This window comes from Ruegeria sp. L11 (assembly GCF_056531755.1).
Window position 1 is genome coordinate 54,089 of record NZ_JBQFMI010000010.1, and the last position, 55,104, is coordinate 109,192.

The following is a 55,104-nucleotide window of genomic DNA, read 5'->3' on the forward strand; positions in this document are numbered from 1 at the left end:
CAAGAGCGCGTATAAACAGCTCAAGAAGGATTTCATTGATACTGGTAAGGTCAAGTTCACCTATCGTGAGGTCTATTTTGATCGCTACGGACTGTGGGCGTCGATGGTGGCCCGCTGCGCCGGTCCCGAGAAATTCTTTGGCATCACCGATCTGATCTATGAAGGTCAGGCAGAATGGACGCGCGCAGGAGGTCCGGCCGAGATCGTCGATGAACTGCGCAAGATCGGTCGTCTGGCAGGTATTGATGGCGACCAGCTTGAGGCCTGTTTGCAGGATGGCACCAAGGCGCGAACATTGGCCGCATGGTATCAGGAAAACGCTGAACGCGATGGAATTCAGGCGACCCCGTCCTTCATCGTGAATGGCAAGAAAGTCGACAATCAGTCCTACGCGGACTTCAAAAAGCTGATTGAAGCTGAGCTCGGCAGCTGACTCGACCCCAGCTGGCCCCGCCGGGGGCCAGCCTGGTTTACTTTGGTGAAGGGGCGGCTTTCAAAAGCATGTCCCTGACCCTGTCGGCGTCTGAAATCTGAAGCCGAACCGGCAAAGTGATCACCTTGCTTCGGAAAGCGGGGGGCAGGCGAACGGCGTCTTTTTCGGTGGTGACCATCTGAGCGCCCAGCAAACGCGCCTCGTTTTCCAGTCGGGTCATTAGGGCTTGTGTCAACGGCTGGTGATCGTCCAACGCCTCGGCCCGTACCAGATCCACACCCAGCCGCCGCAGGGTTTGGAAGAACTTTTCGGGATAGCCGATGCCTGCAAACGCCAACGCACGCGTTTCCGACCAATCCATACCGGTTTGCAGGGGTTCGACTGCCCCGGTGACATGAGGAACGGTCAACCGGCCTTTCCAGTTGTTGGCAAATACCTTTTGTGCCGCCTCTTCCCCCAAGGACAGTACAAGATCGGCCCGTTGCAGGCCGGTATCGACGGGCTCTCGCAATGGACCGGCTGGCAGGCATAAGCCGTTTCCAAATCCGCGCTGGGCGTCCACAACGATAATCGAGAAATCCTTGGCGACCGAAGGGTTCTGAAAGCCATCATCCAGAACGATCACTGTTGCCCCCGCTGCGGCCGCTGCACGCGCGCCCGCCGCCCGATCCTTGGCAACCCAGACCTCGGCAAACATCGCCAGCAACAGCGGCTCGTCCCCCACCTCGGCGGCGGTGTGCCTGCCCGGATCGACCTGCACCGGGCCTTCCAGTGACCCGCCATGTCCTCGCGTCACGACATGCGGTTTGTGCCAGGCATTACCCAGTTGTTCGATGGTCCAGATGACGGTGGGCGTTTTCCCGGTTCCACCTGCATTCAGATTGCCGATGCAGATCACGGGCACACCGGGATTTTCCCCTGATTTCGAGGCAATCCTGCGGGCTGTCGCTGCGGCATATAAGCGCCCCAGCGGGGTCAGCAGCCGCGCCCTCAGATCCGGCTGGTCCGGAGGAGTGTTCCAGAAATCAGGTGCCCGCATGATCTGCGCTCCGCTGGTCCAGAATATCCTGCACCATTTCGATGAGGGTGTCTGCCTGCGGCGCACCTTCGGTGATTATCTGCCATCCAGCCAAAGCCATGTCAGCGGCGCGGTCTGGTGCCAGAAGCTGTACGACGGCATCGCCCAACTCGGTTGCTGACTTGACCTCATTGGCTGCCCCTGCCTGTTGAAGGTGGGCGTAAAGCTCGTGATGGCGATGCACGAATGGTCCAGAAATTATGGCGGACCCCAGCGCGATTGCGTCGGACGGGTCCTGACCACCTGCGCCGCGTTCCAGTGAACTGGCCATGAACGTCACTGCCGACACCCGGTGCCACAACCCCAGATTTTCGGGGTCGGCAGTCAGAACGACCTGCGTGCTGTCTTCGATCAAGCCACCATCGTCCCAGTTGACACAGCGTAAATCCATCGTCTCCAGCCGCCGTTTTAGGGGGGCAGCCTCGTGAACGTCGGCGACGTGAAGTACCAGAACCAGCCGGTGCAACAGGCGCAATGCCTGACGATGTGCTGTCAGAACCGAAATGAACTCTTTGTCCTGCACCCAGGCAGCCAGCCAAACAGGCCGCCCTGCCAGCGTGTGGTTGGTTTCGATCAGCTCGTCTTCTGGCCAAGGTCTTGGATTTGGGCTGATGCGCAAAGGTGGCGATTCTTCGACTGTTGAAAACGGGATGCCAAGTCTCCGGATGTGCCGGGCGGTTTCAGAATTTGCAGTCAGTATCTTGCGAAAGCAGCTAAAGGTCACTCTGGTTATGTCTGGCAGCCAGCGCGCGTTCCGGGACAGTGCAACGGTAAATTGGGCGTCGAACAACACCAAGGGTACGGCCTGTTCATCAGCTCGGGTTATGATGTTGGGCATCAGATCACCACCGAACCAAATCCCGATACCTGGGCGCCAGTATTCGATAAAGTCACGCGCGGCCCCGCTCTGTTCCTGAGGCAGGTTGATCAGGGGAAAGCTGCATTCCGGCCAGGCAGACAGATCCGCGTCCGGCGGGGCGGTCAGTAGAAAGTGCAGCTCGGATCGGGACTGAAGCAACCGGCGGCAAAAATCACTCACCGCCCGCAGGCGGTCTGGCGTGGCGACGTGCATCCACACGACCTCGCCTTCGGGGCGTGGCAGGTCGGTTTTTACACCAACGCCGTTCCGCATTCTCCAGGACAGCACCCGATAAGCGGCAAGGCTTAATGAGCGCGGTTTTCTCATGCGCCGATTCCGGGCCCGATCGGGTCCAGCTGAGCCCACAGTTGCCCGTGGATCGCGGTGCTGGCGGCGATTACGCCATTCAGCCTGGGGTGGGCATTGTTGAAGATCAGCGGTTGACCCAAACGGTCTGAACAGACGCCGCCCGCCTCTCGGATGATCAGATCGCCAGCGGCAATATCCCATTCCCAGCTGGGGCGAAGGGTCAGCATGGCATCGAACCGCCCCTGCGCGACCAGCGCCATGCGATAGGCAAGCGAGGGACGGTATGCGCGGCGGAAGGCTGGACCATTCTGATTGCGCCAGTGCTGTGCGTCCAGATTTGGTTTGGCGGCCAGAACCTGAGATTGCGATAGCTCAGGCGTTTTTGATGTCGTGATCTTTTGCCCGTTGAGAGTGGCGCCCTGACCCTGCGCCGCGGCATAAAGCAAGTCGCGCATCGGCAGGTAGATTACAGCGGCAGTTACAATGCCATCGACTGCAATGGCCAGCGAATGCGCCCAGGTGCGCGCGCCTTCGGTAAAGCTGCGGGTGCCGTCAATCGGATCGACGATAAAGGCGTTGCTGCGGTCCAAGCGCTCGGGCGAATCCTCGGATTCCTCGCTGAGCCAGCCATAGCCTGGCCGCGCAGCGCACAGCTTTTCTTCCAGCATCGCGTTGACGGCCAGATCGGCCTCGGTCACCGGACCGGCGCCACCAGGTTTGTCCCAACGCTGTGCTTGCGTTCCGGAATAGCGTGTAGCGATCTTGCCGGCCTCAATCGCGGCCTCAATCAGAAGGGGCAGATCAGTTGCCGGCAAGTGTCATTCCTTCAATCAACAGCGACGGGACCACGCGCGACAAATATGGGCGCGCGTCATTGGCGGGAATGATCCGCCGCAACATATCACGCAGATTACCTGCGATGGTGCATTCGTTGACAGGATGCGTGATCACACCGTTTTCGACCCAAAACCCTGATGCACCACGGGAATAGTCGCCTGTATTGGGGTTGATCGTCGATCCGATCATGGAAGTGACCAGCAAACCGGTTCCCATATCGCGCAGCAGATCTTCGCGACTGCGGGCCCCTTGCGTCAGGCTCAGGTTCCAGTTGCTGGGCGAGGGTGGGCCGGACACACCGCGCGCAGCGTTGCCTGTAGAGTCCATGCCCAGCTTGCGGCCACTCGACAGATCCAGCGTCCATCCTGTCAGGACACCGTTTTCCACGATCACCCGGCGCTGCGTTGGCAGGCCTTCTGCATCAAATGGGCGCGAGCCTGAGATGCGCGGGCGGTGCGGATCTTCGATCAGCGACAGATGCGCGGGCAGAACATCCTGCCCAAGACAATCCTTGAGCCAAGACGCGCCCCGCGCAATAGCGGCCCCATTGCTGGCGGCCAGAAGATGCCCGATCAGCGAAGACGAGATACGTTCATCAAACAACACCGGGAAACTGCCGGTCGCAGGTTTGCGCGCGCCAACCTGTTGCACAGCGCGTTCCCCTGCGGTGCGCCCAATCTCAGCCGCGTCGCGCAGGTCGGATTGAAACGTCCGGCTGTCACCGTCATAGTCGCGCTCCATCCCGGTGCCTTCACCCGAGATCGCAACACATGAGATGGATCGGCTGCTGCGCTCATACCCACCGGAAAACCCGTTTGTAGCCGCCAGATGCACCCGGTGCGTTCCGTAGCTTGCAGCAGCATCCGACACCTGCGTGACGCCTTTTACTGTCAGTGCTGCGGCCTCGGCGGCCAGCGCATCCTGCATCAGGCTTTCCGCGGACGGGGCCGGGGCAGTGTCCAGCAATTCCAGTGACTGAATATCCCAGTCACTGGCCAGTTGGCTTTTGTCCGCCAGCCCGGAATAGGGGTCCTCGGGCGCCTCTTTTGCCATGGCCACGGCGCGTTCGGCCATCGCCGCAAGGGTTTCCGGGCGGCTGTCAGAGCTGGACACAATGGCTGAGTGTTTACCCAGAAACACGCGCAAACCCAGATCGGCGCCTTCAGAGCGTTCCGCATGTTCCAGTGCGCCGCCCCGCACATCGACCGAGACCGAGGACCCTTCGAGAACGATGGCATCTGCTGCCTCTGCGCCTGCCCGGCGAGCAACATCGAGCAATTGTTGGCTGATTTCTTCTGGTGTGCGGGTCATGAGGTCTCCAGGTTGATTGCCAAGGACCTAGCCTTGCACCGCCCGCCCCGCAAGACCTGTGACCGGATTGTGCTGTGTGGATCGGGATAAATCCATGCCGCTACCGGGTTTGGCACAAGGTTCACAGGAATGGAAAGGGCCGCACTGCGCGGCCCTTTCAGATAGGTATCACTTGATACGCTGGCCATTCGCCAAAATCTGACCGTCTTCCGTGAATTCGATGGTCGAGTTCAGGGTGTCAGGCTCATCGCCGGGGACAGCCATCAGACCCATCATCATCCGCGCGCCCAGCGCATCGTCGTCCGAAATGAGGCCCATGCCGATCAGCGTATCGATCAGCTGATTGGCGCCAACAAGTTTCAGGTTTGCCACGCCGCTTGGGCTGGGCATTCCCCCAAACTCTTCTGTGTTCGAATTGTCGAAGGCGAAATCGCCATCACCGGTCAGTTTGGCACCGACCAACGAAACCAGAAGCTGGCTGATTTTCAGCGAATGCAGCTCACCCGGAGCTTCGTCCGACTCGACGTCGATTTCTGGATCGAAGATGTTCATCAGAACTTTTGCCGTGCCGGTCGTGTCCAGCGCAATTGTCGCCGGATCGCGGGGCAGCGCGCCTGCCGGGTCAAAAATGCCCCACAGGACATCAGACATGGTGAAATCGGTCATGTTGAGGCCAAAGGCAAAGGGCTGTATTTCGTCCGATTGCTGGATCGGGAATTCGAAATTCAACCCTGCGCTGGCCATGGACAACTCGATCGGGAATGGCAGGTCTGCTGTTGTAACCGCCAGTTTGGTGCTGTTCTGCGCGATGTCATAGGCGATACGCTCGGCGTCGATGCTGGCGGCAAAGCGCCCACCCTCCGAGGTGCTGTTCATCGAGAACGCCTGGCCTTCGCTGGTCCCGCTCAGGTCGGTGCTGCCGGATGCATAGGTAAACGTGCCATCAAAGGCGAAACCCGCTTGGTAAAACGCCTGCGGATCAGACATGTCAAAATCCAGCGGGATCACGTTTTCGCCTTCAAAGGCCAGTTGGCCCAGTTGGCCATTGATCAGCCCGCTTTCACCGTTTTCCGGATCCTGAAAGTTCAGGTTATAGGTCAGTGTATCGCTGTTGAATGTCTGGGTGATGTTTCGGTGTTCGCCTATTTGCATCCGCGACCGACCGGCCAGATCACCTGCCTCGACCGCGATGCTGAAAACCTCGTTCGGCAGCGGTTCGCCATCGACTTCAATCGAATCCAGTGAAATGCCCAGTTTGTCAGCAGTGTAGTCATAGGTCATGTCTTCGGGTGTACCCGAAACAACCATGTTCAGTTGGCTGTGCGAATAAATCACTTTGGCTGCAAACTCTTCATCATCGGCTTTTCCCGTGACATCCATGGGAAAGCTTTCGGGCAGTCCGATGGTAACGGTTCCGTCACCATTTTCGGTCAGCGTCATTTCAGGCATGACCATCTGGAACTGCCCGTCTTCTTCCGGAAAGGTCAAAGAAAGTGTCATGTTCGAAATAGTGGTGACGTCACCGGTGATGCTTTCGTCACCTGTAACGGTGTAGCCCATTGAAGTGAAATAGCTTTGCCAGTCGGACCAGACATCATTTGCAGTAAGGTCGGCGAACGCGCCCTGGGTCGCAACGGCGTAAGCCAGAACAGCACCGCAGCTGCGGTGGAAGAAAACGGACATAAGGTAACCCTTCTTGATCAATTTGCGGCGCATGGTCGGGGTTGTGGCACCTATCGTCAAGGGGGCAAGGGCTGGACCATTTCCCCGTTTCCGCGTTACGGCTGTGGCCGGGATCAACAACAATACGTGAGGAGAGGCAAATGCAGGGGAAAACAGTTCTGATAACCGGGGCCAGCCGTGGCATCGGGGCCGAAGCGGGGCGCGTTTTTGCCGCAGCCGGGGCCAATGTCGCATTAGTGGCCCGCAGCCGAAATCAGATTGATGCCTTGGCCGCTGAACTGGGTGATCAGGCCATCGCGCTGGCCTGCGATGTCAGCGATTTCGCGCAGGTCGAGCAGGCTGTGGCCACATGTGTGGATCGGTTCGGTGGGCTGGATGTTCTGATTGGCAATGCCGGTGTGATCGATCCAATCTTTCATCTTACAAACGCCGATCCTGAGGCCTGGAGCAAAGCCATCGATATCAACCTCAAAGGTGTTTTCTACGGGATGCGTGCGGCATTGCCGGTGATGCGGGCCGCCGGGGGCGGAAGCATTCTGACCGTCTCGTCCGGCGCGGCGTCCAACCCGGTTGAGGCGTGGAGCCATTATTGCGCGTCAAAGGCCGGGGCAAAAATGCTGACGGAATGCCTGCATCTGGAAGAAGCCCAACACGGTATTCGCGCCATGGGGCTGTCGCCGGGGACGGTTGCCACGGATATGCAGCGGTCCATCAAGGCAAGCGGCATCAATCCGGTCAGTCAACTGGACTGGGACGCGCATATTCCCGCAGACTGGCCAGCACGTGCCTTGTTGTGGATGTGTTCCAAGGACGCGGATGAGTATTTGGGAACGGAAATCTCGCTGCGTCTGGAAGACATCCGAAAAAGGGTTGGGTTGATATGATCGACCTGAGGAAAGAGGATGGCCTGTGGGTCGTTACGATCAACAATCCCGAAAAGGCAAACGCCCTGACCGGAGCGATGCTGAATGAACTGGTCGGGATTGCCGAGGCCGCAACCAGCGCGCGGGCGCTGATCCTGACGGGCGCGGGCAAAGTGTTCAGCGCGGGGGCCGATCTGGACGAGGCGCGCGCCGGTCTGGCCACCTCTGACGTCTGGGAAAGACTGTCCGGTGCCATCGCCGCATTGCCCTGTCTGACCATTGCCGCGTTGAACGGAACTTTGGCTGGCGGGGCCAATGGCATGGCTTTGGCCTGTGACCTTCGCATTGCGGTGCCAACAGCCAAGTTCTTTTATCCGGTGATGAAGCTGGGGTTCCTGCCGCAACCGTCCGATCCGAAACGGCTGGCGGCTTTGGTGGGCCCGGCCAGAACCAAATTGATCCTGATGGCAGGTCAGAAGATCACCGCGCAAGAGGCGTATGACTTTGGTCTGGTTGACCGGATCGTCGAGCCCGATCATCTGATGCAAACCGCGCGTGACTTTGTGGCAGACAGCGTGAACGCTGACCCCGTTGTCGCCAGGGATATCGCAAGGATGTGTTCATGAGGATTTCGGCCGTTCGGTTGCGGGTCGCTGACCCGGAAGGACTGGCCCTATTCTATCGCGACGTTCTGGGTATGCGGGTTGACCGGCAGGGGTCAGGTTGCCGCGTCGGCTACAACTCGGAAGATGCGGACCTTCTGCTGTTGCCGGGTGGTGGGGGATACACCCATGACCGGGGCCAAAGATATTGGAAGATCGGAATTACCGTTCCTGATGTCGATCTTGCGGCAGCGCATCTGCGCGCGCTGGGTACTGCGGTAAGCACGCCGAGCCAGTTTTTGGATATCGGGTATATGTGCCATCTGGCTGATCCCGAAGGGTTTGTCGTCGAATTGCTGCAACATGATTTCGAAGGTAACAAACCGGTGCAGGTTGCAGATCCGGATGCTCCGTTTGCGCAAGCCCGGATCGGTCAGATAACCCTTCGAACCGGTGATATTGCGGGTGAGGACGCGTTTTGGCGCGCGCAAGGTATGTCCTTGCTGTCGATGCAGGAGGTGGCCCCCCATGGCTTTGATCTGCATTTCTACGCCTTTACCGACGAAACCCCTCCAAACCCCGATTTGTGGGCCGTCGAGAATCGCGAATGGTTGTGGAAGCGACCGTATACGACATTGGAGTTCCAGCATCTTGCGGGTGCGCAGTTTGCGCCCGTACCGGATTACCAGGGAATAGAAGTCGAGGGGTTGGCCGCACCTTTGAAAGACGCCTTTGGCGATCCGGTCCTGCCTGGCTGATCACCTGTTGCGTCGCTTGCCCGGAACTTTCGACCGAAATCCGGGTGGGCGTTTACGCACCCAGATCAGGAATTTCTCAAGCCTGGGATGCGCGCGCAAGGCTGCGACCGTGTTGTAACTGCGCGCCAGTTCGGCCTCGGTCAGAGTGGCATGCACTTCTTTGTGGCAAATCTGGTGCAGAAGGACGGTGGGTCCGCCCTTGCCTCCTTTGAGTTTTGGGATCAGATGATGCAGGCTGCCACCCCCGCTGGGGATTGGGCGGTCGCAGAGCGGGCAGATCGGATCGTTGTTCGCCATGATGGTTTGAAACTTGCGCCGATGGATGGCGAAGGCAAGAGGGTGCGAATGGCGCAGGCAGTGGTGATCGGAGCAGGCCCCGCAGGGTTGATGGCGGCCGAGCAACTGGCCGAGGCCGGGCATTCCGTACTGGTTGCCGAAGCCAAGCCCTCGGTTGCGCGCAAATTTCTGATGGCAGGTAAATCGGGGCTGAACCTGACAAAGGACGAACCGCCTGAGACACTGATGCGGTCGTATGCCAATGCGGCGGACTGGTTGTGCCCGATGATCACCGCCTTTGATGCGCAAGCCGTGCAGCACTGGGCGCGTGGATTGGGCCAGACATTATTCACGGGCTCCACCGGGCGGGTTTTTCCCGAGACCATGAAGGCGTCGCCCTTGTTGCGCGCATGGCTTGCGCGACTGGACGCAGCAGGGGTTGAGATCAAAACCCGTTGGCGATGGAAAGGTTGGGAAGCTGATGCGCTGGTATTTGAGACCCCGGACGGGCCGCAAAACCTGATTGCTTCTGTAACCGTTCTGGCGCTGGGCGGGGCAAGCTGGGCCCGCCTTGGGTCGGATGGTCAGTGGGCGCAAATCTTGTCCAGCAGGGGCGTGGAACTGGCACGGTTCGAACCTGCGAATTCAGCCCTGTCGGTGGACTGGAGCCCTCATATGCAGCCACATTTCGGGGCGGCGCTGAAATCGGTTCGGTGGATGGCCGGTGACCAGGATAGCCGCGGCGAGGCCGCAATCTCGGCAACCGGGCTGGAGGGAGGCGGGCTTTACACCCTCACCCCTGCTTTGCGCAATGGGCAGCCACTTTATGTCGATCTGGCACCTGATCTGGACCTGCAATCCTTGCGGGCGAGATGGTCGTCCAGAAAGTCGAAAACCACGTTTTCGCAATGGATGAGAAAATCGTTGAACCTGTCACCGCAGAAGATTGCCGTGTTTCACGAGATGGCAAAACGCAGTCAGTTGCCGCTGCCCGGCGAAGTGGAGGTTCTCAAGAAACTGCTAATCCTGCACGCGGGGCTGCGACCGATGGATGAGGCCATTTCGACGGCAGGCGGCGTGAAACGATCCGCGTTGGATGACGGGTTGATGCTGAAAACCATTCCGGCTGTATTCTGCGCAGGTGAGATGCTGGATTGGGAAGCGCCAACCGGGGGCTATCTTTTGACGGCCTGTCTTGCCACGGGTCGCTGGGCCGGTCGGGCCGCTGCCGATAGGCTGGATCAGGTCAGATAACTCAGCGCGACCGCGCAAGCATCGCCAGACGAATCATAGCACGCTCAACCAGAGCCATTGAGGGGGCTGTCTGTCCGGCGGATCGCAGGGAGAGGTCGGTATCCGTCAGAACGGTCAGAGCAGTTTGCAGCTTGGGCGCCCCCCAGCCCTGTGCCTGACGCAGAATACGGTCACGGCGTTTCCCGTAAACCGGCGGGCGCAACTTACCGATACCCTGCGCAGCACCACCCGGATCCGAGGCGCAGGCATAAAGTGTGCGGAAATGCCGGGTCGCCCCAATGCACAGAGTTACCCCGTTGGTGCCTTGAGCCTGCAACCGCCGGATCAGCGGCCCGATCTCTCCGGCGCGGCCTTCGGCAACCACGTTCAGCACATCGTCAAGCGCCGCCTCGGTCGAACGCGGGGCGCAGGCTTCGATGTCTTCCATTGTCAGCTCAGAGTTGTCACCGCGCTTGTAAAGCGACAGTTTTTCAACGGTTTGGGTGAGGTCACCAGGGCTGAGACTGTTGGCCAGTTCGCTGATGGCAGACATGACATCGCGGGGGATGTTTTTCAGATGTGCTTCGGCCAGAACCCGCTCGACCTCTGCGCGCGATGGCGGGTCGTCATAAATGCCTATCGCATAGGCGGCGGGATGCCCCTCGAATGCTTTGCGGATTTTCGAATTTGGTTTCAGCTGACCAGCCGTCACGATGATCTGAGCGTCGCCGGGGGTCCAATCTTCAAGCGCGGCCAGAATCGCAGGCGCGGCTGTTTCCGTGGCGTCTTCCACAAACACCGCGCGCGGGCCAGGGAAAAACCCAACCGCCTTGACCGCGTCCAGCAGCGACGCCGGATCGCCGCGCAAATCACCGCCCGGCAGGCGGGTCAGGCGCATTTCCTCTTCCGCACCGGGACCAAGCAGTGCGGCCAGAACCTGTTGCCGCTTAAGCGCCACCCGCATTGCATCCGCACCATAGATCAGCAGCCCGGTCTTGTCCGCATCCGGCTTGGCGAAATACCCGTCAGCCTCGCGCGGGCTCAACTTCATTTGGACAAGCCCGGCGTAGAATACAGGCGGTTCACGATATGCCCGGACAGGATTACCATCAGGCGTTCTTTCGCATCGCGTTCGTCAGCCAGCGTCGACACGGTAGAGCCCGAAGCAGAATAGCCCACAAAATCGGTTACGGTGCCGGACGCCGCGACTTGCCCGGTTTCGTTGGATTTCAACGCGTATTGCGCCCGTCCATCAATCGTGTACCGCGTTGTCTCGTTCGTCGTGGTTATGGCCGCGCCGCGGGTTTCGGTCGAGACCTGAACATCCAGAGTGTAATCGCTGACAGATCCCGCGCTGCGGCCCAGTTGGTGTTCAAGGTTTTGAACCAGAAGATAGCTTTCGACGGTATTTGGCGCAGATACCGCCACCCGACCGAACAAGGCTGAGCCTGACCCGCCCGGAGCATAAACCGGTTGGAAGCCGCAGGCAGCCAGTACCAGCGGCATCACAAGCAATGTTCTGCGATCAAACAACGACATTCACAATCCGGCCCGGAACAACGATCACTTTTTTCGGCGCGTTGCCATCCAGCGCCTTTTGGACAGCTTCGGTGCTGAGCGCGATATTTTCAACCTCGGCTTTGTCCATATCTTTCGGAACGCTGATTTCCGCGCGACGCTTGCCGTTGATCTGGATCGGCAGGGTGACGGTGTCATCAACCAGCATCGCCTCATCCGCGACGGGCCACGGGGCGACGGCCACAAGGCCCTCACCACCCTGATGCGCCCAGATATCTTCCGCCAGATGTGGTGTCATCGGTGACATCAACTGGGCCAGTGTTTTGATCGCTTGTTTCTGAGCCGCCGCACCGGCCTTGGATTTTGCCAGCGTATTAGTGAAAGCATAAAGCTTGGCTATGGCGGCGTTGAAACCAAAGCTTTCGACACCCAATGTCACGTCGCGGATGGTTTTGTGCATCTCGCGCAACAGGTCCTCATCGCCTTCGCCCGCTGCATTGGCCTCCATGGTACCGATCCTGTCACACAGATTCCAAACGCGATTCAGATGCTTATAGGCGGCTTCGGCTCCTGCCGCCGTCCATTCCACGTCTCTCTCGGGTGGCGAATCGGACAACACGAACCAGCGGGCCGTGTCGGCGCCAAAGGCCGAAATGATGCTGACTGGATCGACCACGTTTTTCTTGGATTTCGACATCTTGGCCGAAGGGATGATTTCGACCTCAGTACCATCGGCCAGTTTGCCGTCGGTCACATCCTCGGGCAGGTGATAGACCGGGCGGCCGTTGGCGTCGCGCGTCTGGTAGATCTCATGCGTCACCATGCCTTGTGTGAACAGCGCGTCGAACGGCTCGATGGCCTTTTGGGGCAAGTGACCGGTGAGGTTCATCGCCCGCGCGAAGAAGCGTGAATACAGCAGGTGCAGAATCGCGTGTTCAATGCCGCCGATATACTGGTCGACATTCATCCAGTATTCGGCCTCGGCCAGATCGGTGGGTGTTTCCGCACGCGGAGCGGTGAAACGGGCGAAATACCACGACGAATCGACGAAGGTATCCATCGTGTCGGTCTCGCGCTTGGCCGGTGCGCCACAAGACGGGCAGGCGCAATCGCGCCAGGTCGGGTGTCGATCCAGCGGGTTGCCGGGTTTGTCGAATGTCACATCGTCGGGCAGGCGGACCGGCAGGTTTTCTTTCTTCTCGGGCACCACACCGCAGCTTTCGCAATGCACGACGGGAATCGGACACCCCCAATAGCGCTGACGGCTGAGGCCCCAGTCGCGCAGACGGTATTTGGTGACACCCTCGCCCCAACCGGCTTTTTCAGCAAAATCGACGGTGGCGTTGATCGCCTCGTCACCTGTCGCCTCGGTCAAACCTGCAAAATGGTTCACCCAGCGAACTTTCTCGGTTTTCGGCGGGACGAATGCAATTTTGTCGACCGGCGCGTCGTCATCCAGCGCAAAGAAGGTATCGACCACAGGCAGGCCGTACTTGCGGCAGAAGTCGAGATCGCGCTGGTCATGCGCAGGGCAGGCAAAGATTGCGCCAGTGCCGTAATCCATCAGGATGAAATTGGCGATCCAGACCGGCAGTTCCCAGCTCGGGTCCAGCGGGTGCTTGACCTTGATGCCTGTATCAAAGCCCAGCTTTTCGCCAGTTTCGATGGCTTCTTCCGTGGTGCCACCTTTGCGACATTCGGCCACAAATTCAGCCACTTCGGGGTTTTCGGCCTCAAGCTGTTTTGCGATCGGGTGATCGGGCGAGATGCCAACGAAAGATGCGCCCAGCAGCGTGTCGGGGCGGGTTGTATAAACGGTGATCGGCTCTCCGCCATCAGTGCGTTCAAAGCCGAATTGCAGACCGCGCGACTTGCCGATCCAGTTCTCCTGCATCAGGCGCACCTTGGCGGGCCAGTTGTCCAAAGTGTCCAGCGCGTCCAGCAATTCTTCGGAATAGTCCGAGATCTTGAAGAACCACTGGGTCAGTTCGCGCCGCTCTACCAATGCGCCCGAACGCCAGCCACGACCATTTTCAACCTGCTCGTTGGCCAGAACGGTCATATCGACCGGGTCCCAGTTCACCACAGCGTTTTTGCGATAGACCAGCCCGGCATCAAGCATATCGAGGAACAGCGCCTGTTGTTGGCCGTAATACTCGGGGTCGCAGGTCGCGAACTCACGTGACCAGTCGATGGACAGGCCAAGTGGTTTCATCTGATCGCGCATGTCTGCGATGTTGCTGTAGGTCCAGTCCTTCGGATGACCCCCGATAGCCATCGCGGCATTTTCCGCAGGCATCCCGAATGCATCCCAGCCCATCGGGTGCAGCACGTTGTGACCCGTCGCCAATTTGTGCCGCGCGATGACGTCACCCATCGTGTAGTTGCGCACATGCCCCATATGGATTCGGCCAGACGGGTAGGGAAACATCTCAAGCACATAGTATTTCGGCTTGTCCGCCTTGTGGTTGGCGGTGAAGATCCCGGCCTTGTCCCAGGCCTCTTGCCATTTTGCTTCGATTTCGGTGGCCGAGTAGCGCGACATTTTGCGGTCCTTCGTGAATGAAAACGCCGGGTAGGAACCCGGCGTGGTAATATTGTGATTTTCGGCGGGTTGCTAGAACTTGTTGTCCGCTATGCGTAGCTGTCGGGCGCGCGACAGAATCGCATCCTCGACTGCGCGGGATGTTGCCGCACTCACCGGGGCCCCTCCGCTCGATTGAAGCGCTACCGACAACGAGCGCGCGGCAAGCGCCGGATCGCTGATATGAACAGTAGCCCGGTAGGATCGGCCGCCGCCCGGAGGTGTGCCGTAACCCGTTACGATTACACCGGTAAACGGATCAACCTCCTGCACGGGCAGGAAGCTCAGTACATCCAGTGAAGCCGCCCACAGATACCGGTTTACGTTTGTGGTCTGCTCGGCGGTGCTGCGGTCAAAGATATCCCAGATAGTTGCCCGATCGGGGTCATTCAGCTCTTGTTCGTCCGAATTGCCGCCAGCGATGTTCGGGGAGTATGTTGTCGAAGCGTTTCGATTCTGCCCACATGCCGAAAGAGCAGCGGTCAGCAGGATCATTCCCAAAATCGTCGGCAGGCGCATTGCAAACAGGTCCTGTTTCACTTGTTCTACAGTATTCAGGGGATACTCCTAGCCAAGGACCCCCGCTGCAACAAGCCCATTCTTCTGAAATGTAAGTGTATCAGCTGCATCGGGGCGAAAACTGACTGTGGCATCCTTGCACCAATTTGACCTCAATGACGCCGACGTCTTTATGCCAAGCTTGCGCAAAGGGGGCAAAAAGAGCGAAACGGTGTCCGTGCTGAGACATGTGCCGAGGCATATGTCGAGTAGATAACTCTTTTGAAACCGAGGGAAACAAGATGAAAAAAGTTCTCTTCGCATCGACGGCGCTGATTGCGACCGCAGGCGTTGCAGCAGCTGAAGTTAACTTCAGCGGTTATGGCCGCTTTGGTATTGGTTACGTTGAAGATCGTAGCGGTACCGTTGTAAACGTCCAGACAACCGGTACCGCGCCAGGCGTTGGTACGGCTGTTGTTCAAACTGACGACGCGATCCTGGTTTCGCGCTTCCGTCTGAACATCGACGGTTCTGCAGAAACCGACGGTGGCGTTCGTTTCGAAGGCCGCGTTCGTCTGCAAGCTGACGAAAACAGCGGCAACGGCGAAGCAAACCGCGCTGGTCTGAACGGTGCACGCTTCTCGGTCATCTACGGTGGCCTGCGTGTTGACGCCGGTAACGTTGCAGGTGCCTTCGACAACCTGGCAAACTACTACGGCAACGAAGTTGGTCTTGAGCTGTTCGCTGGTCAGTACTCGGGTGTTAACTACAACTTCCTGGGCTACACTTCGACCGGTTCGGGTTCGAACGCCGTGTTCTTCCAGTACTCGGTTGGTGACTTCTCGTTTGGTGCATCGTACGACCAAGCGACTGTAGCTCTGAACGGCGTGCCTATGGACGCAGACCGTTGGGACATCAGCGCAACCTACACCTTCAACAACATCACAGCTGCTTTGGCCTACGGCCAGACCGACGCTGGTGTTGCTGGTGTAAGCGATCCGAGCCTGACCGTTCTGACCCTGGGTGGTGAATGGGGTGACTTCGGCGGTACTCTGTTTGTTGCAGACGACGCAACTCAGGTTGCAGCAACTGACGGCACCGCATGGGGTCTGTCGGCAACCTACAACGTTGGCGCTGCAACAACCCTGATCTTCGCTTACGGCGACGGTAACGCATCTGCTGATACTCAGCAGGTTGCTCTTGGCGCGATCTACGACCTGGGCGGCGGTGCATCGCTGCGCGGTGGTATCGGTGTCAACGACTGTGACAGCTGCACAGACTCGACCTTCGTTGCTGACTTCGGTGCTCAGTTCAACTTCTAAGCTGATCTGAACCGCAAGGTTTAAGGGCGGGTCTTCGGACTCGCCCTTTTCTTTTGTGCCGACTTGGTGTTTTTCTGCGCAAAACAGGATGAGGGTCCCATGTCGTTGCAAGACGTCACCGCACGTATCGCCAAAGCCGAAGCCAAGTCGAACCGACCGGCAGGTTCCGTCAAACTGATTGCTGTGTCCAAAGTGCAGCCGAATGACAGGGTGCAGGCAGTTCTAGAGCAAGGGCACAGATGTTTTGGCGAGAATCGCGTGCAGGAGGCGGCAAGCAAGTGGCCCGCTTTCAAAGAACAGTTCGAGGGTATTGATCTGCACCTCATTGGCCCGTTGCAGACCAACAAGGCCCGTCACGCAATGGAACTGTGCGACGCGATCCATTCGGTAGATCGACCCAAACTGGCCAAGACACTGGCGCGTTTGGCACAGGAAATGGGAAACTGCCCGAACCTGTTCATTCAGGTCAACACCGGCGAGGAAGACCAAAAGGCCGGTATCCTTCCTGTGGACGCGGACAGTTTCATTGCCGAGTGCAGGTCATTGGATCTGCCCGTGCGTGGATTGATGTGCATTCCTCCGGTCGATGAAGAGCCTGCTCTGCACTTTGCGCTCTTGGCAAAAATCGCAACGCGCAACGGGCTTGACGGATTGTCTATGGGGATGAGTGACGATTTCGAACAGGCCATCGCCATTGGCGCGACACATGTGCGCGTTGGCTCAGCTATCTTTGGCGAACGAATTAAACCTCGGGAATAATCAACCGTGTTCCGGGGGCAATGCGCTGTGATATCCAGTGCAGATGGTCCCGGCGAAAGGCAACGCAGCCTTCGGTTGGATAGCCGGGTCTGCGCCATTGGTGCAGAAAAATTGCCGATCCCCTGCCCGGAACGGCGTTTGGCCAGTTCCAGTCGGTTAACAGAATCAGGTCGTATAAGGGGTCGGCGCGGCGCAACTTTTCATGGCTGAATGCATAGGGTGCGCTGACCATGTGGTTGTATCTGCTTTCAGACACGTCGTCAGACCACAAGTCCCGCGGGCCAATGGCGCGGGCCCATTTGCTGGGGGCGGCCATTCGGTCGGCCCGGTATAGCATGCCGACGATTCGATGATGTCCAGTTGGGGTCGCGCCATCGCCTTCGCGTTTTGCGTTGCTCAACCCGCCTTTGCCCACGGAACAGGGGAACACCCTGCCAAGAAACCGGATGCCTCGTGGAGTTAGAACAAGATCGTTTGGGGTCAAAGCAGATGCCCTGACTTCTTGGCCTTGGTCGCCAGGTATCCCCGGTTGTGAGAGGTTTCGCCAACCTTCAGAGGGACACGCTCGGTTACTGCGATACCTGTCCGTTCCATCATGGCGATTTTGGCCGGGTTGTTGGTCAGCAAGCGGACAGAGTTGAAACCCAGCGATTTCAATATGTCCGACCCAAGCCGAAAATCACGCTCATCATCCTCAAAACCCAGCCTGTGGTTCGCCTCAACGGTGTCAAAACCCTGATCCTGAAGGAAATAAGCGCGCATCTTGTTCGCCAGACCGATACCGCGCCCTTCCTGATTCAGATACAGAAGAACGCCTGCACCTTCTGCCCCCATCTGTGCCAGGGCACCGCGGAGTTGCGGGCCGCAGTCACATTTCAGGCTTCCCATCAGATCGCCGGTGAAACAGGCAGAATGCAATCGGGCCAGCACAGGCTTGTCGCGGTCCGGGCGACCGATCTCGACGGCGTAGTGCTCTTCACCACCGTCTTCAGGTCGGAAGACGTGTAACCGACCGGCTTCGGACACCTCCATCGGAAGGCGGGCCGCGACGACTTCGTGCAAAGTACTGCGATCCGCCAGATGAGGCGTGGCGCGCGTGTGATCAATGCAGGTCAAACCGTGCAAAGCGGCAAATGCCCTGCCGTCCTCGACAGGTACCACGACCACAGCGGGAAGGATGCGCGCGGATTTGGCCAATGCTATTGCGATACGGTGCAGATTGGCATTGCCGTGCCGCTCGGTCATCAACGGGCCCTTCATGGGCGCGTTCAGATCGTCGGAAGGATCAGCAACCGCCTGTACCCACGCGATATCTGCATCCGCCGGGATCGAAACCCGCGCCAGATCCCCGTCGTACGCCCGCGCTTTCAGGGTTTCAGCGCGTCGCCCAGTTATGGCCACCACCGGATTCCCTAGTTTTTTCAGGTCGGCCAGACGCTGCGGGCTGAGCGTTTCGGCAGAAACCGCAAGCACGCTGAAGCCACTGTCATCGGTCAGCGCAACGGGAACGCCCATGCGCAGATCGGCCCGGGCCCGGGCGAGAAGTTCCGTGATATCGGGGATGAGACTCATCAATGTTACCCTATAACGCTCAATCTTTCTCCTAGCCCTTTCGAAAGGAAATGTGAAACATTTCCGCGAACTCTGACACGAAGGCGTGAAACGGTTGCAGCAAATCTTGTTGATTGCATATTCCACGCGCAAGTGATGGAAAAGCGTTTGGAGGACCGGGAAATGGCTCAACTCAAGAAAATCCTGCTGGTGGACGATGACGAGGACCTGCGCGAGGCGCTCAGCGAGCAACTTGTCATGACCGAAGACTTTGACGTGTTTGAGGCGTCAGACGGTCACTCTGCCATGGAGCGCGCGCGCGAAGCGATCTATGACCTGGTCATTCTTGATGTGGGTCTGCCGGATACCGACGGGCGCGAACTGTGCCGCCTCATGCGCAAACAGGGTGTCAAAAGCCCGATCCTGATGCTGACCGGTCATGACAGCGATGCCGATACGATCCTGGGCCTGGATGCCGGCGCGAATGACTATGTTTCGAAACCATTCAAGTTCCCGGTGCTTCTGGCACGTATCCGTGCGCAGCTTCGCCAGCATGAACAATCCGAGGACGCAGTATTTGTACTTGGCCCCTATACGTTCAAACCGGCGATGAAGATGCTGATCACGGAAGAGGACAGAAAAATCCGCCTGACCGAGAAGGAAACCAACATCCTCAAATTCCTGTACCGCTCGACCGACGGCGTGGTGGCGCGGGATGTGCTGCTTCACGAAGTTTGGGGATATAATGCTGGTGTTACAACGCATACGCTGGAAACCCACATCTACCGCCTGCGTCAGAAGATTGAGCCCGATCCGTCAAATGCGCGCCTTTTGGTCACAGAATCCGGTGGATATAGGCTAGTGTCTTAACTGGGTGTGGATTGACTTGGATCAAAGTGATACCCTGTACTCATAATTAGGTTACTCCCAACCCGCGCATGTCCGGGTTATGACATGCACCTCCCTGTTGGACTGCCGGGCCGAATGGCCCGGCTTTTTTCTTTTCCGAAGGACGAAATCATGTGCCGCCTGTACCGTCACAGGCGTTGCGAAACCCTGAATGTTCCTGTAATGTTCTATTTCTCGCGAAAGGTTGGAGGAGCGCGTGATGATTGAAGGAAGCTGTTTGTGCGGGGCGGTGAAGTTTAACCTGAAGTCTCAACCATCCGTGATGGGAACCTGCCACTGCTCAAGATGCAGAAAAGCCGGGGCTAGCACAGTCGTATTTGTCAACAAAGAAGACTTGGTGTGGGTTCGGGGCAGGGAAAACGTAACGCTGCACCAGCCCGATCCGCCCTACAAATACGGCAGGTGTTTCTGCACGAAATGCGGGACATCTTTGGGCGAAATCATTTCAGAAGCAGATAGTTTTCCAATCGCAGCAAATGCACTGGATACCGGGTTAGAGCAGAAAGTTCAGTTTCACGAATTTGTTTCGGAAAAACCGGACTGGTACGAGATTTGCGATGATGCCCCCCAAAATGAAAGCCACCCGTCCTAGATTTTCTTTTCTGATGGTACCCCATCCCCCACCGCGTTAACCTCCGCCCAACCGCGACAGAGGATTCCCTGACCATGCCCTTCACCCTTGCCACCTGGAACATCAACTCGGTCCGACTGCGCGAACCAATCGTGCTGAAACTGTTGGAAGAAGAGGCGCCGGATGTTCTGTGTTTGCAGGAATGCAAGTCTCCGGTTGAAAAGATTCCGACCGAAGGGTTCGCGGCGCTGGGCTATACCCACATGATTGCCCGTGGCCAGAAAGGATATAATGGCGTCGCCATCCTGTCCCGCCTGCCGATAGAAGAGGTGGGCGACAAGGATTTCGCTGATCTCGGCCACGCGCGCCACATAGCCGGGCGGCTGGAGAATGGTGTCACGATCCACAACTTCTATGTCCCCGCGGGCGGTGATGTGCCGGATCGTGAAGTGAATGAGAAATTTGGCCAAAAGCTCGACTATCTGACGGACATGCGCGATTGGTTCCACGCGGAAAAGCCGGAAAAATCCATCCTCGTCGGCGATCTGAACATTGCCCCGCGTGAGGATGACGTCTGGTCGCACAAACAATTGCTCAAGGTCGTCTCGCACACTCCGATCGAAGTGGAACATCTGGCCGAGACCCAGGACGCAGGTGGTTGGGTCGATATCACCCGGCAGGATATTCCCGAAGGGCAGCTTTTCAGCTGGTGGTCCTACCGGGCCCGCGACTGGGATACGGCAGACAAGGGGCGGCGGCTGGATCATGTCTGGGCCACGCCCGATATTTCAAACGCGGGCCATTCCAGTCGCATTCTGCGCGACGCGCGTGGGTGGGAAAAGCCCAGCGATCATGCGCCGGTCTTTGCGACTTTCGACATTTGAACTGAAACTCTGCCCTTGGTTTCTGCGACAAGCGATTGCATATAGAGCGCAAGTTCGAACGAAAGAGTGATTGCCATGGACATCCTGAACGGCGCAGCCGCCCCAGCCACCGATCTGATCAAGGACGGGACCGAGGCCACTTTCATGGTCGATGTGATCGAAGCCTCGCAGGAAACGCCTGTTATCGTTGACTTCTGGGCACCCTGGTGCGGCCCGTGCAAGACGCTGGGCCCGATGCTGGAAGACGCGGTTACCGCCGCCAAAGGCGCGGTGAAGATGGTCAAGATCAACGTGGACGAGGCACAGATGATCGCCTCGCAGATGCGCATCCAGTCGATTCCAACGGTCTACGCGTTTTTTAAAGGGCAACCCGTGGACGGTTTTCAGGGCGCGCTGCCGGGGTCCGAGATCAAGGCTTTCGTGGATCGCGTGATCGAGGCGTCAGGTGGGGAAAGCCCGGGCGGCCAATTGGATGACGCCGTAGTTGCCGCCGAAGAAATGCTGAGCGACGGCGCCGCGGCAGATGCTGCGCAGACTTTTGCCGCCATTCTTGGCGAAGACCCGAACCACGCGGCAGCATATGGCGGGCTGGTGCGGGCACATATCGCCACTGGCGATCTGGAACATGCCGAGGCCATCCTGAACGGTGCACCCGCCGAAATATCCAACTCGGCCGAGGTCGAGGCTGCGCATGCGCAATTGCAGCTGGCCAAGCAGGCGGCTGATGCAGGTCCGGTGGCGGATCTGACAGCGGCCGTTGATGCTGATCCCGATAATCTTCAGGCCCGGTTTGACCTGGCGCAGGCCTTGCACGCGAACGGCGAAGTGGAAGAAGCCGTGGCGCAATTGCTGGAATTGTTCCGCCGGGATCGTGAGTGGGATGACGGGGCCGCCAAGACCCAGCTTTTCACGATCTTTGACGCGCTCAAGCCCAATGACCCGATCGTTCTGAATGGTCGCCGCAAACTCAGCTCGATGATATTTGCCTAATTTCTGATCAGAGCTAGAATTGGGACATGATGCATCCCGCCGACTTGCCGGACACCGTATCCGTTTTCCCCTTGCCCGGGGCGCTGTTGTTGCCCCGCTCGCGCTTGCCGCTTCACATCTTCGAGCCGCGCTATTTGCAGATGCTGGACGATGCCCTCAAGACCAAGGAACGGCTGATCGCGATGGTCCAGCCAAATCCTTCGGCCCATGATGAGAACAAACTGCACCGCATCGGATGTGTCGGGCGCGTGACCCAGTTTTCCGAAACGGAAGATGGCCGTTATCTGATCACGCTGACCGGTGTGTCCCGGTTCCGGGTGGTGTCAGAGCTGGACGCTTTCACGCCATATCGGCGATGCGAAGTCTCGTGGGACGGCTTTGACAGGGATCTTGGCAAGGCCGAACACGACGACAGGTTCAATCGCACCAAGTTCCTGGCTTTGCTGGAACGTTTCTTTTCGTCCCGGCAATTGTCCACTGACTGGGATTCGCTGAAAGATGCCGAGGATGAATTGCTGGTAAACTCACTGTCCATGCTGTTGGACTTTGACCCGGAAGATAAACAGGCCCTCTTAGAGGCCCCTTGCCTGCGCACACGGCGCGAGACGCTGATGACATTGATAGAATTCGCAATGCGAGGCGGATCGAATGAGGAAAAACTGCAATGACTGACCCTGAACACGCCTTTGATCGCCGTATGCTCGAAGCTTTGGTCTGCCCGCAGACGCAAACGACCCTGCGCTATGACGCCGAAAGGCAGGAACTTGTGTCACAGGCCGCTGGGCTGGCTTTTCCCATCCGCAACGGCATTCCGGTCATGCTGGTCGACGAGGCACGGCAGCTGGACTAAATTGGCTGCCCTTGCAACAGCTTGGGCAAATCCCCGGTCAAACCCGCGGCTTCGCGGACGAAACCGCGCCGCAACCCCGGCAGTGCGCCGACAATTCCCATACCAACGTCGCGCCCAATGCGCAGCAACGGGTTGTCGTTCGAGAACAGCTTGTTGAAGACATCCGTTGCCATCGCAAGAGCAGCGGTGTCGAACCTGCGCCACTCCTGATAGCGTTCCAAAACCAAAAGCGACCCGATGTCTTCGCCGCGCCGTCCTGCCAAGGTCAGAACTTCTGCCAGCGCGCCGACATCACGCAAACCGGCGTTCAGACCCTGACCGGCAATCGGGTGCATCCCGTGGGCGGCATCCCCGACCAGTGCCAGACGATCAGCGATAAAGGAATTGGCGATGGTCAGGTTCAAAGGATAGGTGAAACGATCTCCGGCCAGGTGGATGTCACCGAGGAAATCGCCGAACCGCGGGCGTAGCACTTGCAGATAGGCGTCCTCGGGCAGGGCGTTGATCTGCTGTGCGGCCTCGGTGCGTTCGCTCCATACGATGGAACTGCGATTGCCGGTCAGCGGCAGAATCGCCAAGGGACCCGGCGGCATGAAGAACTGATGGGCAATGCCGTGATGCGGCAATTCATGTTCAATGGCGCAGACAAGTGCGGTCTGGCCATAATCCCAACCGGTGCGCTTGATACCTGCGCGGTGCGCGGTGCCGCTGCGGCGACCGTCACACCCGACCAGCAGGCTGCTGTTCACCGTCGCACCATCGTCCAGCGTCACGGTCACTCCGGTAGTGTCGGCCTTTTGCGACACAACAGTCTTGCCACTCAGCTGAGTGATGCGGCGCTCATCGGCCATAGCGTCCAGAAAGGCGCGGCGCAGGTGACGGTCTTCGACCATATACCCCATCGGGCCTTCTTCTATTTCGGCATGGTCGAAATGCATAAAAAACGGTGACGGGCCTGTACCTGCGTGGCCGTCCGTGACCTTGATTTCCAGCATCGGTTGGGCGTGTTCCGCAACACGGTCCCAGACGCCGATGGCAGCCAACAAGCGCTGTGATGCCAAGGCCAGGGCATAGGCTCTCCCGTCGAACGCCGCATTCTTGCGGACCTTCTCATCCAGCGCATCAATCACTGTGATCGAATGTCCGGTTTGTGCCAGAGCCAATGCCAAAGCCGGGCCGTTCAGCCCGCCGCCCACGATCAGAATGTCAGATGCCTGTGTCATGCCCTGCAATATGCGCGCCCTTTCAGGATTGTCCATGTGCAGTCCTGTCGCTACCGTTCTTTCAAGCCAAAAAGCAGGAGGGGGCGGGATGCAGGATTGGTTGACCATGACGGCGTGTGATTTGGGCCGTGGAATTGGGATGGGCCAGATCGATCCGGTTGAATTGACGGAAACCTACCTGTCCGCAATAGACGCCCATCCGCACCGCGACCGCATCTATGCCCGCGTCACCCATGACCGCGCCCGCGCCGAGGCCGAAGCCGCGCAGCAACGCGCGAAGATGGGATTGCGGCGGTCGTTGCTGGATGGGGTTCCCATTAGCTGGAAAGACCTGTTCGACACCGCTGGTACTGCGACCGAGGCCGGGTCGGCGCTTTTGAAAGACCGGGTGCCGGACGCGGATGCACTTGTGGTACGCAACGCAACCCAGATGGGAACGGTCTGTCTGGGTAAGACGCATATGAGCGAGCTGGCCTTTTCCGGCCTTGGATTGAACCCGATCACTGGTACGCCGCCTTGCATTGACGATGAGGACGCCGTGCCTGGCGGTTCATCTTCAGGCGCGGCGGCTTCGGTTGCGTGGGGTTTGGCAGCTGGGGGTATCGGGTCCGATACTGCTGGGTCAGTACGCATCCCATCGGCTTGGAACAATTTGGTTGGACTAAAAACCACCGCCGGGCGGATAAGTTTGGAAGGGGTTGTACCTCTGCGCCTTCGGTTTGACACGGTGGGCCCTTTGGCGCGCTCAGTTGAAGACGCAGCACATATGCTGGCTTTGCTTGAGGGCGGAACGCCTGCCGATCTGCGAGGTGCAAACTTAAAAGGCCGCCGTTTTGCAGATTTGCAAAACGTGGTTAAAGACGATTTGCGCGATGTACCGCGAGTCGCTTATGAGGTTGGTTTGGAACGACTTCGAGACGCAGGCGCAAAGGTTATACCTCTTGAGGTTCCCGAACTTCACAACGCAATGTCCCTGTCTAGTGTTGTCGATCCCACCGAATCGTACGGACTGTGGCGAGATGTGATCGAAGCGAATCCTGATGTAATGTATCCTCCGATACTGGAACGGTTCCGGGCTGGAAAAGACGTATCCGGTCCGGACTACGTCGCTGCGTGGTCGAAGCTGGAAGCCTGTCGCGCGGCATGGGATACCGCCACCGCCGGGTTCGATGCCGTTCTTGCGCCAACCGTTCCCAATCTGCCACCCAATCTGGACCGGTTGATGACCGATCACGACTATTACGTGACTGAAAACCTGCTGGCCCTTCGCAATACGCGGATCGGCAACCTGATGGGGCTTGCGGCGCTGACCCTGCCCACCGGAACGCCCAGTTGCGGGCTGATGATGATGGGGTATCCGAACTCGGAAGAGGCCCTGTTGAGGTTGGGGTCAGCGGCAGAATCGGCATTGGCCTGAATGCCACAATCCACTGATTCGGAACCTCTTTGTCTGGACGAAGAGGTATGCGGACTGTAATCTGCCAAAAAAACGGGGCGCAAATGACCCCGATATTGAGGCAGTAACATGGATTTTCCCGAGCGGTTTTCGAACCTACCGGAATATGCATTCCCGCGTTTGCGCGCCCTGTTGGATCACCATCAACCGGGCGGTGACGTCGTTCATATGACGATTGGCGCGCCCACGCATGATTTTCCGGCCTGGGTGACGGATGTCATCATGGAAAACGCGGCCGGGTTTCAGGGCTATCCGCCGAACGAAGGCTCGGAAGACCTGCGCGGTGCAATCTCGGGCTGGATCAAGCGGCGCTACGGGGTCGAAATGGACCCTGACGCCAACGTCATGGCGCTGAACGGCACACGTGAGGGGCTGTACAATGCGGCCATGGCGCTGTGCCTGGAACAGAAGAACGGCAAACAACCGATCATCCTGTGCCCGAACCCGTTTTATCAGGTCTACATGGTCGCGTCGATTTCGGTGGGCGCGCAACCCCATTTTGTCCCTGCAACCGCCGCGACGGGTCATCTGCCGGATTATTCCGGCCTGCCCGAAGATGTGCTGAACCGAACCGCGGTGGCTTATATCTGTTCCCCGGCCAACCCGCAGGGTGCAGTCGCGTCGCGCGACTATTGGGCTGACTTGATCCGTCTGGCCGAGGCATATGATTTCCGCATCTTCGCCGACGAATGCTATTCCGAGATTTACCGTGACCAAGCCCCGACGGGGGTTCTGACCGTCGCGCAGGAACTGGGGGCTGATCCCGAACGGATCACGCTGTTTAATTCCCTGTCCAAACGCTCGAATCTGGCCGGTTTGCGCTCGGGCCTGATTGCAGGTGGACCAAAGTCCATCAGCCAGGTGAAAAAACTGCGCACCTATGCCGGATCCCCACTGCCTTTGCCCTTGCAAGCCGCCGCCGCGCGCGTCTGGGCGGATGAAATACATGTCGAGCAAAACCGCGCGCTCTATCAGGAGAAATACGCAATTGCCGATGAAGTGTTCGCGGGCGTGCAGGGCTACATGTCGCCAGAGGCCGGGTTCTTTCTGTGGTTGCCGGTCGAGAATGGCGAGGACGCAGCATTGAAGGTTTGGAAGGAAACCGGGGTTCGGGTTCTTCCGGGCGCATATCTTTCACAAGGTGATCCGGGAAATAACCCGGGCGAAGGCTTTATCCGGGTTGCATTGGTAGCCCCAAAAACAGAGTTGCAGCGTGGTTTGATCACACTCCGCGACTGCATCTATACGTGAGGTACGAGGGCAAAATGGCATCCTATAACGCGCGAAACCGCGACCCATTGCTGGACAGCACAACACAGGCAGCCCTGGAGCGACGCAGTAAGGAACTGATCGGTATCGCGCTGATCCTGTTGGGCTTGGCCGCGGCTGCGATGATCTGGTCCTATACGCCCGATGATCCTAATTGGATGGTTTCGACCGACGCGCCGGTGCAAAACTGGATGGGACGGGTCGGCGCGTCTATTGCAGCCCCCTTGTTCATGATCGTGGGCTGGGGAAGCTGGGGCATCGCGCTTGTTCTGGTCGGATGGGGTCTGCGTTTTGCGGGCCATTTCGGTGAAGACCGGGCCATTGCCCGCCTGATCTTTGCCCCGATCTGGATCGCTGTAGCCTCGGTCTATGCCGCAACCCTTGTTCCCGGTGCCGAGTGGCGTGCAACGCATAGCTACGGTTTGGGCGGTTTGTTCGGCGACACGGTCATGGGCGCGTTGCTGACGCTAGTGCCGATCTCTTCGCATTTTCTGGTCAAAATGATGTCGCTGGCCATGGCCGTCGGCATGACCACGCTGGGTGTTTTTGTGCTGGGCTTCACCAAGGCCGACGTGATACGCGGCTTCCGCGCCTTCATCCTGGGCCTTGTAATGTCTTATGACATGCTGATGACGCTAATGGGGCGTGGTGCGGCCTCGGCCGCGCAAGCCGCGCGGGATCGGCGGGCGCAGTGGGAAGAACGCAAGCTCGCCCGCGCTGAAGCGGCTGAGGCGATGTTTGACGACGAACTGGTCTATGCCGACACTGTTTTTGAAGAACCTGAATTGGGGCGCCCTGAACCTCCGGTCAAATCAGGCCTGTTGGCACGAATGCCGTCACTTATCCGGCGCCCTGATCCAATGCCCGAGCCTGAGTTGGTGGATCCTGAACCGATCGCGGGCTTTGACGACATGCCCGGCGAAGATCGCATCCGCTCCAAAATCTCGGCCGCCGTGCGAAATCGCAAGGTTGCCGTGGGCGAAATGACACCCGAGCCGGATCCCGACCTGCCGCTGACCAAGGGTCGTGGACGCCGTCCCGATCCGCTGATCCTGAACCAGCATCCCTCGTCCGAACTGCCCCCCGAACCGCCGATGACAGTGTATGGGCTGCGCCCCGAGCCGCAGGTGTCCGCTGGTGACACGCCAGAGGCGCGAGAGTCCGCTGTGTTCGGTTATGAGGCCGGGACAGAACAATACGACTACGCGTCCGAGTTGGATATCGATGATGAGTCGGTTTTCGAGGATGTCACCGACGCCGCGCCGCAACCGCGTCAAGCGATGAAGATCCCGGTGGCTGAACCGCGCAAGCCTGTGGTGGCGCAGCCCGTGCGCCGGACACCGTTGCCGTCTCGTCGTGCGCAGGCTGAAGCGCAACCAGCATTGTCCTTCGAGGAACGGCACTCTGACTTCGAACTTCCGCCTCTGGGCTTGTTGTCCAACCCCGCCAGTATCCAGCGCCATCACCTGAGCGATGAGGCCTTGGAAGAAAACGCACGGATGTTAGAAAACGTTCTGGACGATTACGGCGTCAAGGGTGAGATCGTCAGCGTACGCCCCGGCCCGGTCGTGACCATGTACGAGCTGGAGCCCGCTCCGGGCCTCAAGGCGAGCCGTGTGATCGGTTTGGCAGACGATATTGCGCGTTCGATGTCGGCGCTGTCGGCGCGGGTTTCGACCCTGCCGGGGCGTTCGGTGATCGGTATCGAATTGCCCAACGAAAACCGCGAGATGGTCGTGCTGCGGGAAATCCTGGCCAGCCGCGATTTTGGCGATGGCAATCAGGCGCTGCCGCTGGCGCTGGGCAAAGATATCGGCGGTGAATCCGTTGTGGCGAACTTGGCCAAGATGCCTCACCTGCTTATCGCCGGGACCACGGGTTCGGGTAAATCGGTGGCGATCAACACGATGATCCTGTCGCTGCTTTACAAGCTTACGCCGGATGAATGCCGTCTGATCATGATCGACCCCAAGATGCTGGAACTTTCGGTTTACGATGGCATCCCGCATCTGCTGTCACCCGTTGTGACCGATCCAAAGAAGGCGGTCGTCGCCCTGAAATGGGTCGTGGGCGAAATGGAAGACCGCTATCGCAAGATGTCCAAGATGGGCGTGCGCAACATTGCGGGCTACAACGGCCGGGTGAAGGACGCGCTGGCCAAGGGCGAGTTGTTCAGCCGCACGGTGCAGACCGGGTTTGACGATGAAACCGGTGAACCAACGTTCGAGACGGAACAATTCGCGCCCGAAGCGATGCCCTATATCGTCGTCATCGTCGATGAGATGGCCGATCTGATGATGGTCGCGGGCAAGGAAATCGAAGCCTGTATCCAGCGTCTGGCGCAAATGGCACGGGCCTCGGGCATTCACCTGATCATGGCCACACAGCGCCCCTCGGTTGACGTGATTACCGGCACAATCAAGGCCAACTTCCCTACGCGGATTTCGTTCCAAGTGACGTCGAAAGTCGACAGCCGCACCATTCTGGGCGAGATGGGCGCCGAACAACTGCTGGGGCAGGGCGACATGCTTTACATGGCCGGTGGCGCCAAAATCACCCGTTGCCACGGACCGTTTGTGTCGGATGAAGAGGTAGAGGAGATCGTCAACCACCTCAAACAATACGGTCCGCCCGATTACGTGGGCAGCGTTCTGGATGGCCCGGCCGAGGACAAGGTCGACAACATTGACGCCGTTCTGGGGCTGAATACTGGCGGCAACACGAACGGAGAGGACGCGCTGTACGATCAGGCGGTGGCAATTGTGATCAAGGATCGCAAATGCTCGACCTCTTATATTCAGCGAAAACTCGCCATCGGGTACAACAAGGCGGCGCGTCTTGTTGAGCAAATGGAAGACGAAGGTGTTGTTTCGTCAGCAAATCATGTCGGGAAACGCGAAATCCTCGTTCCCGAGCAATAGGATATTTAATAACAAGGGCAGACAGCCTATCTGTACAGCATGAAACAGATTGCTTTTGCCCTTGCTTTGACACTGGCCGCACCCGCCGCATGGGCGGCGGAAAAACTGCCGCTTTCGCAGATTTCCAATTACCTGAACGGATTGAAAACGGTTCAGACAACGTTCACGCAGGTGAACGATGATGGCTCGTTGAGCACCGGACAGCTGTGGATGCAGCGCCCGGGCAAGATGCGGTTCGAATATGACCCGCCCAACAGCGCTGTGGTGCTGGCGCGATCAGGCAGTGTTCAGATCTTCGATCCGAAATCGAACCAGCCACCCGAGCAATACCCGCTGAAGCGCACGCCTCTATCCATTGTGCTGGCACGCAACGTGAATCTTGATCAGGCCAATATGGTTGTCGGCCACAGCTTTGACGGCACGGCCACAGTGGTCACCGCGCAAGACCCCAAGAACCCTGAAGCAGGCCGGATTGAACTGATGTTCACCGATAATCCGGTTGAGCTGCGCAAATGGGTGATCCATGACAACGCCGGCAGCCAGACCACCGTTCTTTTGGGTGCGTTGACCGAAAGCAATGGTCTTGATCAGGGTCTTTTCTCGAACAAGGAAAGACGCGGGTCAGTCAATCGCTGACCCGCTTTTTGCTGGTCAATACCGGCAGTTCGCCAACTGTGCCTGATACAGTTGCGCGCGCGCGTCCACGTCATTGGCCACGCTCAACAACCACGACTTGCTGTTGTGGGTGCCGCGAGCGTACCCCGTGTGACCTTCGTGATAGGCCAAGTATTGATTGCGTGTGTCGCCGGGGTGGATGCCGTTGCGCTCATAGCTTTTGTTCATATACCAGCCGATGAAGTCCGAGGCATCGCGGATGCGATCCCGCTTGGCCCGGCGCTTGCCGGTTTCGCGCTGATATTGATCCCAGGTGCCGTCCAGTGCCTGGCTGAACCCATAGGCGCTGCTTTGCCGCCCCATCGGGATCACGCCCAGCACGTAACGGTGCGGGGTACGCGCGTCGTGGCGATATCGGCTTTCCTGATAAATCGTGGCCATCTGAACGTGAACCGGAACACCCCATTTCTGCTCGGTGCTTTTGAAAGCCTTGATAAAATCCGGTCGTTCGTGCGCAATGCTGCACGCGTCGTTCAGCTTGCTGGGCGGTTGTTTTGACCCGCCGCCACAGGATGCCAAAAGCAGCACCCCGAAGAGTACGATAAGAATTCTGCTCATGTGCCTCATGCCTTTTTTGTTTATTCTAGCGCAGATTGAGCTCTGAGGAAATCACAATCGCTATAAAACAATGGCAAGAATTATGGGTAACGCCGCCACGGAAAGTACGGTGGACACCATGACCATGCCGGCAACGGCATCGGAATCGGCTTCAAATCGTTCTGCCAACAAGTATGAGGTCACAGCGACCGGTGTACAAATTTGCAATACCAGAACGCCAAAGGCGACAGTGTCCAGATCAAACAACACCCCAATCCCCCAGCCCAACGCAAAGCAGACGATAAGCTTCAGGACTGACAGCCAGAGCGCTTGCCCCAGACTACGCGAGGTCAGGCGGGCGATTGCCACACCCACCGTGACTAACATCAGCGGAACAGCCATTTGCCCCAAAAGCTCTAACGTGTTGGTTAGAAATGTCGGAGTTTGCCACCCCTGCCACAAAAACACCGCACCCAGAATGGTCGCCCATGCCATCGGCTGGCGTAAGACCTGTCCCCATGCGCCTTTTCCGGCGACTAGGTAGATCCCATAGGTGAAAGAAAACAGCGCGGTTACAGACAGAAAGATGACTGCGTAACCCAAACCAATCTGCCCGAACGCAAAGATACATAGCGGTAGGCCAAGATTGCCGGTATTGCCGAAAATCAGCGGTGACAGGTACGTGCGCTGATCCAGTTTCAATCCGCGAACAATCAACCAGAACACCCCAGCCAGCAGAAGATTTGCGACCAGAGTTGCCGACGTGAAACGCGACAAATCTCCGCCCGGAATGTCGGTTTGCATGAGTGCAACAAAGATCAGACTGGGCATTGCCAGTGTCGTTGCAAAGCGTGTCACAAATTGCAGCCGATATTCGAACCCCAGTTTGACCCACGTAAAGCCAATGGCCGCCAAGAGAAAAACCGGGGCCACGATTTCGAACACTGTCAGTATTAGGTTCACAGACTGTTTCCCTGAATTTCACATCAATGATTGGCATTTCGGGCCAAAAACCGTTAGTAAATGCGGTGGGGGCCGAAACAATGTTAAAGACACGCGCGAAATACGGATTGGGCCAGGTGGTCCGTCACAAGAAACACCCTTTTCGAGGGGTGATTTTTGACGTGGACCCGGAATTTTCGAACACAGAAGAATGGTACCAGGCCATTCCGGAAGACAGCCGTCCACGGAAAGAACAGCCGTTCTACCACCTGCTGGCAGAGAACGACCAATCCTTCTATGTTGCTTATGTTTCAGAACAAAATCTGGTTGCAGACTATTCTGGAGAGCCGGTCGAGCACCCGGATATCTCCAACATGTTCGGCCCGTTTGAAGACGGTGCTTACCCTCTGCATTTCCACCTGAACTAGGTTTGGCGAACCGGTCGGCATTGCACTGCCGCTGATCAGTATCCAAGGGCGCACCCATCTTTGCGCGGGTCGCTGGCACCTTCCAAAACACCGTCTTTTCGGATTCGGATCGCTTGCGCTCCTCCAAGCGGCGTTTCTGGAATTTCAATATTGTGTCCAATTTCAGACAATTGTTTCGCTACCTCTTCGGAATAGCCCCGCTCCAGCTTCAGGACATTCCCATCGAAAAAGGCACGCGGCGCGTTGATGCTTTCCTGTAGCTCCAGCCCAAAGTCCCTAAGGTTCGAAACGAAACGCGCGTGCCCGGTCGGTTGATAAGCACCGCCCATGACGCCGAATGGCATCGTGACACGGTCATTCTCGGTCAACATCCCCGGTATGATCGTGTGCATCGGGCGCTTGCCGCCAGCCAGTTCATTGGGGTGACCCGGCTGAAGCGTGAACCCCGCGCCCCTGTTCTGAAGCAAGATACCGTATTTCTCGGATGCGATCCCTGATCCAAAGCCATGAAAGATCGAATAGATCAGCGACACAGCCATAAGGTCGCGATCGACCACCGTGATATGGACCGTGTCCTTGTGAATCGCTTCCGTCAAAGGTGCTGCTGCGGGCATTGCGCGTTTTGGGTCAATCAATGCAGCCAGCCGGACCGCAACATCCAAATCAAGAAACCGCTCGGCCCGTGCGACATGATCGGGATCCGCAATGAACCGGTTGCGCGCGTCATAAGCCAGCTTGGTGGCTTCAGCCTCGATATGAACCCGTTCTGCTCCAAATGGATCCATACTGGCCAGATCGAATTGTTTTAGAATGTTCAGCAACAGGATCGCGGTCGCGCCTTGGCCGTTTGGCGGGTGTTCGACCAGATCAACACCCTTGTAGGCTCCGCGCATGGGCTGCGTTTCAGTGCACTTGGTGCAGTGAAAGTCTTCGGCGGTGTGGACACCTCCGCGTGCAGACAGGGCCCGGATCATATCCTCGGCAATGTCTCCTGAATAAAATGCGTCGCGTCCCTGACTGGCGATCCTGCGCAAGACCTCAGCCTGACCGGGAGCGCGAAAGATCTGACCGATAGCTGGTATCTGCCCTTTGATCAGATAATGGTCACGCGCAGCACCCTGTAATGTGGCCGCCCCGGTTTTCCAGTCAAACGCAACCCGGGGGGCCACCGGAACGCCAGCCTCGGCATAGTGGATTGCGGGTTCCAGAATCGCGTCCAGCCCCAATCGCCCTTCGGTTTCTGCAAGGTGACAGAAGGCGTCCACGGCACCGGGAACAGTCACCGCATCCGGACCGCTCAACGGTACAGACGACAGGCCTTTGTCCCGCAAGGGCTGCGCCCGCGCGGCGGCCGGTGCGCGACCCGATCCGTTCAATGCGCGTATCCGGTTTTCGCCCGCACGGCTGAACAAAACGAAACAATCGCCCCCCAACCCGGTCATCTGCGGTTCGCAGATGCCAAGCAGAACCGCACCTGCTATCGCGGCGTCCATGGCGTTGCCGCCGCGCTCAAGAATATCGATTGCCACTTTGGCGGCTAGCGGGTGCGACGTTGCGCACATCCCCCGCGTTGCAAAAACTTCCGACCGGCCAGGTTTGTGCAGATCACGCATGGTGGGTTCTTTCTCCTTCAAACAGGGGAAAGCTATTCTCTGATTGCCGGTTGTCCAGTCAATTCAAGTTTGGGGGGAGATCCTCGGCGCCGTTCACTGGGTGGGGGCTGTGATAATTGGCGCCGAGGGAAGCTATCTGAGCTACGAGTCACTGTATGGCGGCGATTTGCGGCGCGACAATGTTTCGAAAATGGCGTTATTGTGGCCAATTGCGGCTGATTACCCGTTCTTGTCAAAGTTAAATCGCAGGGATAGCCGATTGCACCCGTCGCGACGCTCATAACAGATATCGCTGGTCAGTTGATGAATCAGGAACCAGCCGAACCCGCCTTCGGGCAAATCCTGAATGCGGGTTCCCAGTGGTGCCGGCGTCCCGTCTGGTGGTTCGTAGCCGGGCAATGGATGGCCCGTGTCCGAAATCAGAATGTCCAGCCGGTTTCTGTCCAATCGGCATGTCACCTGAACCCCGGCCGGGGCCACGTCCATATAGGCATGTTCCACAACGTTGTTGATTGCTTCTGCCAGTGCGATCTTGACATCGTCCGCCTTGTGCGGCGGCAACCCTCGTTTCGCCAGTCCGGCGCTGAGTTTCGCAATCCCCGCACTGGCTTCTGTTTCCGTTGCGGGAAAGCTCAATTCCAGGCAGGTCGCGTTACAAATGGGCTCCACGTTGTCGCACTCCTGCTGTTGTCACCTGTCTGGTTCCGACAGGGCGTCATCCAGTGTTGCAAACAACCTGAACACGGTATCCATGCGCGTCAGGCGAAAGACCTTTTCCACCACGGGCTGCGGGCCTGCCAGATCAAGCCTTCGGTTCAGCCCCAGTTGTTTCATGGACGCTACGATTGCGCCCAGTCCGCTTGAATCGATGAACTCGACGCCTGAAAGGTCCAGGACAACCCGATCGGCGCAGGCCTCGGTCTCTGCGCGCATGTCTTCTTTGAACTGAATGGCCATCGCAGCGTCGATCCGGTCAGAGTGAACCGTGATAATCTGTGTCGTTCCGTCTGATGTGCTGGTCAGCCCCATGGTCCGGCTGCCTCCAATCTGAAAATGAGTCGTAGAAATACGCTAGACGCGAATTCTTACCATTCGGTATTCAAGGGCCGGACGACAGGAGAATTATCCGGATGAGAGATGTTGTTATTGCAGGTGCTGCCAGAACACCAATGGGTGGTTTTCAGGGCATGTTCGACGGTGTCGCAGCATCCGAGCTTGGCGGCGCAGCGATTCGTGCCGCGTTAAAGCAGGCAGGGGCGCAGACGGTTGACGAGGTGTTGATGGGATGTGTCCTGCCCGCAGGTCAGGGGCAGGCTCCGGCGCGCCAGGCGGGTTTCGCGGCGGGCTTGGGCGAGGAGGTTCCCGCCACCACGCTGAACAAGATGTGTGGTTCCGGGATGAAGGCGGCGATGATGGCCTTCGACCAGATCGCATTGGGTCATGCGGATACAATGGTCGCCGGAGGTATGGAGAGCATGACCAACGCGCCCTACCTGCTGCCGAAAATGCGGGGCGGCGCGCGCATCGGTCATGGTCAGGTGATCGACCACATGTTCCTTGACGGGCTGGAAGACGCCTATGACAAGGGCCGCCTGATGGGAACCTTTGCCGAAGATTGCGCCGAGGCGTATCAGTTCACCCGCGAAGCGCAGGATGAATATGCCTTGAAATCCTTGTCCAACGCACTTTCCGCGCAAGAAAGCGGTGCTTTCGAGGGCGAGATCGTCCCCGTCACAGTGCGCACGCGTAAGGGTGAGGTCGTACAGGTCGCTGATGAGCAACCCAAATCCGCCCGTCCCGAGAAAATTCCGACACTGAAACCGGCTTTCCGCAAGGACGGGACAGTGACCGCCGCCAATTCCTCGTCAATATCCGACGGCGCGGCGGCGCTTGTTCTGGCATCGGCTGAGGTGGCAGAAGCGCAAGGACTGACAGTTCGGGCCCGGATTTTGGGACATGCCAGCCATGCTCAAGCGCCCGGACTTTTCACGACTGCACCGGTTCCGGCGGCGCAAAAGCTTCTGTCCCGCATCGGTTGGAACAAGGATGATGTCGACCTGTGGGAGGTCAACGAAGCCTTCGCAGTTGTGCCGATGGCTTTCATGCACGAAATGGGATTGCCGCGCGACAGGGTAAACGTAAATGGCGGGGCCTGCGCCTTGGGCCATCCTATTGGCGCATCTGGCGCCCGTATTCTGGTCACTTTGTTGAACGCGCTCGAGAAACGAAATCTCAAGCGGGGGGTTGCTGCAATCTGTATCGGCGGCGGTGAAGGAACAGCTATCGCGATCGAACGCATTTGACCCTTCATCTTTTTCGAAATACTCCGGGGGTTCGGGGGCGGCGCCCCCGAGTTTTCCAAGGGGTTTGGAACCTATGACCGTCGATTACAGCGCGCTGGCTAGTACAATTGCAGCATTGACCGAAGGCGAAAACGATCAGGTTGCCCTGATGGCTACCGTTGCTTGCGAGGTCCACCATTCCGACGATCGTTTCGACTGGACCGGGTTTTACCGGGTGACAGAACCGGGCTTGCTTAAAATTGGCCCGTATCAAGGTGGCCATGGCTGCCTCGTCATCCCGTTCGAACGCGGCGTCTGCGGGGCGGCAGCGCGCACTGGCGAAGTGCAACTGGTGCCCGACGTGGACGCGTTTCCGGGTCACATCGCCTGCGCCTCGTCCACCCGATCCGAACTGGTTCTGCCGGTCCGGAACGCATCGGGCGAGCTGATTGCAGTTTTCGACATCGACAGCAATCAACCCGACGCGTTCTCAACCGAAGACGCGGATAACCTGTCCGCGATCCTGTCAAAGACCTTCGCGCAAGCCTGATTGATTTTCGGTCTGTACAAGGTGCGTCTACCGGTTTCCTCTTTTCGATTTCGCTCGGGGTTTGATAAAACAGGAAAGCCCGAACCGTATTGGATTAACCATGGTCCCAGGCCATTTCCGAACTCCGCGCCTCTCGGTTCGCAACTGGAAGGTTGAACTCGCCGATCCGCGATTGCGGGTTCGGCTTGAAGATGATCTTGTCACGCTTCTGACCCCTGAGGTCCTGAAACACCTGCCACCGACGATGCAGTTGCAGGGCCGGGAAATTTCGAACTGGATTGATGACAGACGTGCTGAAAGCGGTATTCTGCTTGTGCGCCATAACCGCGGTAACCACCTGATCGGCCTCATGGTGTTGGCTATGAGTTCTGACGCCGAAGCAATTCCAAGCCTTCACATCGGCTATCTGATTGCTCAAACCGCTTGGGGGAATGGTTACGCCTCCGAGTTGCTGCAAGGCTTGCAGGACGCATTGACGCCTGGGCCTGCCGTGCGTCTCATTGCCGGGGTCGGGCGTGACAATCCAGGTTCAGCCCGCGTTCTGGAAAAAACAGGCTTTACGCTTTGGCCGGAGCGCGCCTCGGACACCGCCGATATTTATGTTTACCATATTAGCTGAGTGACCGAGCCGTCAGGGCATTGCCAATCCGAAATATGGATTCACGTGAAAAAATGCTTGGAAATTTCATGAAATCGAGTCATCGTGAAAAAAGAGGTGAAATTTTCACGAACGTTGGAGCTATCCTTGAACAGTCAGGCCCCGCAAAGTGCGACACTCGGTGCTGATATCCGCGCGCTGCGCAAGGCGCGAGGATTGACGCTGAGTGATATTGCGATCCGGTTGGACAGGTCTGTGGGCTGGCTCAGCCAAGTTGAGCGTGACATGTCCGAGCCGTCGATTTCGGACCTCAGGCAGATCGCCGAATGCCTTGGCGTCCCCATGTCGATGTTGTTTGCGCATTCGGCGGCACCGGCGGACGAGCAGGGATATGTCGTGCGTGCCGGCTCGCGCCGGCCCATGGGGTCGGGCGAGGAAGGGTTGATCGAAGAACTGCTCTCGCCGGATCTGACCGATGATTTCGAAATGGTACATTCTACCTTCAAACCCAACTCGCAGATGCAGACACCGGCCAATCGTCCGACACAGGAAGTCGGATACATGATCTCGGGCAAGTTGGACCTGACAATCGGGGCGCGCGCGTTCACGGTTGGGCCAGGTGACAGTTTTCGGATCCGACACGAACCTTATCAATGGGCCAACCCTTACGACGAGCCCGCTGCGGCCATCTGGGTCATCGCCCCGCCGGTCTACTGATGTCGTTCGAAGCCTGGACCATATTTGCGTTTTTCTGGGTGGTTTTCGTAACCACGCCGGGCCCAAATGCGGTCAATTGCATCTCGAACGGGATGAGCCTTCCGTTCCCAAAGGCAATGCTGGGCGTATTGGCAATTCTCACGCAAGCCAGCGCCTTTCTGATCCTGTCTGCGCTGGGTGTGACGGCGCTGATCGCCGCATCGCCGACCGGGTTCTTTGTCGCCAAGCTGATTGGTGCGGGGTTTTTGATCTGGTTGGGCATTCGCGGATGGATGAATGCAACAAAACCCGCACCAGCCTCCGAGCGTCCGGCGCGACATGTCTATCTGCACGCGCTGGCAGTGGCAACGATCAATCCCAAAAGCGTCGCCGGATACCTGGCCGCGTTTTCGCAGTTCGTTCAGCCCGAGGTCCCGGTCTGGCAGCAGATGGGGGTTATCATGCCTACCGCGCTGATCATCACCACACTCAGCTACACCGGCTTTACGGCGCTGGGCGCCTTGATGGGCAGGGCAGCGCTGAGCGCCGTGTTCAATATCTGGGTGCGCCGGATCATGGCGGCCTGTTTTGTCATCTACGGTGTGTTGTTGGGAACCAGCACCACACCCGCAATAAGGGGGTAGTCAAATGCACAAGGGATCCTGCCTTTGCGGCTCGGTCGCGTTCACGATTGACGGAGACCTGTCGCTGCCTTCGGTCTGCCATTGCGGACAGTGCCGCAGACAGTCGGGCCATTTCTGGGCTTCGACCTCAACCCATCAGGACAACCTGAGTTTCTCGGCCAGCGACACGCTAAGCTGGTATCGCGCGTCTGACATCGCCCGACGGGGGTTCTGCAGCAAATGTGGCTCGTTTCTCTTCTGGCAACACAACCAGGAGGACACGATTTCGATCTCCATGGGCGCACTCGATGCTCCCACGGGTTTAAAGCTCTCAAAGCACATCTTTGTGGCTGACAAGGGCGATTATTACGACATCACGGACGATCTGCCTCAAGAGGCACAGTAACAAGGATCAAAACGCATGAGTGATTTTCCAACAAAAGCCCGCGTGGTCATTATCGGCGGTGGCGTGGTGGGGGCTTCCTCGCTATATCATCTGGCCAAGAAGGGCTGGACCGATTGTGTTCTGCTGGAAAAGAACGAGCTGACTGCCGGGTCGACCTGGCATGCGGCAGGGAACGTTCCGACCTTTTCGACCTCATGGGCGATCATGAACATGCAGCGCTATTCGACCGAGCTGTATGCGCGTCTGGGTGAAGAAGTCGATTATCCGATGAACTACCACCAGACCGGTTCGATCCGACTGGCGCATTCGAAAGAACGTGTGCAGGAGTTCGAGCGCGCCATGGCGATGGGCCGGTATCAGGGGATTCCCATGGAGATGTGGACACCTGAAGAAGCGAAAGAGCGCTATCCCTTCCTGGAAACGCACGATCTTGAAGGTGTTCTCTACGACCCGACGGATGGTGATATCGATCCGGCGCAGCTGACGCAGGCGCTGGCCAAGGGCGCGCGCGATATGGGGCAGAAGATCATCCGTTTCTGCCCGGCGACCGGCGTGACACAGCATGACGACGGCACCTGGGCCGTGCACACGGACAAAGGCGATATAGCCTGTGACTATGTTGTGAACGCAGCCGGGTATTATGCGCAGCGTGTGGGCGAATGGTTCAAGCCCTTCGGTGGCCGCACCGTTCCGGCAATGGTCATGAGCCACCAGTACCTGCTGACCGATGAAATCCCCGAGATTGAAGCATGGACCAAGCAAAGCGGTGCCAAACTGCCGTTGCTGCGTGATGTGGATGTCTCGTACTACCTGCGGCAGGAAAAGAACGGCTTCAACCTTGGTCCTTACGAGCCCAACTGCAAGGGCCACTGGATGACCGAAGACGATCCGATGCCGGATGATTTCAGCTTTCAATTGTGGAATGACGATCTGGACCGCATCGAAGATATCGTCACCGATGCGATGGAGCGGGTGCCGCTGATGGCAACCTCGGGCGTTGGACGCGTCATCAACGGGCCGATCCCTTATGCGCCGGACGGGCTGCCGCTGATCGGCCCGATGCCGGGTGTGAAAAACGCGTTCGAGGCGCATACTTTCACCTTCGGCATCGCGCAGGGCGGTGGCGCAGGCAAGGTTCTGGCCGAGTGGGTCGTTGATGGCGCGACCGAATGGGATATGTGGGCCGTCGATCCGCGCCGCTATACCGATTACACCGATCAGGATTATTGCAACCAGAAAGGCATGGAAGTTTATGGCAACGAATATGCCATGCACTTCCCGCACCATGAATGGCCTGCCGCACGAAACAAGAAGCTGTCGCCCGTGCATGACAAGGTGATCGCGCACGGCGGTGTCATGGGGGCCTATAACGGCTGGGAACGCGCCAACTGGTTTGCACAGCCCGGTGATGACACCTCGCTCGACGCGACCCACACCTGGGGACGGTCCGGTCCGTGGGAACAGCGGATCAAGGAAGAATGTGAGGCCGTGCGCGATCATTGTGGCGTGTTGGACCTGCCGGGCTTCTCGCGGTTCAAAATACAGGGGCCGGGTGCTGATGAATGGCTGCGCGGTCTGGTTGCAGGGGCATTGCCCAAGATTGGTCGGGTTGGGCTGGTTTACTTCGCAGATGACCGCGGGCGTATCCTGACCGAAATGTCGGTCACGCGCGAGGCCGAAGACCTGTTCGTTCTGGTCACTGCAGCGACCGCGCAATGGCATGACCGTGAATGGCTTGAGCGTCACATACCTGCCGATGCCGAGTTCACGCTGGAAGACTGGACAACGCGGATGAGCACGCTGATCGTTACCGGGCCTCGATCTCGGGACATTCTCAGCAAAGTTACCGAGGCCGATCTGACCTTGCCGTGGCTCAGCTTTCAGGAAAGCGAAATCAAAGGCGGATGGGTCGCTCTGCTGCGTGTCTCATTCGCTGGTGAGCTGGGCTGGGAAGTTCACGCTGAAAATGCGGATATGCCTGCGATCTACGACGCGATCATCGATGCCGGTGCCAAGCCGTTCGGGATGTATGCGCTGAACTCGCTGCGGATCGAAAAGGGGTACCGCGCCTGGAAGGGCGATCTGTCGACCGACTATTCCCTGCTTGAAGGCGGGTTGGAGCGTTTCGTCAAGCTGGACAAACCGCAGGACTTCCCGGGCAAGGCCGCAATCCTGAACGAAAAGCAGCAAGGCGTGAAAAAGTCCTTCGTCACCCTGACTGTTGATGCGGGCGATTGCGACGCGCCGTATATGTCCTGCATCTGGCATGGCGATGAGATCGTCGGCGAAACCACATCCGGCGCATGGGGCTACCGCGTTGGCAAATCCATCGCGCTGGGCATGATCCGGGCCGAGTTTGCCAACCCCGGAACTGAACTTGAGGTCGAAATCTACGGTCAGAAATGCCGCGCCGTGGTAGAGCTGGATCAACCGCTCTGGGACCCCGAGAACGAGCGGTTGCGGGCGTGACGCGTCTGGCGACCATGTCCGGCGTCTATCTGACCGGCCATGGCGGAACAGAGGCGCTGGAATGGCGCGACGATATCCCTGTCCCGGCCCCTGGGCCGGGGCAGGTGCTTGTTCGGGTCGCCGCGGCAGGGGTCAATAACACGGATATCAACACAAGGGTCGGCTGGTATTCATCGGATGTCACCGGCGGGACGGATGCCGTCGATCAGGATATTGAAGCCGGAGGGTGGGGCGGCGCACTGAACTTTCCCCGCATTCAGGGCGGCGATCTGTGCGGGATCGTTGAAGAAGTCGGGCCAAACACGGGGTTCAAAAAGGGCCAGCGTGTGACGTGCCCGATCAACCTGCCGCGTCCGCGCCCCGGCAAACCTCAGGGCTTTATTGCGCTCGGGTCAGAGATTGATGGGGCCTTTGCCCAATACTGTCTGGTTGAAGCAAATGATCTTTACGACGTAAGTGCATCGCCCCTGTCTGATGTTGAAATTGCGGCCATTCCCTGCGCCTTTGGTACTGCCGAAAACCTGCTGACGCGCGCGGGCGTGACGTCTGGGCAAAAAGTTCTGATCACTGGCGCGTCAGGCGGCGTCGGTCTGGCGGCGGTGCAGCTTGCGGCGCTGCGCGGAGCATCGGTTTGGGGTGTGACGGCTGCAGAGAAGGCAGAGGTCGTCAGATCCCAAGGGGCGTTGGGCACATTTGCCCGGGATGAGCTGCCGCCGCAGGATATGTTCGACGCGGTTATAGATGTTGTTGGCGGGCCCGCATGGGCATCGCTGATCCTTGCCCTGAAGCCCGGCGGGCACTACGCCGTTTCTGGGGCAATCGCCGGCCCGATTGTCGAGGCTGATCTGCGGGACATCTATTTGCGCGACATCACCATTCACGGCTGCACGCATCAGGCACCCGAAGTCTTTGGCCGCCTAGTGGAGTTGATGAATACCGGACGGATCAAGCCACTGGTTTCCCGAACCTACCCGTTGAAGGATATCGTCCGCGCACAGGCTGATTTTCAGGCAAAGACCCTTCCGGGTAAACTCGTGCTGCTGCCTTAAGGAGCAACGACATGACAAAGATCACTCTGTTGGACGGTTCAATTGGACAGGAATTGGTCAAACGCAGCGGAGACCGGGCGACGCCACTATGGTCCACACGTGTGATGATCGACCACCCTGATCTGGTCGGCGCGGTGCATGGCGACTACTTCCGTCGTGGTGCCACGGTTGCCACCACCAATACCTATGCCGTCCACCGTTCACGCCTAGTGCGAGTGGGGATGGAGGACCAGATGCCCGCCCTTATCGACACTGCCCTGACACAGGCCGAACGTGCTCGTACTTCGACCGGGGGGCGGATTGCGGGGTCTCTGGGGCCGCTTCTTGCATCTTACCGACCCGACCTGAATCCCGACCCGGCAGATGCGGCGGGAAAGTTTGCTGAACTTGTGGCTTTGATGGCTGCGCGCGTCGATCTGTTTCTGATCGAGACAGTATCTTCGGTGCAGGAGGCCGAGGGTGCGCTGCGCGGAACGACCGGATGTGGCAAACCAGTCTGGCTGTCATTCACGGTCAATGACGAAGATGGCAGCCGCCTCAGGTCCGGCGAACCGCTCAGGGATGTCGCGCCCTTGGTTGCAGAGTTTTCACCTGATGCGCTGCTGATCAATTGTTCGCGCCCCGAAGCGATCCCAGCTGCTCTGGACATCCTGTCCGGCATGAACAAGCCTTATGGTGCCTATGCCAACGGCTTTACACATATTTCGGATGAGTTTCTAATGGACGCGCCGACAGTGGATGCGTTGGATCAACGCCATGATCTTGGTCCCGATGCTTATGCGGATCACGTCATGCGTTGGGTCGATCAGGGGGCCACGATTGTCGGCGGGTGCTGCGAAATTGGCCCGGACCACATCGAAGCGCTGGCCAACCGGTTGCGTGCTGCCGGGCACGAGATCGTCTAAGGTGACAGCGATGAGGAAAGTTGCTTCTGATTCACCGCAGGCGATACAGCAACATTTCGATATTCTGGTCGCACCCGGATTTGTGCTGCTTGAACTGGCCTCATTGGTCGAGGTTCTCAGGCTGGCAAATCGTGTGTGTCCAAAGCCGCCGTTCACTTTTGCCTATCGGTCGCTCAAAGGTGGCCCGATCTCCAGCAGCAGCGACGCGGTGGTGCAAACGGAACGCGTGCAGCCGCAACCCAAGGCGAATTATCTTTTTGTGATCGGCAATTCTGACCCGGATCACCCGGACTTGTCTTTGGGGCGGGTGGTGTCGGACTATACTTTCCGCGATGCCAAGGTGTTTCTGCTGGCGGAAGCGGCCAGCCGGTATATCGACGAACAGGGTTCAGATGATTTGGCAACTCACTGGGAAAACGCCTCGTTCCTGCGGGAACGCGGGGCCCGGTTTGAAGCCAAACTGTCGATTGCAACCGAACAGGGCGCCGTTGTGACCTGTGCCGGAATGGAGGCGACAACAGATGTCGCGCTGGCAGTAATCGGTCGCCATATCTCGGGGCCTGCAAAGATGACCGTGGCGGACATCATGTTGCATGAAAACATCCGGGATTTCGCCTCGATGCAGCCATTTTCGGGGGTAAAGTTGACCGCGACCGGAGATGTGAAGCTGGATCAGTGCATCAAGCTCATGCAGGCCAATATCGAAGACCCTCTGCCGATCAATCAGATCGTCGATTCGCTACAATTGTCGAACCGCTCGCTTGAGCGTAAGTTCAAAACCTTCTTTGGCACCACGCCCAACGGATTCTATCGCGAAATGCGGCTCGCCAAGGCCAATAACCTGCTTCTGAACACCACTATGAGCGTTCGCGAAATCGGATTGGCCTGTGGTTTTCCGAACGGGTTTTCCTCTGTTTACAAAAGCTTCTTCGGGGTCACGCCTTTTGTCGTTCGGCGGGAAAAGCGGGCCGCGACACATCGGTGAAAAATGCTGATCTTGTGACGTTTTTGGTGCATTTGTTGTCGATCTTCCGTGGCAGTTTACGCCAAACCTGACACAGCGGAGATTTCAGGATGGTTGATCTTCCCAGCAAGGCCCGAGTGGTCATCATCGGTGGCGGCGTCATCGGATGTTCGGTCGCCTATCATCTGACCAAGAAGGGCTGGACCGATGTTGTTCTGCTAGAACGCAAGCAACTGACCAGCGGCACCACCTGGCACGCGGCGGGCCTGATCGGGCAACTGCGCGCGTCTTCCAACATGACCAAACTGGCGCGCTATTCCGCAGAGCTCTATCTGGGCCTTGAGGAAGAGACCGGTGTCGCCACCGGCCTGCGTCAGGTCGGGTCCGTTTCGGTCGCCCTGACCAGTGAGCGGTTGGAGGAGCTTCACCGAAATGCGGCAATGGCCCGCGCCTTTGGCGTGCCGGTCGAAGAGCTTTCTCCGACCGAAGTCAAAGAGCGATATGAGCATATCAACCTCGACGGCGTGGCAGGTGGCGTTTGGTTGCCAACCGATGGCCAGGCGGATCCTGCTAATATTGCCTTGGCGTTGGCCAAGGGTGCGCGTCAACGCGGTGGGGTGATCAAGGAACGGGTGAAGGTGACCGGGATTTCCCGGCACGGACGGCGCGCGACCGGTGTCGACTGGGTCAGTGATGACGGGCAATCCCAAGGGCATATCGCCTGTGATATGGTTGTCAATTGCGCGGGAATGTGGGGGCGCGAGGTCGGCAAGATGGCCGGCGTGAATGTGCCGCTGCACGCCTGCGAACATTTCTATATCGTCTCTGAACCCATTGAAGGGTTGAGCCAAATGCCGGTTCTGCGGGTGCCAGATGAATGCGCCTACTATAAGGAAGACGCGGGCAAAATGATGTTGGGCGCATTCGAGCCCAATGCCAAACCCTGGGCCATGAACGGTATTCCCGACAGTTTCGAGTTCGACCAACTGCCCGAGGATTTCGACCACTTCGAACCGATCCTCGAAGCGGCGTGCAACCGGATGCCAATGCTGTCCGAGGCGGGTATTCACACCTTCTTCAACGGCCCCGAATCCTTTACTCCCGACGACGCCTATCACCTGGGTCTGGCGCCCGAGATGGACAATTTTTGGGTCGCGGCCGGGTTCAACTCGATCGGTATCCAGTCCGCCGGTGGCGCGGGCATGTCGCTGGCCGAGTGGATGGATACCGGTGAAAAGCCCTTTGATCTGGGCGACGTGGATATCGGTCGGATGCAGCCGTTTCAGGGTAATAAGAAGTACCTATTTGAACGCTCAAAAGAAACGTTGGGATTGCTCTACGCCGACCACTACCCCTATCGCCAGAAAGCCACTGCACGCGGTGTGCGCCGAACCCCGTTCCACCATCACCTGAAAGAACAGGGCGCCGTTTTTGGAGAAATCGCAGGTTGGGAACGGGCCAATTGGTACGCGAATGAAGGGCAGGAGCGCGAATACCGGTACAGCTGGAAGCGCCAGAACTGGTTCGAGAATTCCGCTGCCGAGCACCGAGCCGTGCGCGAGAATATGGGCATGTATGACATGTCTTCCTTCGGCAAGATTCGTGTGGAAGGCCCTGATGCCGAAAAGTTCATGAACTATATTGGCGGGGGTGACTACTCAGTCCCTGTCGGCAAGATCGTCTATACGCAGTTTTTGAACCGCACAGGCGGGATCGAAGCGGATGTCACCGCAACCCGCCTGACCGAAACCGCCTATCTGGTCGTAACCCCTGCAGCCACGCGCTTGGCGGATCAGACATGGATGATGCGCCATGTCGGGGATTTCAACGTGGTCATTACAGATGTCACAGCGGGTGAAGGCGTTCTCGCTGTCATGGGTCCAAACGCCCGGGTTCTGCTGGAAAAGGTCTCGCCCAACGATTTCACAAACGCGACCAACCCCTTTGGTACTGCCCAGCAGATCGAGATCGGAATGGGCCTGGCCCGTGCACATCGCGTGACCTATGTGGGTGAGCTTGGGTGGGAAATCTATATTTCCTCAGACATGGCGGGCCACGTCTTTGAGACCCTGTATGAGGCTGGTCAGGACATGGGGCTGAAGCTGTGTGGTATGCACATGATGGACAGCTGCCGGATCGAAAAAGGTTTCCGGCATTTCGGCCACGATATCACCTGTGAGGATCACGTGGTTGATGCTGGTCTTGGCTTTGCCGTCAAGGTGGACAAAGGCTGTGATTTCATCGGGCGTGAGGCGGTGATTGCACGAAAAGAAAGCGGCCCGAAAAGCCGTCTGGTACAGTTCCGTCTGACCGACCCTGAACCGCTGTTGTTCCACAACGAGCCGATCGTGCGTGATGGCGAATATGTCGGCTACCTGAGTTCCGGCAATTACGGTCATAGCCTCGGTGGTGCCGTCGGAATGGGCTATGTCCCGTGCGAAGGTGAAAAGGCCGCAGACGTTCTGGGTTCAACCTATGAGATCGATGTTTGCGGCGTGAAGGTTAAAGCCGAAGCATCGCTTAAACCGATGTATGACCCGAAATCCGAACGGGTGAAGGTCTGACAGACAGGGTAGGGGGCGCTGCCCCCGCCGCCCGTGCCGGGCGACTCCCCCGGGATATTTTGGGCCAGATGAAGTGCGGATCCCTTGCTTCACCTGGCTCTAAATATCCCGGAGCGCGAGGCAGAGCCTCGCAATTTTGGCGGCAGCAGCTGCGGTCAGCAAACTTATCACAAATCGTTATGTGACACTTCACTGTTTTCAGAGTTTTCAATCCGTTCAGTTCTGCCGTAAACGGAACCGGTATAGACCGGAGAGCCTTCGTGACACCCACGCCATTACCACCTCAGAATGTGGATACTCCCAAAGGTTTGGCTTTGGCTGTCACGGCGTACGTCATGTGGGGATTCCTGCCGCTTTATATGAAGGCGATGGATCACATTGGACCTGTCGAGGTGGTGGCGCATCGGGTTATCTGGTCTGTTCCGGTTGCAGGTTTGCTGCTGGTCGCGCTGGGGCGCACCCGGGACTTGAAAGCTGCACTGGGCAATCCCCGGATGCTGGCCATGGCGGCTTTGACGGCGGCGCTGATTTCCGTGAACTGGGCGATTTATGTTTGGGCGATCTCGACAGGGCACGCGCTGGACGCGGCGCTGGGGTATTACATAAACCCGCTGTTCAGTATTGCGTTGGGGGCGATTTTGCTGCGTGAGCCCCTGACGAGGACCCAGCTGTTCGCGGTGGGGCTTGCCGCGCTGGGCGTTCTTGTTCTTGTGCTTGAGGCTGGGCGACTTCCCTGGGCGGCGCTGGGTTTGATGGTCAGTTGGGGTTTCTATGCATTCTTTAAGAGATCCCTTCCAATTGGTCCCAACCAGGGCTTTCTGCTTGAGGTCCTGATCCTTTTGATCCCGGCCCTGGCCTATGTCACCTGGCTGGGTGTGCAAGGCGCAGGTCATTTTGGCGTAGCGATGTCTGATACCCTGCTGTTGTCCTGCGCCGGTATCGTCACGGCGGTGCCATTGCTGGTCTATGCGAACGGAGCCAAGCTGGTGCGCCTGTCGACCATGGGCATCCTGCAATACATTGCGCCGACTATGATTTTCATTACAGCCATCACTCTGTTCGGTGAGAAGATCGACACCGGACGTATGATCGCATTCCCCCTGATCTGGGTGGCTTTGGTCATTTACTCGATCCCATTGATCCGGCAGGCGCGGGCTCAGGCCTGAAGCAACAGGCGTGCTGCGGCATCTGCCCACAGCGCATAGGCCCGGGGGCTTGGGTGATAGCCGTCCGGTGCCGCCAGGGCCGGGTCGTCGGGCAGATCAAGCCTCAGGTGCTGCACATGGGGATGGACGGACACAACCTGTTGCAACGCATTATCCAGCCGCGCAGCCTGACGGCCAAGCACCCAGGCCAATGGATGTGGCAGGGCCGGAAACCTGTTCATTTGCGGAACGCCGGTGATGACTATTCGCCGCGCCCCCAGTTCGTTTGACAGGATGTTGATAAGCTGCGCCTGGCGATCCGCAAATGTGCGGCAAGAGACGGCGCGGGTGACGTCATTCACCCCCAAAGCCGTGACCACCGCATCGAATTCGCCCTTTATGCCCCTCAGGCGGTCAATCGTATCCAGCGTCGTGTACCCTGTGGTGGCCTCAAGTTGCCACTCAACCGTGTGATGTCTGGCCAGCCGGTCCACAAGCTGTCCCGACAAGGCCTGCGCCTGAGTTCCCGCGCCCACTCCGGCCGCCGAGCTATCGCCGGTGATCAGCAGACGCAGGCGGGGGCCACGCCCTGATCGGCCCTCTCGCGGGCCAGTGGGCTCCGGCAAAAGCCGGGCGTTACGGCGCACCAAAAGGGCTTGCGTGGCCAGAACGGGCAACAAGGGCACACGTAGAACCTGGTCGGGTGCTATCAGGGTGCGCATCATCAGGTCACGTCAGGGCGTTTTTGAATTCCAGAAAACGAGCGTCAGTCATCACGCGCGCCATCATCGCCTCGCGCAAAGCGCCGACTGTTTTGTAAGGGCGCATGGCGACTTCGAAGATTTTGATCAAACCGTCCTCGTTCAGCGTAATGAGGTCAACGCCAATGCCGTCCAGATCTCCAATCTTGCATTGAAACTCCAGCGCCCAATCGTTGCCAGCGCCCATAATCCGGCGATACCGGAAGTCGGAAAAGACCTGCCCGACATGGCCAAGTACGGCAGCCACAGGTGCGCGCCCGGTCCACGTACTGTAATAGGTTGGTGGCAGGAACTGCACATCTTCGGCCAGCAGATCGTGAATCAGCGCCTCATCGCCCTTGGCGACAACCTCTTGTAGTCGTTCAATTGTCGGGTGCATGTCCTGTCCTCCTGCGCAGAAGTTCACCGAACATGGCCGGGCGCGCAAGGACGACGTTGCGGGAAGGTGCGCGCTGAGATAGGCAGGCCCGCATGAGCGAAACCTATGCCCCCCCGCAAACCGCGCTGGACGTGCTGCACGAAGATGCGCAGCTGATTGTAGTGAACAAACCGTCGGGTCTGCTTTCCGTGCCGGGGCGGGGCGATCATCTGGCTGATTGCCTTCTGACACGCGTGCAGGCGGCTTTCCCTCAGGCGTTGCTTGTGCATCGACTGGACCGGGACACATCAGGTGTCATGGTTTTTGCCCAAACACCCCATGCGCAACGGCATCTGAGTATGCAGTTCGAAAAGCGGCAGACCCGGAAAACCTATATTGCCCGTGTCTGGGGGCGGATGGAGCCAAAGACCGGCACGGTTGACCTGCCGTTGATCGTGGACTGGCCCAACCGACCCAGACAAATGGTGTGTCATGATACGGGCAAACCTGCGGTCACCGATTGGCGCGTTGTGAAACATGAGGGCGAGACCTCTCGCGTGCGCCTGTTTCCCAAAACCGGGCGGTCTCATCAGCTGCGCGTTCATATGCAGGCATTGGGTCACCCGATCCTGGGCGATCCGTTCTATGCAACAGGTGCCGCGAGGGAGTTTCCCAGATTGATGCTGCATTCCGAAGAATTGCGCCTGAAGCATCCCGAGGGCGGGCATTCGATGAAGTTTCGCGCCCAGCCCGATTTCTGATCTCAGGCAATTCTGGCCCACAGCATCTTCAGGTTGCCCAGCGAAATGCGTCTTGTTCGTTTCGTCGAAACCGATTGGCGGCGATGGCGCTCCTGCGCGATCTCACGTTCAATCTCGAAGGCACGCAGTGTGTGGTCCTGTGACCATTGGCCAAGTTTCAGTGTCATCATGACGTGGTTGTCGAGGTGCGGCATTTCTTGGCTCCTTGTGTGATATCCACCCATTATCGAGCGTCACTGCTGACAGCATGTTGTCAGTGGGGTGTGCTAGGGTGTCAGCAGAGTGTCAGGAGAATGCGATGCGCCGTTCGACCCGTTTGTTTGAAATCATCCAGATCTTGCGGGCCGCAAGTGCGCCGGTCACGGCAGAAGCACTGGCCACCCGGCTAGAGGTGTCCATCCGCACCGTCTATCGTGACATTGCCGAATTGCAGGCCCAGCGAACACCCATCGAAGGTGAGGCCGGTGTCGGTTACATGATGCGGCGCGGTTACGATCTGCCGCCGCTGAATTTCGACGCTGAAGAGGTTGAAGCCCTGTGGGTTGGCCTGTCTCTTCTGGCGCGCACCGGCGACAGCCACCTGCAGCGCGCCGCCAGTCGGATCTGTCAGAAGATCGATGCTCTGCATAGCCCGACCGATTGGTTGCAGGTTTCACCCTGGGGGGCTCCGGCGGATGATCCCGAGAAGGGGTGTGTTTCTGTTTCGCATTACCGCGAAGCTATTCGGGCAGAACGGAAAATCCGCATCACTTACGTAGATGGTGAAGGCGAACAAACCATCCGCGTGGTGCGCCCACTGGCGCTGATCTATCACGTCGAATGTACGTTGCTGGCAGGGTGGTGCGAGATGCGAAACGGCTTTCGCCATTTCAGAACCGATCGCATCTGGTCCAGTGAATTCACTGACGAAGGATTTCTGGGGCAAGGTAAATCTTTGCGCGATCTCTGGCAGGAGCAACAGCTCGCGGGCACCTTTGCGGAACCGGTATGAATGGCCTTTGGCGGGTATTCGCCGATTTCACCGCATTGTTGCTTGAGCCTGTGAGCAAGCGCAGTGATATACTGGGTGAAATGGATCAAGCCCGAAGAACGGGTACCGGAGCAGAAGGTGATATCATGACGATTTCAAAGTTTTTCCTGGCGACAGGCTTGTGTTCAATCATGGCCGTGACGGCCTGTACCGATCCGGGCACCCTGACCGTTCAGAACGACCCCAACAAAAACACCAAGCAGGGTGCGGTTCTAGGCGGCCTTATCGGTGCGGGTGTCGGCGCGATTGCCAATAATTCGAACCCGGGTCTTGGGGCGCTGGCCGGTGCCGCCATTGGTGCCACAGGTGGCGGTCTGATCGGCAACCAGTTGGACAAGCAGGCTGCGGAATTGCGTCAGCAACTGGCAAATGACGGGATTACCATCGTCAATGCGGGTGACCGGCTGATCGTGACTGTTCCGAATGACATTACGTTTGACACGGACAGCTCGACCGTGCGCCCGGCGCTGCGGGCGGATCTGGTGAAAGTGGGCCAAAACCTTGTCAACTATCCCAACTCGAACGTGCAGATCATCGGTCATACCGACAGCGATGGTGACGCGTCTTATAATCAGGGATTGTCCGAGCGTCGCGCAAACGCGGTCGCGGATATCCTGCAAGCCAATGGTGTCAGCTACAGCCGTATCAGAACCTACGGTCAGGGTGAAAACAACCCGGTCGCGTCCAACCTGACGCCGCAAGGAAAAGCGCAAAACCGTCGGGTTGAGATTGTTGTGGTCCCCAGCGGAAACGCGTGATCCTGAAACGCAGGACCGGTCTGGCCCGGCCCCTGTTGCGCAATGACTGTGCGTCAATGGGGGTTTGGTCAGGGTCAATCTCGGTCTAACTATTGGGAAACACTGAAACGGAGTTGTCCCTGATGTCTCAACCGACCCTGCTTGGCCTGTCCGGCTCCCTGCGCAAGGGCGCGACGAACCGCAAACTGCTGCGCGAAGCGGCCCGGTTATTCGACCCTGTCAGCTATACCGAAGCAGACCTGAACCTGCCGCTTTATGATGGCGATCTGGAGGATGCCGAAGGGATACCGGCACCTGTTCAGATGCTGGCCGACCAGATCGGGCAGGCAGATGCGGTGATCATCTCGACGCCCGAGTACAACAAAGGGCCTTCGGGTGTTCTGAAAAACGCTCTGGACTGGGTCAGCCGGACGAAAGGCAATCCATGGGCGGGCAAGCCGGTTGCTGTAATGTCGGCTGCGGGTGGCCGCGCCGGCGGGGAAAGGGCACAGATGATCCTGCGCGCCTGCATGGTGCCCTTTCAGCCCCGTATCTTGCAGGGTCCGGAAATTCACCTTGCTGACAGCTCGAATGAGTTCGACGATCAGGGTAGGTTGTTGTCCGAGCGATACGAAAACTCGCTGCACATGCTGATGCAGAAACTCAGGGCCGAGGCCGGTTTCTAAGCTTGGATTGCCCATATGTTGGAACAGCGTCAAAGCGATATCCTTGATCCGGCCCGTGCCGCATCGCTTCAGGTTGCGTTAGGCTCTGAGCCAACAATTGCCAAAGGCTCAGCTCTGCCGCCATTCTTCCATCAGCTCTATTTCTGGGCGCCGCAACCGCCTGCTGCGCTGGGGCGGGATGGGCATCCCAAGGTGGGTGGCCTGATCCCGGATATAGGATTGCCCCGCAGAATGTGGGCCGGTGGGCAATTGGAATTTCATGCACCGCTGATCGCGGGCATCCCTGCTGACAGGACATCGGTTCTTGATAACCAAAGCACAAAAGAGGGGCGGTCCGGCCCGTTGGGTTTTGTCACTTTGCGGCACGAGATACGGCAAGGCGGCCAACTTTGTCTGACAGAATGGCAGGATCTTGTTTATCGTGAAGACCCCACGCCGGGTGTGATGGCTCCGGCGCCGCCCCAATCGCGCACGGATGAAACGGATATCCGCGCGGTCGAGTTTAATTCCACCCTGCTGTTTCGCTACTCGGCGCTGACCTTCAACGGCCATCGCATTCACTACGATCTGGACTATGCGCGTGATGTGGAAGGATATGCAGGGCTGGTTGTGCACGGGCCACTTCTGGCGCAGCTTCTGATGCTGTTTGCAGTTGATCTTGGCGGACCGCTCAAATCGTTTTCTTTCCGTGCGACCTCACCGTTGATGCATTTCGAGACTGCCCAGCTGTGCCGGAACGGTCAGGACATGTGGGTGCGCGGCCCGGACGGGCGGGAATGCATGAAGGCTGTGGCCCTATCACAGTGAGGCTTCGGGGCGGAAGTCATCGGGGATCGAATCCCGATCCTCCAACATCAGATCGGCCATGACTTCTGCCACTTTCGGAGCCATGCCAAATCCGATCTTGAAGCCGCCATTGGCGATGAATTGACCCTGGTGCAACGGATGCAGGCCCAACATCGGGGCGCGACTTTTGCTGCGAGGACGCACCCCAGCCCAACGTTCGATCACCTCGGCCCCGTGCAAAAGCGGCAGCGCGCGCGTGGCGCGGTCTATGACATCGTCCAAAGCACTGTCTGTGCTGGTCGGGTCGTCATAATCCCGTTCAGACGTTGATCCGATTGCCAGCGTTCCGTCCGCATGTGGCACGATATGGACCGCATCTGCGAATAGCTGTGGCATCTCTCCTGCATCAAAGCGCAACAGGGCGGCCTGACCTTTGACACCGTTTCCGACGGTCTTTCCGTAGGCGTCGTTCAGTTCCAGTAATCCTGCTAGGCCCGTGGCGTGGACAACCTGTCCTTTATCATCAGCGTTACTGACAACGTGAACGCCCATCACCTCAAGGGCTGCAACCAGAGCAGCGCAGGCCCGCCGGGGATGCATGCGCGCTGTCAGTGTATCGCGGATGACAAAGCCGGTGGGGCTGGGCGGGCACCACGATCCGGCCTGCGATGTGCTGATCACCCGCCACTCTGCCTGCCCCTGCCAAAGCTGATCGGCTGAACCTTCGCGTTGCCGGGCCAGATCAAGGCTGCGGGTGTCAGGAATGGGTTGAAGACGGCCCAGACGGCCATAGCCGGGGGAAACGCCGCCGGTACCCTCGACCTGCTGCCAAAAGGCTTCGGCCATGATCAGGCTGTCGAACTGAAAAGCTTTCTTGGCATTCCAGTTTTCGGGCACATGCGGGGCCAAGGCCCCCACCAGACCGCCACTGGACCCGGAGCCCGGCCCAAAAGGGTCGACAACCTGTACCTTCGCGCCCCGCCGGGCGCAGGTCCAGGCGATGGACAGGCCGAAAATTCCTGCCCCGCGAACCGTTACATCGACCATTGCCAATTCCCTTTTCCTTGTTCAGTGTCGCGCCGCTTAGCTACAGGATTCCCCGATGGCAGACCAGCATGCCGAATTGACGTGGACCGAGGATCAGATACCGGTCTCGGACCGTTTCGACGATCCCTACTACTCGTTGCAAAACGGGCTGGAAGAGACGCGCCATGTGTTTCTGGCAGGCAATGATCTGCCAGAACGCTTTGCGCCGGGGTTTCATATTGCCGAGTTGGGCTTTGGCACCGGTCTGAACCTGCTGACGGTTTGGTCTGAATGGGAGAAATCCGGCCAAACAGGCCCGCTTCGGTTCACCAGTTTCGAAGCCTTTCCCATGGCCACGGATGATATGCGTCACGCGCTTGAGGCCTTCCCCGAGTTACACCCGTGGAGCAGCCGGTTTCTGGCCCATTGGACAGGTCACGCCTGCAATCTTGAAACCCTTCAATGCGAAGTGATCATCGGCGATGCGCGCAACAGCCTGCCGCAATGGGCAGGCATGGCCAACGCCTGGTTCCTTGACGGGTTCTCTCCGGCTAAGAACCCTGAATTGTGGGGGGCAGAGCTGATGCAGCAAGTGGCGGCGCATACTGCCACCGATGGCACGGCAGCCACATATACGGCCGCCGGGTTTGTTCGCCGCGGGCTTCAGGATGCCGGTTTCACCGTCACCCGTACATCCGGCTATGGCCGCAAGCGGCACATGACGCGGGCGCTCAAGGCATGACGCAGAAAAACAATGCAGGTGCGGGTATCGCCCTGATGGTGGGCGCGACGATTGTCTTTGCCTTGCAGGACGGTATCTCACGCCATTTGGCCGGAACCTATAACACCTACATGGTGGTGATGATCCGCTATTGGTTCTTTGCGGCCTTTGTCATTGCACTGGCGGCGCGATCTTCCGGCGGGTTAAGGGCGGCCATGCAGACGAACCAGATGGGGCTTCAAATC

At 58.4% G+C, this 55,104-nt stretch carries 59 protein-coding genes (2 of these 59 only partly in view); 37 read left to right on the forward strand and 22 right to left on the reverse strand.

Going from position 1 to position 55,104, the window contains the following annotated elements; genetic code table 11:
- Positions 1–433, forward strand: the 3' portion of a protein-coding gene (locus ACR0CE_RS15150) for a DsbA family protein (RefSeq protein ID WP_267365070.1). 230 nt of this gene lie to the left of the window's left edge; 433 of the gene's 663 nt are visible here — the last part of the coding sequence; its start codon lies beyond the left edge, outside the window; its stop codon occupies positions 431–433.
- A 37-nt stretch (positions 434–470) separates the two neighbouring features.
- On the opposite strand, the gene lpxK is transcribed toward ACR0CE_RS15150, so the two are convergent.
- The 5 genes from lpxK to ACR0CE_RS15175 all read right to left on the reverse strand — a co-directional run bounded on the left by lpxK (position 471) and on the right by ACR0CE_RS15175 (position 6,543).
- Positions 471–1,472 carry a tetraacyldisaccharide 4'-kinase gene (gene lpxK, locus ACR0CE_RS15155; RefSeq protein WP_480488582.1) on the reverse strand — a complete coding sequence of 334 codons (1,002 nt, stop codon included), beginning with the start codon at positions 1,470–1,472 and terminating at the stop codon, positions 471–473.
- Complete coding sequence (locus ACR0CE_RS15160) at positions 1,459–2,697, reverse strand: 3-deoxy-D-manno-octulosonic acid transferase (RefSeq protein ID WP_480833088.1); 1,239 nt, start codon at positions 2,695–2,697, stop codon at positions 1,459–1,461. The genes lpxK and ACR0CE_RS15160 overlap by 14 nt, the downstream gene beginning before the upstream one ends.
- A complete protein-coding gene (locus ACR0CE_RS15165; protein WP_480833089.1) occupies positions 2,694–3,494 on the reverse strand; it encodes an inositol monophosphatase family protein in 801 nt (266 codons plus the stop codon). The genes ACR0CE_RS15160 and ACR0CE_RS15165 overlap by 4 nt, the downstream gene beginning before the upstream one ends.
- The gene (locus ACR0CE_RS15170) at positions 3,481–4,827 is read right to left on the reverse strand and encodes a TldD/PmbA family protein (protein ID WP_480833090.1); all 1,347 of its coding nucleotides are present in this window, start codon (positions 4,825–4,827) and stop codon (positions 3,481–3,483) included. The genes ACR0CE_RS15165 and ACR0CE_RS15170 overlap by 14 nt, the downstream gene beginning before the upstream one ends.
- A gap of 168 nt (positions 4,828–4,995) precedes the next feature.
- Positions 4,996–6,543, reverse strand: a complete 1,548-nt coding sequence (locus ACR0CE_RS15175) for a DUF2125 domain-containing protein (protein ID WP_480833091.1) — start codon at positions 6,541–6,543, stop codon at positions 4,996–4,998.
- A 107-nt stretch (positions 6,544–6,650) separates the two neighbouring features.
- Between ACR0CE_RS15175 and ACR0CE_RS15180 the strand changes: the two genes are divergently transcribed.
- The 3 genes from ACR0CE_RS15180 to ACR0CE_RS15190 are packed head-to-tail and all read left to right on the forward strand — an operon-like array spanning position 6,651 to position 8,733.
- Positions 6,651–7,394, forward strand: a complete 744-nt coding sequence (locus tag ACR0CE_RS15180; RefSeq protein ID WP_480539630.1) for an SDR family oxidoreductase — start codon at positions 6,651–6,653, stop codon at positions 7,392–7,394.
- Positions 7,391–7,999 (forward strand): enoyl-CoA hydratase/isomerase family protein, encoded by a 609-nt coding sequence (locus ACR0CE_RS15185; RefSeq protein WP_480539629.1) that lies wholly within the window; start codon positions 7,391–7,393, stop codon positions 7,997–7,999. Before ACR0CE_RS15180 ends, ACR0CE_RS15185 begins: the two co-directional genes overlap by 4 nt.
- Complete coding sequence (locus ACR0CE_RS15190) at positions 7,996–8,733, forward strand: VOC family protein (protein WP_480833092.1); 738 nt, start codon at positions 7,996–7,998, stop codon at positions 8,731–8,733. The genes ACR0CE_RS15185 and ACR0CE_RS15190 overlap by 4 nt, the downstream gene beginning before the upstream one ends.
- Here the strand turns inward: ACR0CE_RS15190 and ACR0CE_RS15195 are convergent, their stop codons facing one another.
- On the reverse strand, positions 8,734–9,030 hold the full coding sequence (locus tag ACR0CE_RS15195; protein ID WP_209599595.1) for an HNH endonuclease: 297 nt from the start codon (positions 9,028–9,030) through the stop codon (positions 8,734–8,736).
- 48 nt (positions 9,031–9,078) lie between these two features.
- Between ACR0CE_RS15195 and ACR0CE_RS15200 the strand changes: the two genes are divergently transcribed.
- A complete protein-coding gene (locus ACR0CE_RS15200) occupies positions 9,079–10,263 on the forward strand; it encodes a TIGR03862 family flavoprotein (protein WP_480833093.1) in 1,185 nt (394 codons plus the stop codon).
- Between the two features lies 1 nt (position 10,264).
- On the opposite strand, the gene holA is transcribed toward ACR0CE_RS15200, so the two are convergent.
- The 4 genes from holA to ACR0CE_RS15220 form a co-directional block, all read right to left on the reverse strand.
- Positions 10,265–11,293: a DNA polymerase III subunit delta gene (gene holA / locus ACR0CE_RS15205; RefSeq protein WP_480833094.1), complete on the reverse strand. Its 1,029-nt coding sequence runs from the start codon at positions 11,291–11,293 to the stop codon at positions 10,265–10,267.
- Positions 11,290–11,781, reverse strand: a complete 492-nt coding sequence (lptE, locus tag ACR0CE_RS15210; protein WP_267364334.1) for an LPS assembly lipoprotein LptE — start codon at positions 11,779–11,781, stop codon at positions 11,290–11,292. The genes holA and lptE overlap by 4 nt, the downstream gene beginning before the upstream one ends.
- Entirely contained in the window at positions 11,768–14,305 is a 2,538-nt protein-coding gene (gene leuS, locus ACR0CE_RS15215; RefSeq protein ID WP_480833095.1) for a leucine--tRNA ligase, read from the reverse strand. Before leuS ends, lptE begins: the two co-directional genes overlap by 14 nt.
- 72 nt (positions 14,306–14,377) lie before the next feature.
- Positions 14,378–14,863, reverse strand: coding sequence for a DUF3576 domain-containing protein (locus ACR0CE_RS15220; protein WP_480484184.1), 486 nt, complete (start codon positions 14,861–14,863; stop codon positions 14,378–14,380).
- A gap of 281 nt (positions 14,864–15,144) precedes the next feature.
- Between ACR0CE_RS15220 and ACR0CE_RS15225 the strand changes: the two genes are divergently transcribed.
- Positions 15,145–16,164, forward strand: a complete 1,020-nt coding sequence (locus ACR0CE_RS15225) for a porin (protein ID WP_480484112.1) — start codon at positions 15,145–15,147, stop codon at positions 16,162–16,164.
- 99 nt (positions 16,165–16,263) lie between these two features.
- Complete coding sequence (locus ACR0CE_RS15230) at positions 16,264–16,923, forward strand: YggS family pyridoxal phosphate-dependent enzyme (RefSeq protein WP_480833096.1); 660 nt, start codon at positions 16,264–16,266, stop codon at positions 16,921–16,923.
- On the opposite strand, the gene ACR0CE_RS15235 is transcribed toward ACR0CE_RS15230, so the two are convergent.
- Together ACR0CE_RS15235 and ribA are read right to left on the reverse strand one after the other, a co-directional pair.
- Positions 16,907–17,407, reverse strand: a complete 501-nt coding sequence (locus ACR0CE_RS15235) for a L,D-transpeptidase family protein (protein WP_480833097.1) — start codon at positions 17,405–17,407, stop codon at positions 16,907–16,909. The two genes, ACR0CE_RS15230 and ACR0CE_RS15235, sit on opposite strands and share 17 nt — an antisense overlap.
- Positions 17,404–18,495: a GTP cyclohydrolase II gene (gene ribA / locus ACR0CE_RS15240; RefSeq protein WP_480539617.1), complete on the reverse strand. Its 1,092-nt coding sequence runs from the start codon at positions 18,493–18,495 to the stop codon at positions 17,404–17,406. The genes ACR0CE_RS15235 and ribA overlap by 4 nt, the downstream gene beginning before the upstream one ends.
- 162 nt (positions 18,496–18,657) lie before the next feature.
- Here ribA and ACR0CE_RS15245 point away from each other — a divergent pair, with 162 nt between their 5' ends.
- The 6 genes from ACR0CE_RS15245 to ACR0CE_RS15270 all read left to right on the forward strand — a co-directional run bounded on the left by ACR0CE_RS15245 (position 18,658) and on the right by ACR0CE_RS15270 (position 22,678).
- A complete protein-coding gene (locus tag ACR0CE_RS15245) occupies positions 18,658–19,344 on the forward strand; it encodes a response regulator transcription factor (RefSeq protein WP_171724917.1) in 687 nt (228 codons plus the stop codon).
- Between the two features lie 238 nt (positions 19,345–19,582).
- On the forward strand, positions 19,583–19,975 hold the full coding sequence (locus ACR0CE_RS15250) for a GFA family protein (protein ID WP_267364337.1): 393 nt from the start codon (positions 19,583–19,585) through the stop codon (positions 19,973–19,975).
- Between the two features lie 74 nt (positions 19,976–20,049).
- On the forward strand, positions 20,050–20,838 hold the full coding sequence (locus tag ACR0CE_RS15255; RefSeq protein ID WP_480774093.1) for an exodeoxyribonuclease III: 789 nt from the start codon (positions 20,050–20,052) through the stop codon (positions 20,836–20,838).
- Positions 20,839–20,913: 75 nt separating this feature from the next.
- Positions 20,914–21,828, forward strand: a complete 915-nt coding sequence (gene trxA, locus ACR0CE_RS15260) for a thioredoxin (protein ID WP_267364326.1) — start codon at positions 20,914–20,916, stop codon at positions 21,826–21,828.
- Positions 21,829–21,854: 26 nt separating this feature from the next.
- Positions 21,855–22,496: an LON peptidase substrate-binding domain-containing protein gene (locus ACR0CE_RS15265; RefSeq protein ID WP_480506416.1), complete on the forward strand. Its 642-nt coding sequence runs from the start codon at positions 21,855–21,857 to the stop codon at positions 22,494–22,496.
- Positions 22,493–22,678 carry a Trm112 family protein gene (locus ACR0CE_RS15270; protein ID WP_209504973.1) on the forward strand — a complete coding sequence of 62 codons (186 nt, stop codon included), beginning with the start codon at positions 22,493–22,495 and terminating at the stop codon, positions 22,676–22,678. The genes ACR0CE_RS15265 and ACR0CE_RS15270 overlap by 4 nt, the downstream gene beginning before the upstream one ends.
- Here the strand turns inward: ACR0CE_RS15270 and ACR0CE_RS15275 are convergent.
- The gene (locus ACR0CE_RS15275; RefSeq protein WP_480833098.1) at positions 22,675–23,937 is read right to left on the reverse strand and encodes an FAD-dependent monooxygenase; all 1,263 of its coding nucleotides are present in this window, start codon (positions 23,935–23,937) and stop codon (positions 22,675–22,677) included. The genes ACR0CE_RS15270 and ACR0CE_RS15275 overlap by 4 nt on opposite strands.
- A 52-nt stretch (positions 23,938–23,989) precedes the next feature.
- On the opposite strand from ACR0CE_RS15275, the gene ACR0CE_RS15280 reads away from it, so the two are divergent.
- The 4 genes from ACR0CE_RS15280 to ACR0CE_RS15295 all read left to right on the forward strand — a co-directional run bounded on the left by ACR0CE_RS15280 (position 23,990) and on the right by ACR0CE_RS15295 (position 30,183).
- The gene (locus tag ACR0CE_RS15280) at positions 23,990–25,318 is read left to right on the forward strand and encodes an amidase (protein WP_480506414.1); all 1,329 of its coding nucleotides are present in this window, start codon (positions 23,990–23,992) and stop codon (positions 25,316–25,318) included.
- A gap of 108 nt (positions 25,319–25,426) precedes the next feature.
- Positions 25,427–26,608, forward strand: coding sequence for an aminotransferase class I/II-fold pyridoxal phosphate-dependent enzyme (locus tag ACR0CE_RS15285; RefSeq protein ID WP_480833099.1), 1,182 nt, complete (start codon positions 25,427–25,429; stop codon positions 26,606–26,608).
- 14 nt (positions 26,609–26,622) lie between these two features.
- Complete coding sequence (locus ACR0CE_RS15290; protein WP_480833100.1) at positions 26,623–29,547, forward strand: DNA translocase FtsK; 2,925 nt, start codon at positions 26,623–26,625, stop codon at positions 29,545–29,547.
- 39 nt (positions 29,548–29,586) lie between these two features.
- Entirely contained in the window at positions 29,587–30,183 is a 597-nt protein-coding gene (locus ACR0CE_RS15295; RefSeq protein ID WP_209504969.1) for a LolA family protein, read from the forward strand.
- 15 nt (positions 30,184–30,198) lie between these two features.
- On the opposite strand, the gene ACR0CE_RS15300 is transcribed toward ACR0CE_RS15295, so the two are convergent.
- Positions 30,199–30,780, reverse strand: coding sequence for a transglycosylase SLT domain-containing protein (locus ACR0CE_RS15300; RefSeq protein WP_209504968.1), 582 nt, complete (start codon positions 30,778–30,780; stop codon positions 30,199–30,201).
- 60 nt (positions 30,781–30,840) lie between these two features.
- Positions 30,841–31,722, reverse strand: coding sequence for an AEC family transporter (locus tag ACR0CE_RS15305; RefSeq protein WP_480833101.1), 882 nt, complete (start codon positions 31,720–31,722; stop codon positions 30,841–30,843).
- Between the two features lie 80 nt (positions 31,723–31,802).
- On the opposite strand from ACR0CE_RS15305, the gene hspQ reads away from it, so the two are divergent.
- Positions 31,803–32,129: a heat shock protein HspQ gene (gene hspQ / locus ACR0CE_RS15310; RefSeq protein WP_209504966.1), complete on the forward strand. Its 327-nt coding sequence runs from the start codon at positions 31,803–31,805 to the stop codon at positions 32,127–32,129.
- Positions 32,130–32,164: 35 nt separating this feature from the next.
- On the opposite strand, the gene ACR0CE_RS15315 is transcribed toward hspQ, so the two are convergent.
- The 3 genes from ACR0CE_RS15315 to ACR0CE_RS15325 all read right to left on the reverse strand — a co-directional run bounded on the left by ACR0CE_RS15315 (position 32,165) and on the right by ACR0CE_RS15325 (position 34,771).
- Positions 32,165–33,742, reverse strand: a complete 1,578-nt coding sequence (locus tag ACR0CE_RS15315) for a gamma-glutamyltransferase family protein (protein ID WP_480833102.1) — start codon at positions 33,740–33,742, stop codon at positions 32,165–32,167.
- 219 nt (positions 33,743–33,961) lie between these two features.
- Positions 33,962–34,378 (reverse strand): ATP-binding protein, encoded by a 417-nt coding sequence (locus ACR0CE_RS15320; protein ID WP_480492741.1) that lies wholly within the window; start codon positions 34,376–34,378, stop codon positions 33,962–33,964.
- A 54-nt stretch (positions 34,379–34,432) separates the two neighbouring features.
- A complete protein-coding gene (locus ACR0CE_RS15325) occupies positions 34,433–34,771 on the reverse strand; it encodes an STAS domain-containing protein (protein WP_480484099.1) in 339 nt (112 codons plus the stop codon).
- A gap of 101 nt (positions 34,772–34,872) precedes the next feature.
- On the opposite strand from ACR0CE_RS15325, the gene ACR0CE_RS15330 reads away from it, so the two are divergent.
- The 12 genes from ACR0CE_RS15330 to rarD all read left to right on the forward strand — a co-directional run bounded on the left by ACR0CE_RS15330 (position 34,873) and on the right by rarD (position 48,014).
- A complete protein-coding gene (locus ACR0CE_RS15330) occupies positions 34,873–36,045 on the forward strand; it encodes a thiolase family protein (RefSeq protein WP_480833103.1) in 1,173 nt (390 codons plus the stop codon).
- Positions 36,046–36,118: 73 nt separating this feature from the next.
- Positions 36,119–36,574, forward strand: coding sequence for a GAF domain-containing protein (locus ACR0CE_RS15335; protein ID WP_480488625.1), 456 nt, complete (start codon positions 36,119–36,121; stop codon positions 36,572–36,574).
- Between the two features lie 100 nt (positions 36,575–36,674).
- Positions 36,675–37,193: a GNAT family N-acetyltransferase gene (locus ACR0CE_RS15340; protein WP_480833104.1), complete on the forward strand. Its 519-nt coding sequence runs from the start codon at positions 36,675–36,677 to the stop codon at positions 37,191–37,193.
- Between the two features lie 126 nt (positions 37,194–37,319).
- Positions 37,320–37,889 carry a helix-turn-helix domain-containing protein gene (locus tag ACR0CE_RS15345; RefSeq protein WP_480774086.1) on the forward strand — a complete coding sequence of 190 codons (570 nt, stop codon included), beginning with the start codon at positions 37,320–37,322 and terminating at the stop codon, positions 37,887–37,889.
- Positions 37,889–38,512 carry a LysE family translocator gene (locus ACR0CE_RS15350; protein WP_480833105.1) on the forward strand — a complete coding sequence of 208 codons (624 nt, stop codon included), beginning with the start codon at positions 37,889–37,891 and terminating at the stop codon, positions 38,510–38,512. Before ACR0CE_RS15345 ends, ACR0CE_RS15350 begins: the two co-directional genes overlap by 1 nt.
- A 4-nt stretch (positions 38,513–38,516) precedes the next feature.
- The gene (locus ACR0CE_RS15355) at positions 38,517–38,897 is read left to right on the forward strand and encodes a GFA family protein (RefSeq protein ID WP_480474125.1); all 381 of its coding nucleotides are present in this window, start codon (positions 38,517–38,519) and stop codon (positions 38,895–38,897) included.
- A gap of 15 nt (positions 38,898–38,912) precedes the next feature.
- Positions 38,913–41,366, forward strand: a complete 2,454-nt coding sequence (locus ACR0CE_RS15360; protein ID WP_480833106.1) for a GcvT family protein — start codon at positions 38,913–38,915, stop codon at positions 41,364–41,366.
- Positions 41,367–41,380: 14 nt separating this feature from the next.
- Positions 41,381–42,415, forward strand: coding sequence for an alcohol dehydrogenase catalytic domain-containing protein (locus ACR0CE_RS15365; protein WP_480622695.1), 1,035 nt, complete (start codon positions 41,381–41,383; stop codon positions 42,413–42,415).
- An 11-nt stretch (positions 42,416–42,426) separates the two neighbouring features.
- The gene (locus ACR0CE_RS15370; RefSeq protein ID WP_480833107.1) at positions 42,427–43,320 is read left to right on the forward strand and encodes a homocysteine S-methyltransferase family protein; all 894 of its coding nucleotides are present in this window, start codon (positions 42,427–42,429) and stop codon (positions 43,318–43,320) included.
- Positions 43,321–43,330: 10 nt separating this feature from the next.
- A complete protein-coding gene (locus ACR0CE_RS15375; protein WP_480539603.1) occupies positions 43,331–44,305 on the forward strand; it encodes a GlxA family transcriptional regulator in 975 nt (324 codons plus the stop codon).
- Positions 44,306–44,394: 89 nt separating this feature from the next.
- Positions 44,395–46,848: a GcvT family protein gene (locus tag ACR0CE_RS15380; protein WP_480833108.1), complete on the forward strand. Its 2,454-nt coding sequence runs from the start codon at positions 44,395–44,397 to the stop codon at positions 46,846–46,848.
- 260 nt (positions 46,849–47,108) lie between these two features.
- The gene (gene rarD, locus ACR0CE_RS15385) at positions 47,109–48,014 is read left to right on the forward strand and encodes an EamA family transporter RarD (protein ID WP_480833109.1); all 906 of its coding nucleotides are present in this window, start codon (positions 47,109–47,111) and stop codon (positions 48,012–48,014) included.
- Here the strand turns inward: rarD and ACR0CE_RS15390 are convergent.
- Together ACR0CE_RS15390 and ACR0CE_RS15395 are read right to left on the reverse strand one after the other, a co-directional pair.
- Complete coding sequence (locus tag ACR0CE_RS15390; RefSeq protein ID WP_480833110.1) at positions 48,005–48,718, reverse strand: SGNH/GDSL hydrolase family protein; 714 nt, start codon at positions 48,716–48,718, stop codon at positions 48,005–48,007. The two genes, rarD and ACR0CE_RS15390, sit on opposite strands and share 10 nt — an antisense overlap.
- 4 nt (positions 48,719–48,722) lie before the next feature.
- Positions 48,723–49,133 (reverse strand): nuclear transport factor 2 family protein, encoded by a 411-nt coding sequence (locus ACR0CE_RS15395; protein WP_480833111.1) that lies wholly within the window; start codon positions 49,131–49,133, stop codon positions 48,723–48,725.
- A gap of 92 nt (positions 49,134–49,225) precedes the next feature.
- On the opposite strand from ACR0CE_RS15395, the gene ACR0CE_RS15400 reads away from it, so the two are divergent.
- Positions 49,226–49,873 (forward strand): RluA family pseudouridine synthase, encoded by a 648-nt coding sequence (locus ACR0CE_RS15400; RefSeq protein ID WP_480833112.1) that lies wholly within the window; start codon positions 49,226–49,228, stop codon positions 49,871–49,873.
- Positions 49,874–49,875: 2 nt separating this feature from the next.
- Here ACR0CE_RS15400 and ACR0CE_RS15405 read toward each other — a convergent pair whose 3' ends face one another.
- Entirely contained in the window at positions 49,876–50,067 is a 192-nt protein-coding gene (locus tag ACR0CE_RS15405) for a hypothetical protein (protein WP_267363584.1), read from the reverse strand.
- A 104-nt stretch (positions 50,068–50,171) separates the two neighbouring features.
- Here ACR0CE_RS15405 and ACR0CE_RS15410 point away from each other — a divergent pair, with 104 nt between their 5' ends.
- The 4 genes from ACR0CE_RS15410 (at position 50,172) to ACR0CE_RS15425 (ending at position 53,133) form a co-directional block, all read left to right on the forward strand.
- Positions 50,172–50,864 carry a helix-turn-helix transcriptional regulator gene (locus ACR0CE_RS15410; protein WP_480488642.1) on the forward strand — a complete coding sequence of 231 codons (693 nt, stop codon included), beginning with the start codon at positions 50,172–50,174 and terminating at the stop codon, positions 50,862–50,864.
- Positions 50,865–50,989: 125 nt separating this feature from the next.
- Positions 50,990–51,661 carry a YiaD family glycine zipper/OmpA-like lipoprotein gene (locus ACR0CE_RS15415; RefSeq protein ID WP_209505259.1) on the forward strand — a complete coding sequence of 224 codons (672 nt, stop codon included), beginning with the start codon at positions 50,990–50,992 and terminating at the stop codon, positions 51,659–51,661.
- Positions 51,662–51,783: 122 nt separating this feature from the next.
- Positions 51,784–52,326, forward strand: coding sequence for an NADPH-dependent FMN reductase (locus ACR0CE_RS15420; protein ID WP_480506393.1), 543 nt, complete (start codon positions 51,784–51,786; stop codon positions 52,324–52,326).
- A 15-nt stretch (positions 52,327–52,341) separates the two neighbouring features.
- Complete coding sequence (locus tag ACR0CE_RS15425) at positions 52,342–53,133, forward strand: HTD2 family dehydratase (protein ID WP_480833113.1); 792 nt, start codon at positions 52,342–52,344, stop codon at positions 53,131–53,133.
- Here ACR0CE_RS15425 and ACR0CE_RS15430 read toward each other — a convergent pair.
- Entirely contained in the window at positions 53,125–54,159 is a 1,035-nt protein-coding gene (locus ACR0CE_RS15430; protein ID WP_480833114.1) for an NAD(P)/FAD-dependent oxidoreductase, read from the reverse strand. The genes ACR0CE_RS15425 and ACR0CE_RS15430 overlap by 9 nt on opposite strands.
- Positions 54,160–54,214: 55 nt before the next feature.
- Here ACR0CE_RS15430 and mnmC2 point away from each other — a divergent pair, with 55 nt between their 5' ends.
- A complete protein-coding gene (gene mnmC2 / locus ACR0CE_RS15435) occupies positions 54,215–54,880 on the forward strand; it encodes a tRNA (5-methylaminomethyl-2-thiouridine)(34)-methyltransferase MnmC2 (RefSeq protein ID WP_480539591.1) in 666 nt (221 codons plus the stop codon).
- Positions 54,877–55,104, forward strand: the 5' end (the start) of a protein-coding gene (locus ACR0CE_RS15440; RefSeq protein ID WP_480833115.1) for a DMT family transporter. Its footprint extends 642 nt past the window's final position; 228 of the gene's 870 nt are visible here — the first part of the coding sequence; its start codon is at positions 54,877–54,879; its stop codon lies off the right edge, out of view. The genes mnmC2 and ACR0CE_RS15440 overlap by 4 nt, the downstream gene beginning before the upstream one ends.

Bases quoted from the DNA above. Each gene is read 5' to 3' on its own strand.
- ACR0CE_RS15325 (WP_480484099.1), bottom strand. From the start codon at position 34,771: ATGGGGCTGACCAGCACATCAGACGGAACGACACAGATTATCACGGTT.
- ACR0CE_RS15380 (WP_480833108.1), top strand. From the start codon at position 44,395: ATGGTTGATCTTCCCAGCAAGGCCCGAGTGGTCATCATCGGTGGCGGC.
- ACR0CE_RS15270 (WP_209504973.1), top strand. From the start codon at position 22,493: ATGACTGACCCTGAACACGCCTTTGATCGCCGTATGCTCGAAGCTTTG.
- ACR0CE_RS15290 (WP_480833100.1), top strand. From the start codon at position 26,623: ATGGCATCCTATAACGCGCGAAACCGCGACCCATTGCTGGACAGCACA.
- hspQ (WP_209504966.1), top strand. From the start codon at position 31,803: ATGTTAAAGACACGCGCGAAATACGGATTGGGCCAGGTGGTCCGTCAC.
- ACR0CE_RS15285 (WP_480833099.1), top strand. From the start codon at position 25,427: ATGGATTTTCCCGAGCGGTTTTCGAACCTACCGGAATATGCATTCCCG.
- ACR0CE_RS15275 (WP_480833098.1), bottom strand. From the start codon at position 23,937: ATGGACAATCCTGAAAGGGCGCGCATATTGCAGGGCATGACACAGGCA.
- ACR0CE_RS15190 (WP_480833092.1), top strand. From the start codon at position 7,996: ATGAGGATTTCGGCCGTTCGGTTGCGGGTCGCTGACCCGGAAGGACTG.
- ACR0CE_RS15415 (WP_209505259.1), top strand. From the start codon at position 50,990: ATGACGATTTCAAAGTTTTTCCTGGCGACAGGCTTGTGTTCAATCATG.
- ACR0CE_RS15225 (WP_480484112.1), top strand. From the start codon at position 15,145: ATGAAAAAAGTTCTCTTCGCATCGACGGCGCTGATTGCGACCGCAGGC.
- ACR0CE_RS15400 (WP_480833112.1), top strand. From the start codon at position 49,226: ATGAGCGAAACCTATGCCCCCCCGCAAACCGCGCTGGACGTGCTGCAC.
- ACR0CE_RS15195 (WP_209599595.1), bottom strand. From the start codon at position 9,030: ATGGCGAACAACGATCCGATCTGCCCGCTCTGCGACCGCCCAATCCCC.
- ACR0CE_RS15430 (WP_480833114.1), bottom strand. From the start codon at position 54,159: ATGGTCGATGTAACGGTTCGCGGGGCAGGAATTTTCGGCCTGTCCATC.
- ACR0CE_RS15395 (WP_480833111.1), bottom strand. From the start codon at position 49,133: ATGCACCCGACAATTGAACGACTACAAGAGGTTGTCGCCAAGGGCGAT.
- ACR0CE_RS15245 (WP_171724917.1), top strand. From the start codon at position 18,658: ATGGCTCAACTCAAGAAAATCCTGCTGGTGGACGATGACGAGGACCTG.
- ACR0CE_RS15265 (WP_480506416.1), top strand. From the start codon at position 21,855: ATGATGCATCCCGCCGACTTGCCGGACACCGTATCCGTTTTCCCCTTG.
- ACR0CE_RS15255 (WP_480774093.1), top strand. From the start codon at position 20,050: ATGCCCTTCACCCTTGCCACCTGGAACATCAACTCGGTCCGACTGCGC.
- ACR0CE_RS15340 (WP_480833104.1), top strand. From the start codon at position 36,675: ATGGTCCCAGGCCATTTCCGAACTCCGCGCCTCTCGGTTCGCAACTGG.
- ACR0CE_RS15315 (WP_480833102.1), bottom strand. From the start codon at position 33,742: ATGCGTGATCTGCACAAACCTGGCCGGTCGGAAGTTTTTGCAACGCGG.
- ACR0CE_RS15375 (WP_480539603.1), top strand. From the start codon at position 43,331: ATGAGGAAAGTTGCTTCTGATTCACCGCAGGCGATACAGCAACATTTC.
- holA (WP_480833094.1), bottom strand. From the start codon at position 11,293: ATGAAGTTGAGCCCGCGCGAGGCTGACGGGTATTTCGCCAAGCCGGAT.
- ACR0CE_RS15405 (WP_267363584.1), bottom strand. From the start codon at position 50,067: ATGCCGCACCTCGACAACCACGTCATGATGACACTGAAACTTGGCCAA.
- ACR0CE_RS15175 (WP_480833091.1), bottom strand. From the start codon at position 6,543: ATGCGCCGCAAATTGATCAAGAAGGGTTACCTTATGTCCGTTTTCTTC.
- ACR0CE_RS15230 (WP_480833096.1), top strand. From the start codon at position 16,264: ATGTCGTTGCAAGACGTCACCGCACGTATCGCCAAAGCCGAAGCCAAG.
- ACR0CE_RS15185 (WP_480539629.1), top strand. From the start codon at position 7,391: ATGATCGACCTGAGGAAAGAGGATGGCCTGTGGGTCGTTACGATCAAC.
- ACR0CE_RS15360 (WP_480833106.1), top strand. From the start codon at position 38,913: ATGAGTGATTTTCCAACAAAAGCCCGCGTGGTCATTATCGGCGGTGGC.
- trxA (WP_267364326.1), top strand. From the start codon at position 20,914: ATGGACATCCTGAACGGCGCAGCCGCCCCAGCCACCGATCTGATCAAG.
- lpxK (WP_480488582.1), bottom strand. From the start codon at position 1,472: ATGCGGGCACCTGATTTCTGGAACACTCCTCCGGACCAGCCGGATCTG.
- ACR0CE_RS15160 (WP_480833088.1), bottom strand. From the start codon at position 2,697: ATGAGAAAACCGCGCTCATTAAGCCTTGCCGCTTATCGGGTGCTGTCC.
- lptE (WP_267364334.1), bottom strand. From the start codon at position 11,781: ATGTCGTTGTTTGATCGCAGAACATTGCTTGTGATGCCGCTGGTACTG.
- ACR0CE_RS15300 (WP_209504968.1), bottom strand. From the start codon at position 30,780: ATGAGCAGAATTCTTATCGTACTCTTCGGGGTGCTGCTTTTGGCATCC.
- ACR0CE_RS15250 (WP_267364337.1), top strand. From the start codon at position 19,583: ATGATTGAAGGAAGCTGTTTGTGCGGGGCGGTGAAGTTTAACCTGAAG.
- leuS (WP_480833095.1), bottom strand. From the start codon at position 14,305: ATGTCGCGCTACTCGGCCACCGAAATCGAAGCAAAATGGCAAGAGGCC.
- ACR0CE_RS15200 (WP_480833093.1), top strand. From the start codon at position 9,079: ATGGCGCAGGCAGTGGTGATCGGAGCAGGCCCCGCAGGGTTGATGGCG.
- ACR0CE_RS15420 (WP_480506393.1), top strand. From the start codon at position 51,784: ATGTCTCAACCGACCCTGCTTGGCCTGTCCGGCTCCCTGCGCAAGGGC.
- ACR0CE_RS15295 (WP_209504969.1), top strand. From the start codon at position 29,587: ATGAAACAGATTGCTTTTGCCCTTGCTTTGACACTGGCCGCACCCGCC.
- ACR0CE_RS15280 (WP_480506414.1), top strand. From the start codon at position 23,990: ATGCAGGATTGGTTGACCATGACGGCGTGTGATTTGGGCCGTGGAATT.
- ACR0CE_RS15425 (WP_480833113.1), top strand. From the start codon at position 52,342: ATGTTGGAACAGCGTCAAAGCGATATCCTTGATCCGGCCCGTGCCGCA.
- ACR0CE_RS15180 (WP_480539630.1), top strand. From the start codon at position 6,651: ATGCAGGGGAAAACAGTTCTGATAACCGGGGCCAGCCGTGGCATCGGG.
- ribA (WP_480539617.1), bottom strand. From the start codon at position 18,495: ATGAGTCTCATCCCCGATATCACGGAACTTCTCGCCCGGGCCCGGGCC.
- ACR0CE_RS15330 (WP_480833103.1), top strand. From the start codon at position 34,873: ATGAGAGATGTTGTTATTGCAGGTGCTGCCAGAACACCAATGGGTGGT.
- ACR0CE_RS15390 (WP_480833110.1), bottom strand. From the start codon at position 48,718: ATGATGCGCACCCTGATAGCACCCGACCAGGTTCTACGTGTGCCCTTG.
- ACR0CE_RS15170 (WP_480833090.1), bottom strand. From the start codon at position 4,827: ATGACCCGCACACCAGAAGAAATCAGCCAACAATTGCTCGATGTTGCT.
- ACR0CE_RS15335 (WP_480488625.1), top strand. From the start codon at position 36,119: ATGACCGTCGATTACAGCGCGCTGGCTAGTACAATTGCAGCATTGACC.
- ACR0CE_RS15370 (WP_480833107.1), top strand. From the start codon at position 42,427: ATGACAAAGATCACTCTGTTGGACGGTTCAATTGGACAGGAATTGGTC.
- ACR0CE_RS15410 (WP_480488642.1), top strand. From the start codon at position 50,172: ATGCGCCGTTCGACCCGTTTGTTTGAAATCATCCAGATCTTGCGGGCC.
- mnmC2 (WP_480539591.1), top strand. From the start codon at position 54,215: ATGGCAGACCAGCATGCCGAATTGACGTGGACCGAGGATCAGATACCG.
- ACR0CE_RS15355 (WP_480474125.1), top strand. From the start codon at position 38,517: ATGCACAAGGGATCCTGCCTTTGCGGCTCGGTCGCGTTCACGATTGAC.
- ACR0CE_RS15350 (WP_480833105.1), top strand. From the start codon at position 37,889: ATGTCGTTCGAAGCCTGGACCATATTTGCGTTTTTCTGGGTGGTTTTC.
- ACR0CE_RS15220 (WP_480484184.1), bottom strand. From the start codon at position 14,863: ATGCGCCTGCCGACGATTTTGGGAATGATCCTGCTGACCGCTGCTCTT.
- ACR0CE_RS15365 (WP_480622695.1), top strand. From the start codon at position 41,381: ATGTCCGGCGTCTATCTGACCGGCCATGGCGGAACAGAGGCGCTGGAA.